Origin of the sequence: Salinisphaera sp. SWV1 (genome assembly GCF_052044155.1) — a bacterium.
Lineage (GTDB): Bacteria > Pseudomonadota > Gammaproteobacteria > Nevskiales > Salinisphaeraceae > Salinisphaera.
The window spans coordinates 57672-113996 of record NZ_JBQDYE010000003.1 but is presented as its reverse complement, the minus strand read 5'-3'; the positions used below and the strand labels follow the sequence as shown (position 1 = coordinate 113996).

At 64.2% G+C, this 56325-nt stretch carries 53 protein-coding genes (1 of these 53 cut by a window edge); 27 read left to right on the top strand and 26 right to left on the bottom strand.

Going from position 1 to position 56325, the window contains the following annotated elements; genetic code table 11:
- Positions 1-748 precede the first annotated feature (748 nt).
- Together pdeM and djlA are read left to right on the top strand one after the other, a co-directional pair.
- Positions 749-1432, top strand: a complete 684-nt coding sequence (pdeM, locus tag ACS8YF_RS02560; protein ID WP_440848650.1) for a ligase-associated DNA damage response endonuclease PdeM — start codon at positions 749-751, stop codon at positions 1430-1432.
- Positions 1433-1484: 52 nt separating this feature from the next.
- Positions 1485-2288, top strand: coding sequence for a co-chaperone DjlA (gene djlA, locus ACS8YF_RS02555; RefSeq protein ID WP_440848649.1), 804 nt, complete (start codon positions 1485-1487; stop codon positions 2286-2288).
- Here the strand turns inward: djlA and ACS8YF_RS02550 are convergent.
- A complete protein-coding gene (locus ACS8YF_RS02550) occupies positions 2281-3192 on the bottom strand; it encodes a LysR substrate-binding domain-containing protein (protein WP_440848648.1) in 912 nt (303 codons plus the stop codon). The genes djlA and ACS8YF_RS02550 overlap by 8 nt on opposite strands.
- A 154-nt stretch (positions 3193-3346) precedes the next feature.
- Here ACS8YF_RS02550 and wrbA point away from each other — a divergent pair, with 154 nt between their 5' ends.
- The gene (gene wrbA, locus ACS8YF_RS02545; protein WP_440848647.1) at positions 3347-3949 is read left to right on the top strand and encodes an NAD(P)H:quinone oxidoreductase; all 603 of its coding nucleotides are present in this window, start codon (positions 3347-3349) and stop codon (positions 3947-3949) included.
- A gap of 86 nt (positions 3950-4035) precedes the next feature.
- Positions 4036-4632 carry a nitroreductase family protein gene (locus ACS8YF_RS02540; protein WP_440848646.1) on the top strand — a complete coding sequence of 199 codons (597 nt, stop codon included), beginning with the start codon at positions 4036-4038 and terminating at the stop codon, positions 4630-4632.
- Between the two features lie 211 nt (positions 4633-4843).
- Here the strand turns inward: ACS8YF_RS02540 and ACS8YF_RS02535 are convergent, their stop codons facing one another.
- Positions 4844-5323: an Hsp20/alpha crystallin family protein gene (locus tag ACS8YF_RS02535; protein ID WP_440848645.1), complete on the bottom strand. Its 480-nt coding sequence runs from the start codon at positions 5321-5323 to the stop codon at positions 4844-4846.
- A 79-nt stretch (positions 5324-5402) separates the two neighbouring features.
- Positions 5403-6962 (bottom strand): BCCT family transporter, encoded by a 1560-nt coding sequence (locus ACS8YF_RS02530; protein WP_440848644.1) that lies wholly within the window; start codon positions 6960-6962, stop codon positions 5403-5405.
- A gap of 287 nt (positions 6963-7249) precedes the next feature.
- Between ACS8YF_RS02530 and ACS8YF_RS02525 the strand changes: the two genes are divergently transcribed.
- The 3 genes from ACS8YF_RS02525 to ACS8YF_RS02515 all read left to right on the top strand — a co-directional run bounded on the left by ACS8YF_RS02525 (position 7250) and on the right by ACS8YF_RS02515 (position 10441).
- Entirely contained in the window at positions 7250-9247 is a 1998-nt protein-coding gene (locus tag ACS8YF_RS02525; protein WP_440848643.1) for a BCCT family transporter, read from the top strand.
- Positions 9248-9349: 102 nt separating this feature from the next.
- Positions 9350-9994 (top strand): rhomboid family intramembrane serine protease, encoded by a 645-nt coding sequence (locus ACS8YF_RS02520; protein ID WP_440848642.1) that lies wholly within the window; start codon positions 9350-9352, stop codon positions 9992-9994.
- Positions 9995-10063: 69 nt separating this feature from the next.
- Positions 10064-10441, top strand: a complete 378-nt coding sequence (locus tag ACS8YF_RS02515) for a hypothetical protein (protein WP_440848641.1) — start codon at positions 10064-10066, stop codon at positions 10439-10441.
- Between the two features lie 153 nt (positions 10442-10594).
- Here the strand turns inward: ACS8YF_RS02515 and ACS8YF_RS02510 are convergent, their stop codons facing one another.
- Positions 10595-11023: an organic hydroperoxide resistance protein gene (locus tag ACS8YF_RS02510; protein ID WP_440848640.1), complete on the bottom strand. Its 429-nt coding sequence runs from the start codon at positions 11021-11023 to the stop codon at positions 10595-10597.
- Positions 11024-11184: 161 nt separating this feature from the next.
- Between ACS8YF_RS02510 and ACS8YF_RS02505 the strand changes: the two genes are divergently transcribed.
- The 6 genes from ACS8YF_RS02505 to ACS8YF_RS02480 all read left to right on the top strand — a co-directional run bounded on the left by ACS8YF_RS02505 (position 11185) and on the right by ACS8YF_RS02480 (position 18798).
- Positions 11185-11682, top strand: a complete 498-nt coding sequence (locus ACS8YF_RS02505; RefSeq protein ID WP_440848639.1) for a CC0125/CC1285 family lipoprotein — start codon at positions 11185-11187, stop codon at positions 11680-11682.
- A gap of 155 nt (positions 11683-11837) precedes the next feature.
- Positions 11838-13793: an acetate--CoA ligase gene (acs, locus tag ACS8YF_RS02500; protein WP_440848638.1), complete on the top strand. Its 1956-nt coding sequence runs from the start codon at positions 11838-11840 to the stop codon at positions 13791-13793.
- Positions 13794-13928: 135 nt separating this feature from the next.
- Entirely contained in the window at positions 13929-15113 is a 1185-nt protein-coding gene (locus ACS8YF_RS02495; RefSeq protein ID WP_440848637.1) for an acetyl-CoA C-acetyltransferase, read from the top strand.
- Between the two features lie 322 nt (positions 15114-15435).
- Positions 15436-17544 (top strand): FUSC family protein, encoded by a 2109-nt coding sequence (locus ACS8YF_RS02490; protein ID WP_440848636.1) that lies wholly within the window; start codon positions 15436-15438, stop codon positions 17542-17544.
- Positions 17534-17737, top strand: coding sequence for a DUF1656 domain-containing protein (locus ACS8YF_RS02485; protein WP_440848635.1), 204 nt, complete (start codon positions 17534-17536; stop codon positions 17735-17737). The genes ACS8YF_RS02490 and ACS8YF_RS02485 overlap by 11 nt, the downstream gene beginning before the upstream one ends.
- A gap of 41 nt (positions 17738-17778) precedes the next feature.
- Positions 17779-18798 (top strand): efflux RND transporter periplasmic adaptor subunit, encoded by a 1020-nt coding sequence (locus ACS8YF_RS02480; RefSeq protein WP_440848634.1) that lies wholly within the window; start codon positions 17779-17781, stop codon positions 18796-18798.
- 6 nt (positions 18799-18804) lie between these two features.
- On the opposite strand, the gene ACS8YF_RS02475 is transcribed toward ACS8YF_RS02480, so the two are convergent.
- The 5 genes from ACS8YF_RS02475 to ACS8YF_RS02455 all read right to left on the bottom strand — a co-directional run bounded on the left by ACS8YF_RS02475 (position 18805) and on the right by ACS8YF_RS02455 (position 22647).
- Positions 18805-20064 carry an MFS transporter gene (locus ACS8YF_RS02475; protein ID WP_440848633.1) on the bottom strand — a complete coding sequence of 420 codons (1260 nt, stop codon included), beginning with the start codon at positions 20062-20064 and terminating at the stop codon, positions 18805-18807.
- 37 nt (positions 20065-20101) lie between these two features.
- Complete coding sequence (gene greB / locus ACS8YF_RS02470; protein WP_440848632.1) at positions 20102-20575, bottom strand: transcription elongation factor GreB; 474 nt, start codon at positions 20573-20575, stop codon at positions 20102-20104.
- Between the two features lie 148 nt (positions 20576-20723).
- Entirely contained in the window at positions 20724-21611 is an 888-nt protein-coding gene (locus ACS8YF_RS02465; RefSeq protein ID WP_440848631.1) for an SDR family oxidoreductase, read from the bottom strand.
- 169 nt (positions 21612-21780) lie between these two features.
- Positions 21781-22257, bottom strand: a complete 477-nt coding sequence (locus ACS8YF_RS02460) for a TspO/MBR family protein (RefSeq protein WP_440848630.1) — start codon at positions 22255-22257, stop codon at positions 21781-21783.
- Positions 22258-22275: 18 nt separating this feature from the next.
- The gene (locus tag ACS8YF_RS02455) at positions 22276-22647 is read right to left on the bottom strand and encodes a sirohydrochlorin chelatase (protein WP_440848629.1); all 372 of its coding nucleotides are present in this window, start codon (positions 22645-22647) and stop codon (positions 22276-22278) included.
- 198 nt (positions 22648-22845) lie between these two features.
- Between ACS8YF_RS02455 and sufT the strand changes: the two genes are divergently transcribed.
- Positions 22846-23397, top strand: a complete 552-nt coding sequence (gene sufT / locus ACS8YF_RS02450) for a putative Fe-S cluster assembly protein SufT (RefSeq protein WP_109992714.1) — start codon at positions 22846-22848, stop codon at positions 23395-23397.
- A gap of 51 nt (positions 23398-23448) precedes the next feature.
- On the opposite strand, the gene ACS8YF_RS02445 is transcribed toward sufT, so the two are convergent.
- From ACS8YF_RS02445 to ACS8YF_RS02420, 6 genes are all read right to left on the bottom strand, one after another.
- Positions 23449-23595, bottom strand: coding sequence for a DUF3096 domain-containing protein (locus tag ACS8YF_RS02445; RefSeq protein WP_440848628.1), 147 nt, complete (start codon positions 23593-23595; stop codon positions 23449-23451).
- 168 nt (positions 23596-23763) lie between these two features.
- On the bottom strand, positions 23764-24996 hold the full coding sequence (locus tag ACS8YF_RS02440; protein WP_440848627.1) for an ABC transporter substrate-binding protein: 1233 nt from the start codon (positions 24994-24996) through the stop codon (positions 23764-23766).
- 55 nt (positions 24997-25051) lie between these two features.
- Positions 25052-27007, bottom strand: a complete 1956-nt coding sequence (locus tag ACS8YF_RS02435; RefSeq protein WP_440848626.1) for a beta-galactosidase — start codon at positions 27005-27007, stop codon at positions 25052-25054.
- Between the two features lie 43 nt (positions 27008-27050).
- Positions 27051-29171: an alpha-galactosidase gene (locus ACS8YF_RS02430; RefSeq protein WP_440848625.1), complete on the bottom strand. Its 2121-nt coding sequence runs from the start codon at positions 29169-29171 to the stop codon at positions 27051-27053.
- A gap of 23 nt (positions 29172-29194) precedes the next feature.
- On the bottom strand, positions 29195-30046 hold the full coding sequence (locus ACS8YF_RS02425; protein ID WP_440848624.1) for a carbohydrate ABC transporter permease: 852 nt from the start codon (positions 30044-30046) through the stop codon (positions 29195-29197).
- Positions 30046-30945 carry a carbohydrate ABC transporter permease gene (locus ACS8YF_RS02420; protein ID WP_440848623.1) on the bottom strand — a complete coding sequence of 300 codons (900 nt, stop codon included), beginning with the start codon at positions 30943-30945 and terminating at the stop codon, positions 30046-30048. The genes ACS8YF_RS02425 and ACS8YF_RS02420 overlap by 1 nt, the downstream gene beginning before the upstream one ends.
- Between ACS8YF_RS02420 and ACS8YF_RS02415 the strand changes: the two genes are divergently transcribed.
- Positions 30929-31840: an IclR family transcriptional regulator gene (locus ACS8YF_RS02415; protein ID WP_440848622.1), complete on the top strand. Its 912-nt coding sequence runs from the start codon at positions 30929-30931 to the stop codon at positions 31838-31840. The two genes, ACS8YF_RS02420 and ACS8YF_RS02415, sit on opposite strands and share 17 nt — an antisense overlap.
- 16 nt (positions 31841-31856) lie before the next feature.
- Positions 31857-32966, top strand: coding sequence for an ABC transporter ATP-binding protein (locus ACS8YF_RS02410; RefSeq protein ID WP_440848621.1), 1110 nt, complete (start codon positions 31857-31859; stop codon positions 32964-32966).
- A 14-nt stretch (positions 32967-32980) separates the two neighbouring features.
- Here the strand turns inward: ACS8YF_RS02410 and ACS8YF_RS02405 are convergent, their stop codons facing one another.
- On the bottom strand, positions 32981-33670 hold the full coding sequence (locus ACS8YF_RS02405) for an FFLEELY motif protein (RefSeq protein WP_440848620.1): 690 nt from the start codon (positions 33668-33670) through the stop codon (positions 32981-32983).
- Between the two features lie 501 nt (positions 33671-34171).
- On the opposite strand from ACS8YF_RS02405, the gene ACS8YF_RS02400 reads away from it, so the two are divergent.
- The 6 genes from ACS8YF_RS02400 (at position 34172) to ACS8YF_RS02375 (ending at position 38923) form a co-directional block, all read left to right on the top strand.
- Entirely contained in the window at positions 34172-34582 is a 411-nt protein-coding gene (locus ACS8YF_RS02400; RefSeq protein WP_440848619.1) for a DUF4112 domain-containing protein, read from the top strand.
- A 50-nt stretch (positions 34583-34632) separates the two neighbouring features.
- The gene (locus tag ACS8YF_RS02395) at positions 34633-35697 is read left to right on the top strand and encodes a succinylglutamate desuccinylase (RefSeq protein WP_440848618.1); all 1065 of its coding nucleotides are present in this window, start codon (positions 34633-34635) and stop codon (positions 35695-35697) included.
- Between the two features lie 66 nt (positions 35698-35763).
- Positions 35764-36534, top strand: coding sequence for an ABC transporter ATP-binding protein (locus ACS8YF_RS02390; RefSeq protein ID WP_440848617.1), 771 nt, complete (start codon positions 35764-35766; stop codon positions 36532-36534).
- A 23-nt stretch (positions 36535-36557) separates the two neighbouring features.
- Positions 36558-37271 (top strand): ABC transporter permease, encoded by a 714-nt coding sequence (locus ACS8YF_RS02385; RefSeq protein WP_440848616.1) that lies wholly within the window; start codon positions 36558-36560, stop codon positions 37269-37271.
- A complete protein-coding gene (locus tag ACS8YF_RS02380) occupies positions 37271-37996 on the top strand; it encodes an ABC transporter permease (RefSeq protein ID WP_440848615.1) in 726 nt (241 codons plus the stop codon). Before ACS8YF_RS02385 ends, ACS8YF_RS02380 begins: the two co-directional genes overlap by 1 nt.
- A 129-nt stretch (positions 37997-38125) precedes the next feature.
- Positions 38126-38923 carry a transporter substrate-binding domain-containing protein gene (locus ACS8YF_RS02375; RefSeq protein WP_440848614.1) on the top strand — a complete coding sequence of 266 codons (798 nt, stop codon included), beginning with the start codon at positions 38126-38128 and terminating at the stop codon, positions 38921-38923.
- Positions 38924-39192: 269 nt separating this feature from the next.
- Here the strand turns inward: ACS8YF_RS02375 and hglS are convergent, their stop codons facing one another.
- The 9 genes from hglS to ACS8YF_RS02330 form a co-directional block, all read right to left on the bottom strand.
- On the bottom strand, positions 39193-40584 hold the full coding sequence (gene hglS, locus ACS8YF_RS02370) for a 2-oxoadipate dioxygenase/decarboxylase HglS (protein ID WP_440848613.1): 1392 nt from the start codon (positions 40582-40584) through the stop codon (positions 39193-39195).
- 214 nt (positions 40585-40798) lie between these two features.
- A complete protein-coding gene (locus ACS8YF_RS02365) occupies positions 40799-41146 on the bottom strand; it encodes a hypothetical protein (protein ID WP_440848612.1) in 348 nt (115 codons plus the stop codon).
- Between the two features lie 42 nt (positions 41147-41188).
- A complete protein-coding gene (locus ACS8YF_RS02360; RefSeq protein WP_440848611.1) occupies positions 41189-42409 on the bottom strand; it encodes an AGE family epimerase/isomerase in 1221 nt (406 codons plus the stop codon).
- A gap of 295 nt (positions 42410-42704) precedes the next feature.
- Positions 42705-44372, bottom strand: a complete 1668-nt coding sequence (locus tag ACS8YF_RS02355; RefSeq protein WP_440848610.1) for an ABC transporter ATP-binding protein — start codon at positions 44370-44372, stop codon at positions 42705-42707.
- The gene (locus tag ACS8YF_RS02350) at positions 44365-45222 is read right to left on the bottom strand and encodes an ABC transporter permease (protein WP_109992696.1); all 858 of its coding nucleotides are present in this window, start codon (positions 45220-45222) and stop codon (positions 44365-44367) included. The genes ACS8YF_RS02355 and ACS8YF_RS02350 overlap by 8 nt, the downstream gene beginning before the upstream one ends.
- Positions 45219-46175 carry an ABC transporter permease gene (locus ACS8YF_RS02345; RefSeq protein WP_109992695.1) on the bottom strand — a complete coding sequence of 319 codons (957 nt, stop codon included), beginning with the start codon at positions 46173-46175 and terminating at the stop codon, positions 45219-45221. Before ACS8YF_RS02345 ends, ACS8YF_RS02350 begins: the two co-directional genes overlap by 4 nt.
- 36 nt (positions 46176-46211) lie before the next feature.
- Positions 46212-47825: an ABC transporter substrate-binding protein gene (locus tag ACS8YF_RS02340; RefSeq protein WP_440848609.1), complete on the bottom strand. Its 1614-nt coding sequence runs from the start codon at positions 47823-47825 to the stop codon at positions 46212-46214.
- Between the two features lie 52 nt (positions 47826-47877).
- Complete coding sequence (locus ACS8YF_RS02335; RefSeq protein ID WP_440848608.1) at positions 47878-49152, bottom strand: NAD(P)/FAD-dependent oxidoreductase; 1275 nt, start codon at positions 49150-49152, stop codon at positions 47878-47880.
- 6 nt (positions 49153-49158) lie between these two features.
- Positions 49159-49833, bottom strand: a complete 675-nt coding sequence (locus ACS8YF_RS02330) for a haloacid dehalogenase type II (protein WP_109992692.1) — start codon at positions 49831-49833, stop codon at positions 49159-49161.
- A 271-nt stretch (positions 49834-50104) separates the two neighbouring features.
- Between ACS8YF_RS02330 and ACS8YF_RS02325 the strand changes: the two genes are divergently transcribed.
- Together ACS8YF_RS02325 and ACS8YF_RS02320 are read left to right on the top strand one after the other, a co-directional pair.
- Positions 50105-50986 (top strand): GNAT family N-acetyltransferase, encoded by an 882-nt coding sequence (locus tag ACS8YF_RS02325; protein WP_158590616.1) that lies wholly within the window; start codon positions 50105-50107, stop codon positions 50984-50986.
- Positions 50987-50988: 2 nt separating this feature from the next.
- The gene (locus tag ACS8YF_RS02320) at positions 50989-52290 is read left to right on the top strand and encodes an amidohydrolase (RefSeq protein WP_440848607.1); all 1302 of its coding nucleotides are present in this window, start codon (positions 50989-50991) and stop codon (positions 52288-52290) included.
- A 23-nt stretch (positions 52291-52313) separates the two neighbouring features.
- On the opposite strand, the gene ACS8YF_RS02315 is transcribed toward ACS8YF_RS02320, so the two are convergent.
- Positions 52314-52805: an Lrp/AsnC family transcriptional regulator gene (locus ACS8YF_RS02315; RefSeq protein WP_109992689.1), complete on the bottom strand. Its 492-nt coding sequence runs from the start codon at positions 52803-52805 to the stop codon at positions 52314-52316.
- A gap of 310 nt (positions 52806-53115) precedes the next feature.
- Between ACS8YF_RS02315 and ACS8YF_RS02310 the strand changes: the two genes are divergently transcribed.
- The 3 genes in view from ACS8YF_RS02310 to ACS8YF_RS02300 are tightly spaced (at most 44 nt apart) and all read left to right on the top strand, a layout consistent with a single transcriptional unit that may run on beyond the window.
- Positions 53116-54603 carry an aldehyde dehydrogenase family protein gene (locus ACS8YF_RS02310; RefSeq protein ID WP_440848606.1) on the top strand — a complete coding sequence of 496 codons (1488 nt, stop codon included), beginning with the start codon at positions 53116-53118 and terminating at the stop codon, positions 54601-54603.
- Between the two features lie 44 nt (positions 54604-54647).
- Complete coding sequence (locus ACS8YF_RS02305; RefSeq protein WP_440848605.1) at positions 54648-55268, top strand: cupin domain-containing protein; 621 nt, start codon at positions 54648-54650, stop codon at positions 55266-55268.
- 29 nt (positions 55269-55297) lie between these two features.
- On the top strand, positions 55298-56325 hold the 5' portion of the coding sequence (locus ACS8YF_RS02300) for an NAD(P)/FAD-dependent oxidoreductase (RefSeq protein ID WP_440848604.1). The gene runs 304 nt beyond the window's last position; the window shows 1028 of its 1332 coding nt (coding positions 1-1028); its start codon is at positions 55298-55300; its stop codon lies beyond the right edge, outside the window.

The window sequence follows — 56325 nt, the reverse complement described above, 5'->3', positions numbered from 1 at the left end:
GCATGAGCCCCACGCTACGACTCGTCCGGTTCGACCCGCCGAAGGTCGCATCCCACAGCTTAGCTGCGGGAAGGCCCTGCTCCGCTTCTCGGGGCGACACTCCGATGCTCGCGGCGACGCGATGCGGCAAAAACTCCGACGGCTTTGGCCGTCCTCAGACAGCTTGCCGCACCGGCGCAGTGCGCCGGACACCCGTCGCCGCTGCGCGTCTCCGTCGCCTCAGACGGGAGGTAATACAGACACGAACTCCGTTACCTCGCGCGCCGTGCCTGTATTCGGGTTCCCTTGAGCGCAGCGCCGAGCAGTGGAGGCCGAAAGAGGAGCAAGACAGCCGTGTGTCTGAGTGCCGCGTAGCGGCGCGAGTTTCGCGGCTGTCCCTCTTGCGGCCGGAGCCGCGCAGGGCACCGATGCGAAAAGCATCGGCGCAAGGTAGGGTGTCGTTTCCTTTGCTTCCTTTCGTTGGGACAAGCAAACGAAAGGGAGTCGCGCTACAGCGCGAAACCTCAAGTAACGCGAAACTCGCGAGTTTTCCAAGCGCGAACGCTCGAAGGCGGAGGAAGTTTTGTTTCGCTGTTTAATTTGCGGAGCCGGTTCTGACAGCGCCCTATCCGCACTGGATAAATCGAATACGTCGGTCGCCGATTGCTCCGTGCCCAGTGTATGACGCGACCCATGATGGGCACGATGCTCGCTTGGGGCCTCTTGCCGCCGCATTTAAGCTGGCCACACATCAACGTGTAAAAGACGGATGACCGCAAGCGCCGATACACGACTCCCGCTCCAGCAAGCCGAGCTTGAACTGGCTGGCGAACGGCTGCTGCTGCGCGCCGATCACAGTCTGTTCTGGCCGGCCGGCGGGACGCTGTTCGTGGCCGACACGCATTTCGGCAAGGGCGGCGTGTTCCGGCGTCAGGGCGTGAACGTGCCGACCGGCACCACGGAGCACGATCTCGCCCGGCTCGAGCACGCGCTGGAAGTGACCGGCGCACAGCGGCTGATCGTGCTCGGTGACTTCGTACACGCCCCGCCGACTCGCGACGAGCCCTGGTTGATGCGGTTCGCCGAATGGCGCGCCCGGCACGACCATATCGGGATCGTGGTCACGCGCGGCAACCATGATCGTGTGCGCCAGTTGCCGGTGGATATGGATATCGACTGGCAACCGGGCGCGCGCCGGATCGGGCCGTTCGTGTGCCGGCACGAGCCGGGCGAGGATTTCCGTGGCCCGGTGCTCGCCGGCCATCTCCACCCGGTCGTGCGCCTGACGGCCGCCGGTGAACGCGTACGCTGCCCGGCGTTCTGGGTGCGTCCGGGTGGCATGGTGCTGCCGGCATTTTGCGGGTTTGCTGGCGGCGGCCGGATCGCGCCGGGCGTTGACGATCGTGTGTTCGTGATCGGCGAGGGCGAGGTGATTGAGGCGCGGCTGGCGTGAATCAGCATTTCGGATTCGCCGTAACCGGTGCGGCGCGGGTAGAATCGCGCGGATGTTGATCGCGATTATTGCCGGGGCGCTCATCGGCGCCTCGTTCATGGGTTTTTCTGGCGCGCTGCTGGGCGCTGTTGTGGGTTACTGGGTCGCCCAGTTGCTGGCGATGGCCCTGCGGCGGGGCAATCTGGGCCAGATCCAGTCCCAGTTCCTGGATTCCACGTTCGCCGTGATGGGCGCGTTGTGCAAGGCGGACGGCCAGGTCACGCGCGACGAGATCCGCGTGGCCGAGGAATTGTTCACGCGTCTGCGGTTGTCGGATACGCAAAAGGACGACGCCCGTCGCTCGTTCAATCGCGGCAAGCAGGGCGATTTCGATCTGGATGCGGAAGTCGCGAAGTTCGTGCAGGTCGCCCGTGGCCAGCGCGCGCTGCACCAGATGTTCCTGCAGGTGCAGATCGCGGCGATCGCGGCCGATGGCAAGGTCAGCTCGGCCGAACATGCCGCGCTCATGCGCGTGGCCCGCGGGCTGGGCCTTTCCGAGATGGAGATTCGCCAGCTCGAGGCGATGCTGGGTGCGCGCGGTGCGGCTAGCGGCGACACTGGCGGCGACGGCATGGGGTCCCGGGCCGGCGTGTCGCCCGAGGATCAACTCAAGCAGGCCTACGACGTACTCGGCGTTTCGTCGGAGGCCAGCGACGCGGAGGTCAAGAAGGCCTATCGTCGCCAGATGAGCCAGAATCATCCGGATAAGCTGGCCTCCAAGGGTATGCCGGAGAGCATGCGCGCGATGGCGGAGGAAAAGACCCGCGAGATCGGGGCGGCCTACGAACGCATCCGCGAGGCGCGCGGCATCAATTAGTCTCCGCGCCGGGCGGCGAGCCGAAGCCGCGCCCAAGCCGGTCGATGAACCATTGCAGCGCGCGCCCGTGTTCGCCGCGACGCCACAGCAGGTAGGTGTCGCGCGCGGCCGGCCGGGTGGCGGTCGGCAGCGCAACAAGCCGCGCGCCGGCGATCGCGTCGACGACCCAGTGGCGCGGGCAGTAGCCGACGCCCAGGCCGCGTTCCAGGGCTTCGATCTTGGTACGCATGCTCGATACGGTCAGCCGCGGCTGGCCGTCGATGAGGTTGCCGCTGCGCGGGGCGAACTGACGCGCGGTATCGGCGACCACCAGCGCACGATGCGCCCGGATCGCGTCTTCGGACAGTGGCCTTGGCGCGTCCACGAGCGGATGATCGGGCGCACAGCAGAAGACGAACTCGATGCGCCCGAACTGCGTGCGCTGGATGCTGGCGTTGGCCGGCGGGTCGGTGACCCCGATCGCCAGATCGACGCGCTCGTCGACCAGGGCCTCCCAGCTGCCGGCCAGGACTTCCTCGTTCATGCGCACGTTGATGGCGGGGTGCGCGGCGGCAAATTCCGCGATCACCGGCCACAGATCGGCCGGCCGCTGGGTGGCGTCCACCGCGATCTTGAGTTCCGGCTCCCAGTGGTCCGCCTGGCGCCGGGCCGCGGCGGCGAGTTCTCGTGTGGCCACAAGAATTCGCCGGCCTTCGTCGAGCAGCAGGCGGCCCGCGGGGGTGAGCACGGCGCGATGACCGGTACGATCGAACACGCGGATGCCGAGCTCGGCCTCGAGTTGGTTGACGGTGTAGGAGATCGCGGAAGGCACGCGGTACAACGAGGCCGCCGCCGCCGCAAAGCTGCCGTGCCGGTCGATGGCGTCCAACACCTCCAATGCTTCCAGGCGGACGGACTCGGTCATGGATGGTAGGCATTCGGAAAATCTGAACAACTATGCCAGAAAGCCTTGCTATGCGCGGCGGCGCCACAGGTCTAGTCTCGACATTGCTGCAGTCGGGTCGTCCGATTGAATCCGTTTGAACAATATTCAGGCCGAAACGGGCCGAGGAGTTCGTATGAAAAAGATTCTGGTGCTCTACTATTCCATGTACGGCCATATCGAAACGCTGGCGCAGGCGGTGGTCGAGGGCGCGAAGTCCGTCGAGGGCGTGGAGGTCGCGCTCAAGCACGTGCCGGAAACCATGAGCCGCGAAGCGCTCGATGCCATCGGTGCCAAGGGCGCGCTGGCGGGCGAGGAGGCTGCGCCTGATGAGCTGGCCGATTACGACGCCATCGTGTTCGGCACACCGACCCGCTTCGGCAACATGGCCGGCCAGATGCGCACCTTCCTCGATCAGACCGGCGGTCTCTGGGCCAACGGCAAGCTGGTCAACAAGATCGGCAGCGTATTCACTTCGAGCGCCACCGGCGCCGGCAACGAGACGACGATCACGTCGTTCTGGAACACGCTGGCGCATCACGGCATGCTGATCGCGCCCCTTGATTACGCGGGCGCCCAGGAACTGTTCGATATTTCCGAGCTGCGCGGCGGCTCGCCCTACGGCGCATCGACCTATGCCGGCGGCGACGGCTCGCGTCAGCCCTCCGGCAATGAATTGTCCATCGCCCGCTACCAGGGCGAAAAGGTCGCCCGGCTGGCCACGCAATTCTCGGGCTGACCGACACGCTCGGCCCTATGCGAAGATGATCACGTCAGCGGCTGGCCGACGGGCCGGCCGCGCCGAGCCGCAACCGGAGAGTGGGCATGAAAAAGACCGCTGACGTCGATCATCCGATCAGGAATCTGCTGGCCGTGCGCTGGAGCCCTTATGTGTTCAGCGAACAACCCGTGCCGGCGGCGCACCTGCGTTCGTTGTTCGAGGCCGCGCGCTGGGCGCCCTCAAGTTACAACGAACAGCCGTGGCGGTTCATCGTCGGCCGGCGCGAGCAGGGCGATGCGCACGACCGCATCCTGCAGTGTCTGGCGGAGCCGAATCGGAAATGGGCGTACCGGGCGCCGGTGCTCGTGCTCGGCACGGTCGTTCGGGAATTCGTGGGTAACGGCAATCCGAACAAGGCTGCCGAGCACGATCTCGGTCTGGCGGTCGGTAGTCTGCTGGTCGAGGCCACGGCGCGTGGCCTGCACGTCCACCAGATGATCGGACTGGACCCGGAAGCCGCGCGCAGTGCGTTCTCGATTCCGATGAACGCCGAGGCCCTGACTGCGATAGCGATCGGCTACGCCGACAAGACGGGCGGGGACGACGCCGCGCTGGCCGAACGCGATGCCACGCCGCGCGAGCGGCGCCCGATCTCGGCATTCGTCTTTGGCGATCGGTTCGGCGAAAGCGCCGGGCTTTAAGAGTTTGTCCCGGTAGCCCGCCTTGTTCTGCTGAAACAGGCGCCAATAACCGGCCGCCGTTTTACCTGGCCCCTTGGATCGGCGGTGCGCCTTGTTGGCCCCAGGCGATTGGGGCTGCAACCCGGTGTCGCCTGACACGGCGGCCGGCGACACGAAAAGAGGCCGACGGTTTCCCGGCGGCCTCCTTGTGATGCACTTTGTTGGACGAGAATCAGTCGTCGTTCTGATCAACGATGTTGATCGCGTGCGGCTTGGCCGCGGCGCCGCCGGCCACGCGGATTTCGAGCAGTCCGTTGCGCACGGTAGCGTTGATGTCGGACTCGTCCACCCCGTTGGGCAGGATCATCGCGCGCCGGAACTCGCCGTAGACGCGCTCGCGGGTGTAGTAGAGCACCTCGTCGTCGTTGAGTTCGCTATCACGCTGGCCCGAGATGGTCAGCACGTTGCTGGCGACGGTCACCGAGACATCCTCGCTCTTCACGCCGGCTACTTCGCAGCGCACGATCAGGTCGTTGCCGATGGCGAAGATGTCGGCCGGCGGCACGTAGGCGCCCGCATGGGTGCGACCGCTGCCGCTGACCTTGCCGCGCGTCATCCATTGTTCCTGTGCGCGGTTCATCTCGCTCATGACGTCGAGGAAGCCACGGAACGGGTTGTGACGGGATTTGGGGGGGTGGGGATTGTCAGCCATGGAAACCTCCGGAATGGGTTCGGGCGCCGGGCCCAGTCATCATCGGGCCCGGCCGCTTGAAGGTGCAACCGCGGCGCGATCAGGCGCGCTTCGGGTTGATGGCACGCGTCGGTATCGTCTCTTCGTTGAGTGCCTTGTACAACGCGAAACACATGATCACGAGAACCAGACAGAACGGCAGCCCCGAGGTTACCGCCGCCATCTGCAAGGCCGACAGAGGATTGCCGCCGCCAACCGTTCCGGCGATCAGCAGCACGGCTGCGACCGCGCCTTCCATGATTGCCCAGAACAGGCGCTGCTGCCAGATCGGGTTCGGGTCACCGCCGTTGGTCAGGATATCGACCACGAGCGAGCCCGAATCCGACGAGGTCGCGAAGAACAGCGTGACCACGACGATGGCCAGCGCCGAGGCGATGATCGCGATCCAGGCCGGAATCGGCAATTGGTTCATCAGCACGAAAATGGCGTTGGCGGAGTTGGCATGCATGAGAGCCGAGTCGCCGCCGTGCATGACGTAGTACAGCGCGCTGCGTCCGAAGATGACGAACCAGACCAGCGATGCACCGGTGGGGATCAACAGCGTGCCCAGAATGAACTGACGAATGGTGTAGCCGTAGGAAATACGGGCGATGAACATGCCCACGAACGGCGACCAGGAAATCCACCAGCCCCAGTAGAACAGCGTCCAGGCATCCTGGAAGTTCTGGCCCTTCTTGTCGGTGAAGATATTAAGGCTGGTCTGTACCAGGTGCTGGAGATAGAAGCCGGTGTCGGTGGCGAGATAGCTCAGCAGGTACACCGTCGGCCCCACCGCGAATACGAACACCGCCAGCCCAATCGCCAGCCACATGTTGATGACCGACAGCCGCCGGATACCGGCGTCCACGCCGAGCATGACGCTGGTGATGGCCACGATTTCGACCGCCAGGATGACCAGCAACTCGGTGGTCAGGCCGTCGGCGAAGCCGAATAGCTGGCCGAGGCCGGCCGAGATCTGGCTTGCGCCGAGGCCAATCGAGGTTGCCAGCCCGAACAGGGTGCCGAAAACGGCGAGGATGTCGATCAAATGGCCGATGGGGCCGTAGATGCGATCACCGATGAACGGATAGAACGCCGAAGCCGGCTTGAGCGGCAGGTCGCGGCGGTAGGCGAAATAGCCGAGCGACAGGCCGAGCACGATATAGATCGCCCATGGGTGCAGGCCCCAGTGGAAGAAGGTGTAGTTCATCGCCGATTCGGCGGCCGCGGGTGTTTTGCCGTCGACCACGGGCGGATTCTTGTAGTGCAGCAGCGGCTCGGACACGCCGTAGTAGACCAGCCCGATACCCATGCCGGCGGTGAACATCATCGAGATCCACGACCAGGTATCGAAGTCGGGTGTGGAGTCGTCGGCGCCCAGGCGAAGGTTGCCAAAGCGGCTGACCGCGATGAACACCACGAACACCAGGAACAGCGTGGTGCTGAGAATATAGAACCAGCCGAAGTAGGTGACGATGAAGTTCTGGATCGCGTTGGCGACGCCGGAAAACCCCTGGGGGAAAACGCTGGCCAGCGTCACCAGCACGAGCAGCAATCCGCCGGATATGAGGAATACCGGCGGATTGGTGTGGGTTTTCAGGTAGGTTTTGATCTGGGACATGAACGGTATGCTCCCTGTTGGGTTCGTCTGCCGACGGCCAGCGCGCGGGTCATGGTGCGGCGCGCGGACGGCCGGGGACGTCGAAAAGCACGCGGGGGATTGTGGCTTGTGAACCGGGCGCGACGCGGGCTCGCGCTGCCATGACCGGGCCGGGTCGTGGCGCCCCCTTCGATGACCTGACGGCGATTTCAGCCCGCATTCAGACTACGCCATGCCGATGCCCCCGGCCAGTCACCGCGTGGACAGGCATGTTAAAACGATGCGCGCAACATAATTGCGCGTGCTGCATGACAGATACTATACAGACTAAGGCAGGAATCAACCCGCCGGTTTTTTTTCCGTCCGTGGTGGTGGTCGGCCTGCTGGTGATCTTCGCCGCGGCTGTGCCCGAAACGGCCAACCGGTTCTTCGGTGCGGTCCAGAGCTGGCTGATCGGGAAGTTCGGCTGGCTGTACCTGGCCTCGGTCGGCGTCTATCTGGTGTTCTGCATCGTGCTGGCGCTGTCACGCTACGGTTCCTTCAAGCTCGGGCCGGACCACAGCGAGCCGGATTTCTCATATCTGTCGTGGTTCGCCATGCTGTTCTCGGCCGGCATGGGTATCGGGCTGATGTTCTATGGGGTGGCCGAGCCGGTGTTGCACTACGCCAATCCGCCGACCGGACCGGCCCATACGCCGGCCGCGGCCAAGGAGGCGATGCGCATCACCTTCTTCCACTGGGGGGTGCATGCCTGGGCGATCTATGCCGTGGTGGGCCTGGCGCTGGCTTATTTCGGTTTCCGGCGCGACTTGCCGCTGCGCATCAGTTCGGCGCTGTATCCGTTCATCGGCAAGCGCATCGCCGGTCCGATCGGCAACACGGTCGATGTGCTCGCCGTGTTCGGTACGTTGTTCGGCGTGGCGACCTCGCTGGGGCTCGGCGCGCAGCAGGTGGCCTCGGGCCTGAATTTCCTGTTCAGCGTGCCCGATTCGATGTTCACGCAGATCGTGCTGATCTGCATCATCACGGCCATGGCCACGACATCTGTCGTGTTCGGGCTGGATGCCGGCATCCGCCGCGTGTCCGAACTCAACCTGTGGCTGGCGGCGGCGTTGTTGCTGTTCGTGATCGTGCTGGGGCCGACGCTGTATATCTTCCAGTCGTTCACCCAGAACGTCGGTAACTATGTGTCCTCGCTGGTCGACATGACGTTCAATTCGTACGTGTATACCGGTGGCAAGGACACCCGGAGCTTCATGAGCGGCTGGACGCTGTTCTACTGGTCGTGGTGGATCTCCTGGTCGCCGTTCGTGGGCATGTTCGTGGCGCGTGTGTCGCGTGGGCGGACCATCCGCGAATTCGTCGGCGGCGTGCTGCTGGTGCCGGTGGGCGCCACCTTCCTGTGGATGAGCGCCTTCGGGGATGGCGCCCTGCACATGGTCATGGCCCAGGGCGCGACCGACCTCATGAGTGCGGCCAATGCCAATGTCTCCACCGCGCTGTTTGTCTTTCTTCAGCACTTCCCGCTGACCATGGTGACGTCGGTGCTGGGCACGATCCTGGTGGTAACGTTCTTTGTGACGTCCTCGGACTCGGGCTCGATGGTGATCGACATTCTCACCGCCCGGGACGGCGAGGAGGCGCCGGTCTGGCAGCGCATCTTCTGGGCGGTCTCGGAGGGTCTGGTGGCCATCGTACTGCTGCTGGCCGGCGGTATCGGCGCGTTGCAGGCCGCCTCGCTGGCCTCGGCGCTGCCGTTCACCCTCATCATTCTCATCATGGCGCTGGGGCTGTACAAGTCGCTGAAAGTCGAGGCGGTCAAGCAGGATTCGATGCGCCACATGATGAATACACCCTCCAACGTGGCCTCGGGCGCGGGTGGCAACTGGCAGCGCCGGCTCGAGACGCTGGTGTCTTCGCCGCAGCGCGGTCAGATCGAGACCTTCCTCAAGGACACGGTCAAGCCGGCGATGGACGAGGTGGCCGAGAAGTTCCAAGAGTCGGGCATGAGTGCCGATGTCTCGATCGAGGACGATCGCTGTTACATCGACGTGGACCACGGGGCGGAGATCGACTTCGTCTACGGCGTGCGCGCCCGCCGCTTCGCCGCGCCGTCGTTCGCCATGGGCGCGCTGCGTGCGCGCCGGGACGATACCCGCGATCGCAGCCATTATCGCGCGGAGGTCTATCTGCGCGAGGGGGGACAGCAATACAGCGTGGTCGGGTACACCCGGGCGCAGCTGATCGGCGACATCCTCGATCAGTACGAAAAGCATCTGCATTTCCTGCATTTGATGCGCGATTAGTCGCATCCGGAACCCGGCGCTCGCGGGCGCCGGTCCTTTCGTCGTCGGTGACGACTCCCCGATCGGTTATCCTTGACCCCGTTTTCGCCAGCCCGGATGTTCATGCGCCCCAATCCGCTCGCCCTGACTGCCGTGCCGCCGATGATCAAATGGCTCCTGATCGCCAACGGCATCGGTTTTCTGCTGCGCATCTACGATCCGCAGTTGATGATCCTGCATTTTGCCTTGTGGCCGCTGGGAAACTTCCCGGTGGCCGCGACCGGCATCAGCGTCGGTTTCAAGCCCTGGCAGCTGGTCAGCTACGCCTTTCTGCACGCGAACTTCTTCCATCTGTTCTTCAACATGTTCGGCCTGTGGATGTTCGGCCGCGTGCTGGAGCAGATATGGGGACAGGCGCGATTCCTGCTGTTCTACACCGTATGCGTGATCGGGGCCGGGCTGACGCAGCTGGTGGTGGTGTCATTCATCCAGTCCGGACCGGTCGCGCCGACACTGGGTGCCTCGGGCGGCGTGTTCGGCATTCTGCTGGCCTTCGGCATGATGTTTCCCAACGTGCGCGTCATGCTGCTGATTCCGCCCATCCCGATGCCGGCGAAATATTTCGTGTTGGGGTACGGCGCACTGGAACTGTTTTTCGGCGTCACGGGCACCGAGGCCGGCGTGGCGCATTTCGCGCATCTCGGTGGCATGGCGTTCGGCTTCATTCTGCTGATGATCTGGCGGCGCCAGGGGCGCCTCGGCGGGTGAGGGCATGACGTACCGCTTGCCCGCCGTGACCGTGCCGCCGCACCGCGCGGTTGTGCGCGTTGTCGCGCCATGAACAGCGTCCTGCTTCACCGCATATTCGGGCTGGTGTTCTGCACCGTGGGTGCGATGACGGCCATCAGCGGGTTCATGTTCTGGTTCGACCCGCCGGACGTGCCACTCAACAATGTCTTCCTTGCGGCGATGGTCGGGGTGGGCGCGATTGCCTTCATCGGCGGCCTGGGGATTTTTCGACGCCTGGCGGCGGCGCGCTGGGCCATGATCGTGCTGGCGGCGCTGGTGCTTTGTGTGGACGTGATCGGCATCGGTCACGCCATCTGGATCGCCAATATCGGCGCACTCGTTATCATGCTCACGGCGGTCATGCCGCTGGTGCTGGCCATCTCGGCGCTCTACGAACTCGGCCGTCCGGCGCGCGATACGCACTGAAGGCCGGGCCGCCGACCATAATGGCGAACACAGGGCCCCGGAACGCCGGCGTATCGCCCGGCGCCGACGCTTTTTCGCCCCATGCGGCTTTGCGGTCGTCCACCGTCGCCCGGCGGTTCATCGGTGCGCCCTGCCGGGCGCGCATTTACGCTGCTAGACGCTGACGTTGAGCGTGACCTCGATGTTGCCGCGGGTGGCGTTGGAATAGGGGCAGACCCGATGTGCCTTGGCCACCAGGTCGTCGGCCGTGTGTTGTTCCAGTCCGGGCAGCGAGACATCGAGGGTTACCGCGATACCGAAGGCGTCGCCCGACGGGCCGATACCCACGTGTCCGGTGACCCTGTGGTCCTCGGGCAGCTTGATCTTCTGTTGGCCGGCGACGACCTTCATCGCGCCGATGAAGCACGCTGAATAACCTGCTGCGAACAGTTGCTCCGGATTGGTGCCGTCGCCGCCGGCGCCGCCGAGCTCCTTCGGCGTCGACAGTTTCACGTCCAGCACCGGGTCCGAACTCGCCGCGCGGCCGTCCCGGCCGCCGGTTGCGGTGGCTTCGGCCTCATAAAGAATCTTGTCGACTGCCATGGGGGGGCCTTGGGGCTAAAATGAAGCCGTGAGATTGTCACGACGTTATGTTGCGCGCAACTAGAAGTGACCCATGAACATCCGGCGCGCCCTGTGGTCTTAAGCTAGAATCAACCGCGCGCCGCACCGAAATCCGCAGCCGGCACCACGATATGAGCATCATGAAGACGCGTTTCCTCTGGCTGACCGCTCTGGTCGCTCTGCTTGCCGGCTGTGCTTCCGGGCCGGTCTATCGGCCCGCGCCCGCGCCCGGCGATTTCGGTTACCGTGATACCAAGCTCACGGCCCAGCATTATCGCGTCAGCTTTGCCGGTGATGACGGCACGGCCCGTGAAACAGTCGAGAACTTTGCCCTGTTCCGGGCCGCCGACCTGGCATTATCGCACGGCGATGACCATTTCCGCGTGGTATCGCAACAGACATCGCCGATTACCGAGAACAATGATTTTGGCCCCACCGCCGCGGTGGGCTATGGCTGGGGCTATCCGTTCTGGGGCACCGGCATCGGTTACAGCACCGGCAGTGTGAGCCGCACACGCTATGAATGCGTGCTGCAGATCCAGATCGGCCCGAATGTGCCCGATCAGGGGCCCGACGTCTACGACGCGCGACAGGTCAAGCAGAACCTCGCGCCCGAAGTGGCGGCCCGGCGGCGATAAGCGATCGCTGTATCGTCGTCCGGACGGGCCGTGCCGGACCGGCCGGTTGCCGCCGCACCCGTCGCCGTGCCTTGCGGCCATAAGGCTATCGTCTGATGCATGCCCCGCGGGGGATTCCGTATGCTGGCCTAAACATACCGACATGAATGGATCCGATGACTGACAGCAAGATCGAATCGGTTCTGCGCGAAGATCGCGTGTTCGAACCGCCCCGTGCGTTCGTCGATCAGGCGACGCTCAAGCCAGCTGATGTCGAGGCGCTGTATCGCGCAGCCGAGGAGGACCACGAGGGCTTCTGGGCCGATCAGGCGCGCCGGCAGATCGACTGGCACAAGCCGTTCAGCCAGACCCTGGATGCCAGCAATGCGCCGTTTTTCAAGTGGTTCGCCGACGGCGAGCTCAATGTGTCCTACAACTGTCTCGACCGGCATCTGGAAAGCCGCGGCGACAAGACCGCGATCATTTTCGAATCCGACGACGGCGAGGTCGAGCACATCAGCTATCGCGAGCTGCATGCGCGGGTCTGCCGTTTCGCCAACGCGCTCAAGGCCAATGGTCTGGGCAAGGGCGACCGGGCGGTCATTTATCTGCCCAACGTGCCGCAGGCGGCGATCGCCATGCTGGCCTGCGCCCGGATCGGCGCGATCCACTCGGTGGTCTTCGGCGGGTTCTCCGCGCCGTCGCTGCGCGACCGCATCGACGACGCCGAGGCCAAGATGCTCATCACCGCCGATGGCAACTATCGTGGCGGCAAGCTGATCCCGCTCAAGGACGTGGCCGACAAGGCACTGTCCCAGGGCGGCGCTTCGATCGAAAAGGTTATCGTGCTCAAACGCTCGGGCACCGAGGTAACCATGACCTCGGGCCGCGACCTGTGGTGGCACGACGCCATTGACGGCCAGTCCGAGACGTGCGAGCCGGAATGGGTGAACGCGGAGCACCCGTTGTTCATTCTCTATACCTCGGGCTCCACCGGTAAACCCAAGGGCATCCAGCACTCCACCGGCGGGTATCTGCTGGGCGCGATCTGTACCTGCCGCTGGGTGTTCGACCTGGGCGACGACGATGTGTTCTGGTGCACCGCCGATGTCGGCTGGATCACCGGACACACCTACATCACCTATGGCCCGACGGCCTGCGGCGCAACCCAGGTCATGTTCGAAGGCGTGCCGACTTACCCGGAAGCCGATCGGTTCTGGAAAATGGTCGACACCCATCAGGTCACCATCTTCTACACCGCGCCGACCGCGATCCGCGCGCTGATGAAGCACGGGGATGAATTCCCGCAGCGTCATGCGCTGGACAGCCTCAAGGTGCTGGGCACGGTCGGCGAGCCGATCAACCCGGAAGCCTGGATGTGGTACCGCAAGATGATCGGCCATGATCGCTGCCCGATCGTCGACACCTGGTGGCAGACCGAGACCGGTGGTCACATGATTACGCCGATCCCGTCCTACACGCCCACCAAGCCGGGCTCGGTGACGCACGCGCTGCCGGGTATCGCGGCCGATATCCTGGATGAAGCCGGCAAGCCGGTGAACGATGCCGGGGCCGGCGGGGTGCTGGTGGTCAAGAAACCCTGGCCGTACATGTTGCGCACCATCTGGGGCGACCCGGAGCGCTACAAGGAGACTTACTTCGGCATGTACGATGCCCATACCTACGTCGCCGGCGATTCCGCACAGCGCGACGAGCAGGGCTATTTCCGTATTCTGGGACGCATGGACGACGTCGTGAATATTTCCGGGCACCGTCTCGGTACGATGGAAGTCGAGTCTGCCCTCGTCGCCCATGGGCAAGTGGCCGAAGCCGCCGTGGTTTCGCGCCCGCATGACGTCAAGGGCGAGGCCATCGTCGCGTTCGTGATCCTCAAGAGCGGCGAGGGAAGCGAGCAGTTGGCATCGGATTTGCGTAACTGGGTGGCAGAGCAATTGGGTGCCATCGCCAAACCGGAAGAGATCCGGTTTGCCGACGGGCTGCCCAAGACGCGTTCCGGCAAGATCATGCGCCGCCTGTTGCGCTCGGTCGCGCGCGGGGACGAGGTTACGCAGGACGTTTCGACGCTCGAGAATCCGCAGATTCTCGAGCAGCTACAAGCCCGGGGGGCCTGACCTCCGGGGTCGGGTTAGGGGGCGGCCGGGCCGGCCGAGGCGCGTAGCGCCCGCCGGTGCCGGCCTTTTTTTTGCTAGCCTGATGCTGCAGTGCACCATCATGATGCCGGCCTCCGGCGTTCAAGGAATCCAAACATGGCTAACGATGTGGTCATCGCCGCCGCGCAGCGTACGGCGATCGGCCGGTTGTCCGGTACATTGGCAGAGTTGCCGGCAAGCCGGCTCGGGGCCGCACTTATCCGCGATACGCTGTCCCGCCACGCGATCGATCCCGATGTAATCGATGAGGTCGTGCTCGGTCAAGTGTTGACCGCCGGTTGCGGTCAGAATCCGGCGCGCCAGGCGGCGCGCCACGCCGGCCTGCCCGACCGTGTTCCGGCGGCGACACTCAACCGCGTTTGCGGCAGCGGGCTGTCGGCCGTCATCGAAGCAGCCCGAATGATCGCGCTCGGTGACGCCCGTGTGGTGATCGCCGGCGGGCAGGAGTCGATGAGTCAGGCACCGCATCTGCTGCCGGGCTCGCGTCGCGGGCGCCGGCTGGGCGAGTGGCCGATGCAGGACAGCATGATCCATGACGGACTGTGGGATGCGTTCTACGACTACCACATGGGCCGCACGGCGGAGAATGTGGCCAACAAGTATCGGATCGCGCGCGCCGAGCAGGACGAGTTCGCCGCGGCCTCGCAACAACGCGCGGAACAGGCGGCCAAGCACGGCCGGTTCGAGGACGAGATCCTGCCGGTCGCGGTGGCGCAGAAGGGGGGCGATCCGATCGCCTTCGCTCGCGACGAGGGCCCGCGGCCGGGCGTGACCGCCGAAAGCCTGGCCGGCCTCAAGCCGGCGTTCCAGCGCGACGGTACAGTCACGGCCGGCAATGCGTCGGGCTTGAACGACGGCGCTGCGCTGGTGGTGGTCACCACGGCGGCACGTTGTCGCCAGCTCGGTCTGACGCCCTTGGCGCGGATCGCCGGCTATGCCACGGCGGGCGTGGACCCCGCCTTGATGGGGATCGGCCCGGTGGCGGCCAGCCAGGCCTGTCTGCAACGCGCGGGTTGGTCGGTGCGCGATCTCGATCTGATCGAAGCCAACGAAGCGTTCGCGGCCCAGGCCATCGCCGTGAACCGGCAGATGCAATGGCCGCTCGATCGGGTCAACGTCAATGGCGGCGCAATTGCGCTCGGGCACCCGGTTGGTGCATCCGGATGCCGCATTCTGGTGACCCTGGTGCACGAAATGGGCAAACGCGAAGCGCGGCGTGGCCTCGCGACTCTTTGTGTGGGGGGCGGACAGGGTGTTGCGCTGGCTATCGAGCGCCCGTGAACGCAAGCGCGGTGTTGGCGTAGACAAAGCCAATCATGGGTCTGGCGAAATCCCGGCCGCCATGCCGGCCGGCGCACCGATGTTGGCACCGAGCTTGCAACAGTTGTACTGCGCGGGTGATCTTGCGTCGTGTTGTTCTCCTCCAATGCGTGCGCGCTTGTCTTTCCCACGATCGCCCGCGTAATCGCGGCTTCCGGCCGGCGCACATGCGCCGGCCGGTATTTTTTTGGCGAGCGTATATTCCCGGGCCGATGGGCCGGGATGCCGGCGACGTGCAAGTCCGGGGTGGCCTGAATGCATTGTGCAACGGATAATGGCGGGCATGTCGCGCCTGGCCTGGTTGTTCGCGCCCAGCGGAGAAAACATATCCTTCGCTATACGCTGCTGCGTCTCGGTGGCGCTGTCGCTGTGGCTGGCGTTCTATCTCGAACTGGATAACGCCTACTGGGCGTTCATCAATGTCGCGATCCTCATTCAGCCCTTGCCGGGCTTTCTGGTCGTGCGCGGCTTTGCGCGTCTGGCCGGTACCTTCGTGGCCGCCTGTGTCGCGATCCTGCTGATCGCGCTGTTCGCCCAGAGTTACACGCTGTTCTCGGTCGCGCTGGTCGCCTGGGTGTCGGCGATGGTGTTCTGTGCCAGCCTGTTCCGCAATAACCTGTCCTACGGCTTCGTGCTGGCGGGCTATGTGGCGGTGATCATCGGCGTACGTGCGATGTCGGATCCGACCACGGTGTTTTCGGTGGCGGTGGCGCGTTCGTCCGAAACCGCGTTGGCGGCGGTGGTGGCGGCGTTCGTGAGCGTGGTGCTGGCCCCGAGCGTAACCGCGCGGAAGTATTTCGAGGCCCGTGTGGATGCGCTCAAGGCGATCGGGCGACAGTTCCGCGAGCTCGATCGTCCCCCGGACGAAGTCGATGGCGACAGCAACCCGAATACGCCGCACCCGCAGTTGCATGCGTTGGTGGAAAAGACGCTCAAGCTCGAGCAAACGCGCCAGTACGCGCGTTTCGACGCGCCCGGCTTCGGTGAATACAACCGGCTGGCACGACGTCTGGATTATGAGTTGCTGTCGATTGTCAGCGCCATGGCCTCGCTGCAGGTATATCTCGCCAAGCTCGGATCCGCGGTTGACCGGCGTCCCCTCGCGGCGCTCGATCGAGCTGCGGCATTACTGGAGGCCGATCCAGGCGACACGCGCGCCATCAAGCGTGCCTTCGGCAAGGCGTACAACGATGTACTCGCCGATGCCCGCCTCAACGGCGACGGGGGACACCGGGAGCGCTCGTTGGTCGACTGGGTGGTACTCAGTCGCGCGCTCGATATGGCCAACCGCATGCGTGCCGCGGTGATCAAGCACGGCATGCTGATTGCCGAACGCGGTGCCGGCGCGCGCAACGCATCCCGTCGCAGCGAGTTCTCGACCGCCAACCCGATCGGGGAATCGGTCAAGGTCACGATCCGGGCGATCGCGGCCATGGGCTCGGGCGCGGCGATCTGGGCGACGCACGACGAGCCGGCACTGGCCGGGACCATGGTGCTGCTGTCGGTGCTGACGACGCTGTTCGCGCTGATGGACGATCCGGCCGGCGGCGCGCGTGGTTTCGGCATCGGCGGGCTTGTTGCCGGGGGGGCCGCTTTTTTCGTGAATTTCGTGTTCCTGCCGCCAGCGAACAGCTTCGCCATGCTGATGCTGGTGTTGATGCCCTGTGTATTCGTCGCAGGGCTGGCAATGGTCAATCCGCCCACCGCGCTGATCGGCCGGGTGGCCCTGGTGCAGTTTGCACTATTCGTGCATCCCGCCAACGACGGCAGCCGCCAGACATTCGTCGGTTTCCTGGAGACGTTTCTGGGCGCCGAGCTGGCGGTCATTCTGGCGCTCGTGGCGTTCGCGCTGGTGCTGCCGGTCGATCCGAGGCAGCTGTTGCGTGCGCGACTGGCGGGCATATTCGGTGAACTGGCGGCCGGGTTCGCCGAGTCCCGTGAACGCTTCGAGACCCGGGTCTATGATCGGCTGGTCAAACTGCCAACGGCGGCGGATCAGGGCGAATTTCATGTCTCTGCCCGCCAGGCGGCCTTCGCCGCGGTCAACATGGGTGTCGAGGCCCGCTCGCTGCGGGTACTGGCCGATCGCGCCGGTTTCAGTGGCCATACCCGGGCCGCCATCCATGATGCACTCGTGGGGCTCGAATCGTTGTTCAAGCGGGGTTACCCGCGCGTCGAACGAGTGTTCGAAATGCAGGGCGAGGCCAATCGACTGGCCCGGCGGCTGCTCGATGAGGCGCTGACCTTCTCGCCGCGCAAGCGTATGCGCTACGGCGTTCGGGCCTCGGTCTCGGCCGAGCTGATGGCTGCCGCACTGGCCGATTACGGGCAGGCGCGCGAGAATACCGAGGGGCGGCGTATTCGCCTCGGGGAGGCCGATCGTGTTACCTGAAACGATAACCATCGGCGGCATCTACCTGCCCGTCTTCCTGGGGTTTCTGGCCGTAACCGGTGTGGTGTATTTCATCCTGCGCTGGTTCGCCCAGCGCCTGCATCTCTATCGCCTGTTCTGGCATCCCGCGCTGGCCGGTGCGGCCGTGTTCGTGATCCTGTTGTCCTGCCTCCTGCTCTGGTTCGGCCCCTGAGCGTGGTCGTGCGTATGATTTCGTGAAGTCCTGGTGAGTTGATGGCCAATCCCAAGAATATTCTGAAAACAACGGCGCGGGTGGCTGCCACGCTCGTGGTCGTGGCAATCGCAGGTGTGCTGGGCTGGTTCGCCTGGCAGCACTACGTCTATGCGCCCTGGACCCGTGATGCGCGGGTACAGGCTGACGTCATCAATATCGCACCCGAGGTGTCCGGCACGGTGACCGATGTCGCGGTGGCCGACAACAGCTATGTCCGCAAGGGACAATTGCTGTTCAAGATTCAGCCGATACGGTTCAAGCACGCAGTGGCCGAAGCCCGGGCCTCGCTGGCCCAGGCGCGGGCCCAGGAACATTATGCGCAGCGCAAGGCCCGTCGGCTCGAAAAACTGCCGCCGGGCGGCGTGTCGACGCAGAATCTGCAGCAGGCGCAGTCGAATGCCGAATCCGCCCGCGCTTCGGTTGCCCAGGCCAAGGCCAAACTCGCGCAGGCGAAACAGAATCTGCAATGGGCTGCGGTGCGTTCACCGGTCAACGGCTATGTCACGCATCTGCTGCTCGACCAGGGCGACTACGCCTCCCAGGGGTCATCGGCGATGACCCTGGTCGACGCCGAAACCTTCCGTGTCACCGCTTATTTCGAAGAAACCAAGCTGGCGAAGATTGCGGTCGGCGACCCGGCCGATATCACGCTCATGGCCGGCGATACCCATCTCAAGGGGCATGTCGCAAGTATTGGCCGCGGCATTGCGGTCGGCAACAATGCGCCGGGCGAGCGCAATCTGCCCAACGTGAGCCCCACATTTCAATGGGTACGCCTGGCCCAGCGTGTGCCCGTGGCTATCGCCTTCGACCGGCCGCCGCAGAAGCTGCCATTGTCCGTGGGCCTGACCGCGACCGTGCATGTTCACCCCAAGGCCGGCGACACCGGCGGCTATGCGGCCTCCGCGCACAAGGGCAACCTGCGCTGGTCGCCGGCCCGGCGCGGGCAGTTCGGCGACGAAGATCACGCCGGGCGATCATCGTCGTCCGCCGGGGCGAACGGCGCCGGCAACCACTGACGCCGCTCAGCCGGTGTCGACAGGTGCGCGGCCGACGTCCTCGAGCCGATCGACGCGGCGCAGTGCCGGGAACATCCACAGCCAGCCGCCGACCACCGCGAGCGTGCCCAGGCCGCCGAGTACCACGGCCGGTACGGTGCCCAGCAGACCGGCGGTGACCCCGGATTCGAATTCGCCGAGCTCATTCGAGGCCCCGATGAACAGCATGTTCACGGCGTTGACCCGGCCGCGCATGGCATCGGGTGTGGCCAGTTGGATGAGTGACGAGCGCACGAACATGCTGATCATGTCGGCCGCGCCCATGATGACCAGCGCCGCGAACGACAGGGCGAAGTGGGTGGACAAGCCGAACACGATCGTCCCCAGACCGAATACGGCCACAGCGACGAACATGGTCGGTCCTGCGCGGCGGTTCAGCGATACCCGGCTCAGATACAGGCCCATGGCGAACGCCCCCACGGCCACCGCGCTGCGCAGGGCGCCGAGGCCGGCCGGGCCGGTATGCAGAATCGAGTGGGCGTAGACCGGTAGCAGGGCGGTGGCGCCGCCCAGCAGCACGGCAAACAGATCCAGCGAGATGGCGCCGAGAATGATTGGCCGGGAACGCACGTAAACGATGCCCGCGGTAAACCGGGCGAAGGCGCTCTGGGTCGTGGTGTCGGCCTTGGCCGGCAGCGGGCGGCGGATCCGCGCCACCGAAGCGGCGGCAACCCCGAACAGGGTCGCGCATGCCGCATAGGCGACGCTGGGCCCGGCCAGATAGATGGCGCCGCCGATGGCCGGCCCGCCGATGACGGCGATCTGGAAAACGGACGAATTGATCGCGATCGCCTTGGGCAAGCGTGCTTCCCCCACGATTTGCGGCAACAGCGAGGTCAGGCTCGGCCCCGAAAATGACCGGGCGACACCGAACAGCGCCAGCGTTGCGAAAAAGCCGATGGGCGACCGGGTGCCGGACAGCGTGAGTACGAGGAAGATCAGCGAGACCAGCGTCATGATCGCGGCACTGGCGATCAGCAGCAGGCGCCGCGGCAGGCGGTCGGCGGCATCGCCGGCCGGCAGTACGAGCGCGGCCATCGGCAGAAACTGGGCGAGCCCCACCCAGCCCAGCGTCAGCGCACTGTGGGTCATGGCGTAAAGCTGCCAGCCCACCACCACAGACTGGATCTGCACCGCGGTGGCCGCCGTCAGCCGGCTGGTCAGCAGTTTGAGAAAGGCCGGATCGCGCAGAACGCTATCGGCCGCCGGAGTCAACGCGCCACGCATGAGCGCGGGATTGTTGCATAGTCCAGTGGGCTGCGCCTCAGCTGTAGCGGATGGCTTCGATTTCCAGTTCGCGACGCGAGTCCGGCAGTTGCACTTCGACCACGTCGCCGGTGCGCTTGCCGAGCAGGGCCCGTGCGACCGGCGAATGCAGGCTGATTGCGCCGGTGGCGGCATTCGTTTCGTCCGCGCCGACGATGCGATAACAATGCCGCGAGTCGTCGGCATCGACCACATCGACCCAGGCCCCGAAGAAGACCTGGTCCGGGCTGTCGGCTCGCGGCGAAACCGCGGTCAGTTCGTCGACCCGTTTGCCCAGATAGCGCACGCGCCGGTCGATCTCGCGCAGTTCCTTCTTGCGGTAGATGTACTCGGCGTTTTCCGAGCGATCGCCCTCGGCCGCGGCATCCGCCAGCTTGCGCACCACGAACGGGCGTTTCACGCGCCAGAGGTGATCGAGCTCGTCGGCCAGGGCCTGCCAGCCTTCACGGGTGATGTAGTCGCGCTTGGCCATGTCGGGTCCGTCGGTAAAACAGGCGCAGCATAAACCAGGACGCAATACGGGTCAGCGCTGCACCGAGGCCATATCGTCGAGCGCCCACGGGCTGCGAAGCGGATGTAAACGGCCGCTGCGGGCGCTGGCCCGTGTGGGATGGCGTGCTTCAGGCAGCCCCGCCCATCGAGCCGGGCGGCGGCGGCAGATCGTCCGGCACGAAGAAGTCCGGCCAGAGTTCCTGGCTCGGGTCGACCGCATAGACCGAGAAATCGGTCACGCCCGCTTCGGCCAGGATCCGGTCGTCCATACAGAATTGGCCGGTGAATTCACGTGCCGGCCGGGTGAGGATGACGTGCGCCGCGTCGGCCACGATATCCGGTATGCGGCAGTGCTGGCGCAGTTCCTCGCCGCCGATGAGGTCGATGGCGGCGGTGGCGATGCCGGTACGCGGCCACAGGGCGTTGAAGGCAATGCCGTCGTCGCGGAATTCCTCGGCCATGCCCAGCACGCACAGACTCATGTTGTATTTGGCCATCGAATAGGCGACGTGCGGGGCGAACCACTTGGGCTGAAAATCCAGCGGCGGCGAGAGGTTGAGCACATGCGGGTTTTCCGCCTGCCGCAGATAGGGAATACAGGCCTGGCTGACCAGAAACGTGCCGCGGCCGTTGATCTGGTGCATGAGGTCGTAGCGCTTGGCCGGCGTGTCCGTTGTCTGGGTCAGTGAAATGGCGCTGGCGTTGTTCACGCAGATATCGATGCCGCCGAAATGCTCGGCGGTTGCGCGCACAGCCGCCTCGATCGCATTCTCGTCGCGAATATCGCAGACGATGGGCAGGGCATGGCCACCCGCGGATTCGATCTCGGCGGCGGCGGTATGTACGGTGCCGGGCAGCTTGGGATGTGGCTTGTCGGTCTTGGCGGCGATCGCGACGTTGGCGCCGTCGGCCGCGGCGCGCCTGGCGATGGCCAGCCCGATGCCGCGCGAGGCGCCCGTGATGAACAGCGTCTTGCCCGCCAGACTGGGCGCGGCGGGGGGGTTCAATTCGGCCATGGTCTCCTCCGAATGGTCGATGGGATTGGTGTCAATTTCCGCGCTCGTGCCGGATGCATTGCATATTCGGCCAGCCACGGCGGCATCCGCTTGGCGCCATGCGCCCGGTGCGCATCAGCCAGCGATAGCGCCGGCCCCAGAGGCTTTGTTCGCCCCGAAAACCCATGGCTCAGTTCAGCCAGACCAGGCCGGCGTTGAGATACAGCGCATAGCTGGCCCAGGCGAGATACACGGCGAACAACAGCCCGGAGAGGCGGTCGGCGCGCCAGAACGCCGCCGTGGTCGCCGCGATCGCCAGCCACAGCACAACGATCACGAGCAGCGCCCAGCCCAGCGCGTGTGCGCCGAAGGCGACGGGCATCCACAGCGCGTTGAGTGCAAGCTGGAGCACGAACAGACCCAGTTCACGGCCGAGTCCGCGGGCGCGCCACACGCGCCAGGCGGCCACGGCCATGGCGATGTACAGCAGTGTCCAGACGATAGGGAAGGCCGCATTCGGCGGCGTGCCCGGCGGCTGATCGAGGGCGATGTACCAGTCGCCGGGCGGCGCCAGCGCGCCGGACAGCGAGGTCAGCGCGACCAGGATGCCGCACACGGCTGCGGCCCGCGTGGGGTTGAAGCGCCGTTCGGCGGGCGATGCGGTCATGGCAAGCTCCTCTGGCGGTCAGCCCGCGGTGTCGATCGTATCCAGCAACAGTCCGGGCATGGCGTCCGAGGTGCCCAGATAGGGCGCGATCTCGATCGTGACGTCCGGATGCGCGGCACGGGTCTGCGCGACGTCGGCCGGAATGTCCTCGGCCACATGGCGCCCGGCCGCCAGGAAATACGGCAGGACCGTGACATGCGTGGCACCGTCCTGGATCAGCTTTTCCAGTCCGTCGGGAATGCTCGGCGGCGCCAGCTCCAGGAAGGCACACTCGATCGCCGCGAAGCGATCACCGGCAGTGGTCCGGACCCGGTCGGTCAGGCTGCGGACCTCATCGTTGGATTCGGCCCGGCGGCTGCCGTGGGCCACCACGAGCAAAGCGTTTGTCATACAGTGATTCCCGGTAATGCGAGTTGTCGAACACTCATTCAGCATCGACCCGTTTCACGACGGCTTGATGCTACCAGACGCGGCCCGGTCTGGCGGTGGGATCGGGCCGCGCCGAACGGGCGGGCAAGCCATCGTTTGGTCGAGTTGATAGAATACCGGCCCGATCGACAAACGCCGCCGATTTCGGCGAGGTTCGACATGTCAATGCCCCAGAACGAACCCGTGACTTTCACGCGCGACTGCGAGGCCGTGCTCATCCCGGCCGGCGACACCGTCGAGATTCCGGTGGGAACGCACGGCAACGTCACCCAGGCGCTGGGTGGCTCGTTCACCGTCTATATCGCCGGCAATCTCATCCGCATCGCGGGCGAGAACGCCGACGCCATCGGCAAGGAAATGCCGGAGCCGCTCAAGTTGCCGGACAACGCCACCGCCGAGGACGTCGAGGCGATGGTCTGGGAACAGATGCAGACCGTGTTCGATCCGGAGATTCCGATCAATCTGGTCGATCTCGGCCTGGTCTATCGCTGTGAATTCGACCACAGCGACCCGGATAATCGCGTGGTCGATATCGACATGACGCTCACCGCACCGGGTTGCGGGATGGGCGACATCCTGGTCGACGACGTGCGCGCCAAGGTGAAGATGGTACCGACCGTGGTCCGGGTGAACGTGGAAATGGTCTTCGATCCGCCCTGGAGCATGGAAATGATGAGCGACGCCGCCAAGCTCCAGGTCGGCATGCTCTAGCCGGCCCGGGCTGCATCCAAACGGGGCTGGGGCGAATGTTCTGTCCGCGGTCTAGAAGTGGACGATCCCTAGCACGCCGATCACGATCAGATACGCAGCCACAATGTAGCTGAGCAGGCGCGGTGCGAGCAGGATCCCCACGCCGGCGACCAGGGAAATGATGGGCGCGAGATGGCCACTGCTGATGGTTATCGTCATAAGATTTGGATGTTGCTAATCGTGGCGAAGGTCGACGTTGGACTCGTGTTCGACCCGCCGTGTGGAACATGGAACTGATGAGCGATGCCGCCAGGCTAAAGGTGGGCATGCTCCAGGAAGACGGCGCCGATCCCGATGATCGGCGCCCATAAATTGGCGATCGACGCCTTACTGATAGACGCGCTTACGCTCCTGCTCAAGCTTTTTGAGGATCGAGTCCAGCTGATCCGGATAGGCCAGGAAGCGCTGGAACTGGCTCATGCCGAACTTGGCCATTTCGGGCTTGTTGTCCCGGTCGTAGAACTGGGCCGTGTGTTGAACCGTCTTCATGATATTGAACTGCTGCTTCAAAATCGCATTCTCTGGCGGCTTCGCGGCCTTCACCACCGGTAGCTGTCCCAGGGCTTCATTGAGCCGGGTCTGGTTGTCTGGTTTGACTAGGAAGGCGAGGAACGTCTTAGCAGCCTTCTTGTGCTCGGCGCGCTCCGGAATCGCCAGCATGTCGATCGGCGCGTCCTCACCCATCGCGACCTTCGGATTTATTTCCGGGAACCGTACGAAGCCAATCTCGGAGCGCTGATTCTGCGGAATGTTCTGCTGGAAGAATGAACCGATCAGGAACATGCCGGCTTTGCCGTTCAACAGAAAACGCATGGCGCCCTGCCAGCGATACGACGTCGGATCGTCGGTATAGTAGCCCTTCTTGATCAGCGTAGCCCAGTGTTCGAAGACATTCTTCACGCGCGGATCCGTATAGGGAATTTCGCCGTGACAGAGTCTCTCGTGGAAAGCGTAGCCGTTGATCCGCATATCCAGATAATCGAACCAGGCGGCGGCCGGCCAGAGTTCCTTGTCACCTAGCGCGAAGGGCTTGACGCCATTCTTTTTAAGCGTTGCGGAGGCCTTTAGCAGTTCGTCCCAGGTCTTGGGCGGTTGAATGCCGTATTTCTGGAAAATATCCTTGCGGTAGTAGATGCCCCACATGTAATAGGTGTACGGCATGCCCCACTGCTTGCCGTTATACGTCAGCTGTTCGGTGACCGCCGGCGAAACCTTGTTCTTGAAATCGATCTGGTTCCAAAGATCGGACATGTCCGCAAACAAGTGGTTCTTGACGAACAGCTGCATGCGCGTGCCTGGATACCAGTAAACGAGATCCGGCGGATTCGCCACCAGCCAGTTGCGGATCGCTGTTTTCTCGGCCTCGTGATCGTACACATTGACCTTGGCCTGGATATTCGGATGGCTCTTGTTGAAATCCGCCACGATCTCGGCAAAGGCCTTTTGTGAGGCCGGATTGCTTAGCCCCGAATTGATGACGAGCGGCGTGGCGGCCTGGGCGGCCGGCAGGGCTGCAGCGCACAGGCCGAGCACCGCAATACATTGACGTAGTTTTTTCATGAGTCTCCTCCTAGTATTCTGTTTCTATTGGTTTGGAGCTGAAAATGGTTGAGCGCTAAAAACCGGTAGTATCGGGGGCCCGCCAGATGGCGAGATCAGCCGGCGCGATCTGGCGCTGACCGACAACGAATTCCGCGTCGGGCGGTGCGGGTGCTGTCAGGGTCCGTGGCCCGAAATTGAAGGCGAAAACATGATTGGCCCGACGACGGATACGAAGGCCATCGGGCAGATGCTGCGGGGCCAGCCCGGCCTCGCGCGCCATATGCGCTAACAATAGCTCGCAGAGTGTTTGATCCGGCCAGCCCGCGAGATAACGCCGTTGACCATACGCGTAGACCACGCCACGCCCGTCGGCCAAGTGTGCCTCGGGCGCAAGATTGCTTTCGACCTGCTCGAGCCAGCGTTCGATATTCCCGTGATAATCCGATCCGGAAACGGCTTCCGACCAACCGGGCCGAAACGATTCGGCGCGCACGACGCGTAGCGGCAGTATGTCCTGAAGCACCCCCGGGGCGAGTGTGTCCGGTGTGTGAAAAGTCCCGGTTCGCGAGCCGCTGCGTGGGCCGATCAGCGTCGGCCCGGCATAGCTTTCGATGGCCTTGCGCGCGGTCTCGCTGACGAAGGGCAGGCTGGGAATTACCACGAGCGCGTAGTTCGACAGATCGGTATCGGTGGCGACGATATCCACGTCGAGCCCAAGCCGGCGCAGGCCGGAGTAGAAGGTGAAGGCGAGTTGCCAGTAATCGAAGTTGGCGCCCTGTGGCTGCGTGTCGAGCATCCAGCAGGCTTGGTAATCGAAGATCAGCGCGACTGGCGCCCGATCATGAGTCAGCTCGCCGATTGTCCCGATTTCGGCTGCTACACGTGCGGCTTCGTCACGCGCCACATCGGCCGTGCCGTCGGGCCGATAGAGGCCGGTATGCCATTGCTCCTGTGCGAAGGGGGCTTGGCGCCAGCGGAAATAAGAGACTGTTTCGGCGCCGTGGGCAAAAGCCTCCCAGCTCCACAGTCGCACCATGCCGGCTAATGGCGCGGGATTGTGGGTGGCCCAGTTCACCGGCCCCGGCTGCTGTTCCATGACCCAGAACCGGCCGTGGCCGACGCTGCGATAGAGGTCGTGATGAAACGCGGCCATATCCGGGTGGCCGGTCCGCATGTAGCGGCGTTTCGTGGCCTCGTCCCAGGGTCCGACGTCGAGAAAGCCGAGCGGATAGCTATCCCAGGAAAAGGCGTCCAGGTCGCGGCCGAGGGCATGATGATCGTAGCCGGTATAGAAGCCCATGCCGTTGTGCAGCACGGTGCGCCCCGGTGAATGAGCGCGCAGGATATCGACCTGCTCCCGATTGAAAGCCACGACCTGGTCGGAGGAGAAGCGCCGAAAATCTACGCACTGCGCGGGATTGGGCTCAGTGACGGCAGCAATCGGCGGATCGATATCGTCAAACGAGTCGTAGACTTGGCTCCAGAAAATCGTGCCCCAGGCCGCATTGAGCGTATCGATCGTGCCGTAGCGGTCGGCGAGCCACTCGCGAAACGCCTGGGCTGCAGCTTGCGAATAGCTAACCACGGTATCGTGGCAGCCATATTCGTTATCCGTCTGCCAGGCGATGACCGCCGGATGCGCGCCGTAGCGCTGGGCTACGGCAGCGCTGATGCGCCGGCTCTCGGCGCGATAGGCCGGGCTGGAAAAGCAGTAGTGTCGACGCGAGCCAAATCCGCGGGTATGCCCGTCGGCGCCGACCGCCAGGATGTCTGGATGACGGCGGATCAACCAGCGCGGTGGGGTGGCGGTCGGCGTGCACATGATGAGGTCCAGGCCGGCGTCGGCCAAAGTCTCGACCGCGCGATCCAGCCAGCCCCAGTCAAATTGGCCGGGTGCCGGTTCGATTAGAGACCAGGCGAATTCGGCGATGCGCACGCGGCTTATGCCGACGGCCCGCATCTCACGGGCATCTACTGCCCACTGAGTTTCCGGCCAGTGTTCCGGGTAGTAGCAAACGCCTAGCGTCATCCGGCGTTCGGCGGCGTCGGTTGTCGTTTTCTGGTTCATAGGGTTAGTGCACGGCGTCTGCGGCGATCAGCAGCGCCTGCTGCGGCGCTACGATCGGTATCTGGATTCCGCAGCGCTCCAGCCATTCGCCGGTGAATGTATGCCCGTTCTCGTTGAGTGCGTCGGGCATGGTTCGCATGCCGAAATCCTTGCGCCTCGGGTGGTCGAGCAAGCGCACGCGATAATGTCGATCAGGCGCCAGGCCGGTCAGGCGGAGCGGGGGCGGTACCGGATCACGGGCCGAGGCGAGCCGGGCGTAAGCATAAAGCGCGCGGTTACCGTCCGGCGTGATGATGCCGTGTGCGATCACGCCGGACTCGTCGACGTCCAGCCGGACCGGGTGGCCGCCGTGCAGATGAGCGCGCCAATCCTTATAGACTCTGATCCACGCCGCGATATCGTCCGCCTCCTGTTCGTTCAGGGCGGTGACGTCGAGTTCCAGACCGAAATGGCCGAATAGCGCGGTCGCGCCCTGAAAATCGAATTCGATGACGCGGCCCGTGGTGTGCGACGCGTTGGGCCCGATGTGTGCGCCCATGATCTCGGGCGGAAAGAACAGGCGAAAGCCGTCGTGAATGCTCTGACGCTCGATGCCGTCGTTGCAGTCGGATGTCCAGACACGATCGGTGCGCTGCAGGATGCCGAAATCGGCGCGGGCCCCACCCGAGGCGCAGGATTCGATCTCGAGCGTCGGATGCGCGGTGCGAATTCGATCGATCAGTTCATAGACCGCGCGGGTCTGGGCATGCACTGCCGGCCGGCCCGCGTGGCCCGGCTGAGTCAGATCGCGGTTCATATCCCATTTCAGATACGCGATCGGCAGGTTCGAAAGCAATGCGTCGAGATGCTCGAACAGATACGCGCGAACCTCGGGCCGCGCCAGATCGAGCACGTACTGATGCCGGCCGATCGGCTGGCGGTAACCCGGCGTAGCGAGGATCCAGTCGGGATGGGCGCGGAACAGATCTGAATTGGGATTGACCATTTCCGGTTCGACCCATAATCCGAACTGCATGCCCAGTGCGTTGACGTGCTGGGCCAGCGGCGCGAGGCCGTCTGGGTATTTGCCGGCGTCAACGGTCCAGTCGCCCAGCGCGCGGCGATCGTCGTCGCGGCCGCGGAACCAGCCGTCGTCGAGTACGAAGCGCTCGCAGCCGAGCGCGGCGGCGCGATCCGCGAACGCCATGAGGCGCGCCGGCTGATGATCGAAATAGAAGGCTTCCCACGTGTTGGCGTGCACCGGACGGGGCGTTTGCGTCGCGCTTGGCAGGATCCTCCTGCGCACAAACCGATGCCAGGCGTTGGCCATGCCCGAGAGTCCCGTTCCGGACCACGCTGCGTACGCCACCGGCGTTTTATAGCGCGCGCCGGGTTCGAGCACAATTTCGCCGGGAAGCAGCAACTCGCCCAACTGAACCTGACGTCGACCGTCGCGCAGGCGCTCTGCCAGCCAGCGGTGATTGCCGCTCCAGCCGAGATGAAAGCCGAACACCTCGCCGGCCTGTTCGCCGAAATGGGCTGTGCCAGCAATCAGCCCCGGAAAACTGTGGTGCGACGTGCGCCCAGTACGGTTGTCGCCAGTCAATGCCTGGTCTGGCCAGGACTGTCGACGGGTCTGGAATTCGCGGCTCCATCGCCCTTCGAACGTCAGCAGTTCGTCCACGCGCGCCGGCAGCGGGCAGGCCAGAGCGGCGAGCCAGTCGACGGTATAGGGCGCGTCGCCGTTATTGACAAGCTCGACGGCGCTGGTGAGCACACCGCACTCGTCGTCGAGCGTCAGTTCGATGGTAAGCCCAAGCGCAGCAACATCGTCGCGGGCGATGATCACCAGGGTATTGCACTGTTTTTCGATCGCGTCGGTCTCGAAGCGGGTCAGCCACTCGTATCCGCCGCGTGAACCGGCGATGCCAGGATGGCCCATGAAACCGGCGCCGGCTTCCGGTAACAACGACAGAGCGACGTCGTCGTCTAGTCCGCCTTGCGGCAGGGCCCGTGAGCGATCGGCCGCCAGCATGGCTTGGCTGATGTCGCTTTGCAGTCGTTTGCCCCAGTAGGCAACGCGCGGCAGTCCGACGATGCCGTCGTCGATGATCAGCGTGGTGGTGGCCGAGTCGAGTCGAGTCATGATGGCGTGCTTTGTTTGAGCGCCTAGCCCTTGCTCGCGCCGAGCGTTAACCCGGCCACGAAATGACGCTGCATGGCGAAGAACAGCACGGCCGGCGGCATTGCGGCGATCAGAGCGGCCGCCGAAACCAACTGCCAGGACGCGGTGAAATGGCCCTGCAATGACTGTAGAGCGGTGGTGACGGGCCGTACGCTGTCGCTCTGAACCAGCACCAGCGCCCAGAAATAGTCGTTCCATACGTAGGTGAAGATCAGTACCGAGAGTGCGGCGAGCGCAGGGCGCACCAGCGGCAGTACGATATGGATGAAGATCTTGAATTCACTGACGCCCTCGGTACGCGCGACCTCCAGTAGATCGTCCGGCAATTCGGCGATGAAATTGCGCATAAAGAACACGCAGAACCCGCTCTGGAACGCGATATAGAAAAGGATCAGCGCCCAGTAGGTGTTGTAAAGGCCGATCGCGAGCGAGAAGTTACGTACTGGCACCATCAAAATCTGATACGGCACGAAGTTGCCGCCAACAAACAGCGCGAAAAGGAACACGCTGCCGCGAAAACGATACTTGGCGAGCGCAAAGCCGGCCACCGTGGCCAGTGCGATCGCGCCAATTACCGACGGGATGGTGATGATCAGGCTGTTGATCAGATAGCGCAGCATCGGTGTCTGCTGGAAGACTTCGGCGAAGTTGTGTACCAGCGTGATCTGGGTGGGTACGCCCCAGTAGTTACCGGCGTTGATGTCGGCCAGCGAACGCATCGATGTGAGAAACACCGCGATCAATGGCAGTAGCCAGAGCAGCAGCACCACGGGTACCGCGATGCGATAGCCGATCTGGACTGCACGCGATTGTTTTTGTATCGGTTTTGGGAACATCAGCGAATCCGGTCCTTTAAGATGCGCCACAGGAAGAAGCCAATGAACACGCTCATGATCAGGAACAGAATCACGGCTATCGCGGCACCGTAGCCTTCGCGATAGTTGGTGATAGATTCCTGATACATGAACCAGGCCAGCACGCTGGAACTGTTGAATGGCCCGCCCTGCGTCATGATCGAGATCAGGTCAAAGCTGCGCAGCGCGCCGATAACCGTGATGACTACCGCGATGAAGGTCGCGGCGCGCAACTGCGGAAGGATCACGTGCCAGAGCAGGCGCAGACCTTTGGCGCCTTCCAGCCGGGCCGCCTCGATCTGTTCCGGATTCACGCTGTTAAGACCGGTCAGATAGATGATCATGCAATAGGCAATCTGCGGCCAAAGCCCGGCCGCGATGATGCCGAAATTCACCAGCGTCGGACTCGACAACACCGCAACCGGCGGCACGCCGAATAGGCCAAGAAAAGCGTTTATCAGGCCGCCGTCAGGTTGATAGAACCATGAAAAAACCAGGCCGATCACGACCTGGGATAAGACAAAGGGGAAAAAGAACAGCGATTTGGCGAGCCGGATTCCGAGGATATTCTGATTGAGAAACAGTGCGATCAGCAGGCCGAGCGGAGGCGCCAGCATGAACAACACCAGCCACAGGATGTTGTTTTCCAGCGAGGTCCAGAATTGGTCCGAGGTAAAGAGCTCACGATAGTTGCCGAAACCGATGAAATGACCCGCCCCGAAGCCATTCCACTGATAAAAGCTCACGATGAAGCTCTGGATGATTGGGTATATCACCCAGATGGCGAAGAACACAAAAGCGGGCGCCACGAACAGATACGGTGCTAGTGCGCCGCGTCTGACAAGCGGTTGGCGGGGCGCCACCGTGGCCTTTGATGACACGTTGTCTCCTCCTGAAGCGGCCGTTGTACCCGACCGGCTCTCTACGACTATAGTTCCATTATTCGAAACTTTGTTTCAAATTAAGCTAGCGGCACAGCGTGAAGCTGTCAAGGTCCTTTCGAATGCTCCGGATGCCAACACGATGTCCTTATTTCATAAGGCGATTTCTCTGCTCGATCTCATTGCCGAGAGTACGGCGGTGCCGCCGCGTTTCACCGATCTTCTGAATCGGTCGGGGCACCCTCGGGCGACACTGCATCGCCTTTTGCGCGCACTGGCGGCCGAAAGACTGATCACATTCGACAAGTCTACTCAGACGTACCGCCCGGGTCTGAGGCTGCTTGAACTCGCGCATGAGTCTTGGCTTTCATCGGATCTGCGTTCGGTCGCGAGCGCGGATGTGGATTGGCTGGCCGAGCAGACTGGCGAGACAGTTCATCTGGCAGCTTTCGACGGCGACACCATGGTTTACATCGACAAGCGGGACAGCTCCAGCGCGCTGCGCTTGTATTCCGCAGTCGGCAAGCGCGGGCCGCTGTATTGCACCGGCATCGGCAAAGCGATTTTGGCGAGCCTCAAACCGGAACGGCTCGACGAGCTGCTCGACACCCAGGAGCTGATTGGCCATACGGCCCATACGATCACTGATCGCAAGGCGCTGCAGACCGAACTCGACGCGATTCGCGAGCAAGGTTGCGCGTACGACATGGAAGAGCACGAGCCGGGCGTGCGCTGCGTCGCGGCGGCAATCGTCGACCGAAGCGGCGATGTTGTGGGCGGGGTGAGTATCACCGCGCCCTCGATGCGCATGGCCCCCAGGCTCATGGAATCCATCGCGCCGCTCGTGATCGCGGCGGCTGGCCGCATCGCGAATCGCTACAGCCTTTTGCATTAACAGGGAGACTTAAAAAATGGCCGATATAGCGATGCGCGGCATAGTCAAGCGATTCGGCGACGTGGAAACCATCCACGGCGTGGATATGGACATTCGGCACGGAGAGTTCGTGGTCTTTGTTGGTCCGTCGGGCTGCGGCAAGACCACGCTGCTGCGACTCATCGCCGGGCTAGAAGACATCACCGACGGCGATTTGTATATCGGCAACGAACGCGTCAATACGGTTGATTCGGCCGATCGTAGTATTGCCATGGTATTCCAATCGTACGCGCTCTATCCGCATATGACGGTCGAACAGAATATGGGTTTCGGGTTGCGCATGGCGCGGGTGAACAAGAAAGAGGTTCGCGCGCAGGTCGAAAAAGCCGCAGGCATCCTTCAGCTGGAGAAACTGCTTGATCGCAAGCCGAAGCAGTTGTCGGGTGGGCAGCGCCAGCGCGTGGCTATCGGGCGGGCCATCGTTCGGGAACCGCAGGTTTTTCTGTTCGACGAGCCGCTGTCGAACCTGGATGCCGAACTGCGCGTAGAGATGCGCGTGCAGTTGCAGGAACTGCATCGCCAGCTTGAAACCACGATGATCTACGTCACCCACGATCAGGTCGAGGCGATGACGATGGCCGATAAGATCGTGGTGCTGCGTGATGGCAACGTCCAGCAGGTCGGTTCCCCGCTCGAGATCTATGAGCGGCCGAGCAATGCGTTTGTTGCCGGTTTCATCGGCTCGCCGCGCATGAATTTTATCGACACCACCGTCAAAAAAGCTGTTGAAGGGAACATAGAACTTGTCCTTGCGAACGCAGAGCACGATACCGCTGCACCAGCGAGCTTTAATATTCCGCTGCCCTCTAGCGAGAAACTGGCCGTAGACACAGGAATCAAGCTCGGCATCCGCCCCGAGCATCTGCACGAAGGTACGCATGGAGATGCGATCCTGAACATTCCGGTCAAAGTCACCGAGCGTTTGGGCAACGTGACCTATCTCTACTGCGAATATGGCGGCTCCGAGCGGTTCGTGGTTCAGGCCGATGCCTACACGAAGGCTCAGCCCGGCGACACGGTTCAGGTAACGTTCTCAGCCGACGATTGCCATCTGTTCGACGATCAGGGCAGGGCGCTTACGGGCTGAGTTTGGCAGGGATATCAATCGACCAGCTCGTAACCCATGAGCCGTTCGAGCCGCGCGCGCTGGGCGGCGATCACTTCGCGCGTGCCGGCCTTGAGATCGGTGGTGGCGCGCATGGCGGCGTAACCCTCGGCCAGCAGATCGTAGGTTCGGCCGAGACCGAAGGTGCGGGCCGGCGCGCGGGCCAGTTTGAAGGCCCACCACGCGGCGCGGTTGTCGGCATAGTCGGCAACCAGATCCACCAGTTCCTCCAGCCACAGAATCTGCTGCAGCCGGTCGTCGCGCCGGCCGACCCGGCGCAGCGCGCGCACATAGCTGTGCGGGTTGAGGCTGGCGTTGTCGGCCAGCAGCGCGTCGGTCATCGCGGTGTCGAGGCTTTCCGCCGCGGCCTGGAGTTCGATGGTGATCACCAGCGGGCGGTCGCGGTCGACGATCCGGTCGACCGCGCGTGCGACTTTTTCCGGCCGCCCGATCAGCTCCGACCAATCGGCATCGCGATAAAAACGACGCGTGAGAAACTCGAGCAGGGCATCACCGTCATAGGCGGCGACGCGCTCGGCATGAAAGGCCGCGACCCGGTCCGATTGCCAGTGCCGCAATTCGGCCAGGCGCTGGTGGAACAATGGATCGCGCCGTTTCGCGATCGCGCCGCGGGCGTCGCGCAGGGCGGCCAGCGCTTCGCCGAGCGGACGGGGGGCGGCGCTCATGGTCGCCTCGTCACGCGCCGCATGAGCGGGCCCGCCAGACCGGCCGGAGACGGCCCGTGGCCACCGGCGGTCACGCATGCCAGCGAGGGTGGCGCGGCGGCCTCGGGCGGCGTCTCGCGCGCTACATACAGAGCGGTCCGGACGCCCTGGCGATCGGTCTCGATGGGCTCGGAAAAGCCGGGCCAATCATGCCTGAATACATTCATCTCTCATCTGTCGTTGTCCGAACAGCCGCGCTGCCGCAGCCGGTCCAGGGGCTGTGAATGTGGCCCGCGCCGCGCCGCGCCGGGCGGGGTGGCAGGCTCCTGGCCGGGGCGCCGGGTATCGAGTCTACGCCAGTGCGCGACAACGCCGGCTTGCACTGTCCGGGTTTCGGCCCCGCTATCACAGCGGCCGGCATTGACGATTGTGCACGGTGCACGAGCGCGACGCGGGGGCCCTGGCGATCGTTCCCGTATACTGCGGATGACTTGCGAATTTTCTGTCTATTCATACCGGCCCATGCCCGATCACGCCAATGCCGATCTGCAGGCCAGGCGTCGCGCCAGCCTGGTGCGTATCCGCAAGCTGGCGTACTGGCTCGACGACGCCTGGCGTGTGCCGATGATCGGCAAGCGCGTCGGTATCGACGGTCTCATCGGCCTCCTGCCGGTCGTCGGCGATTTTTCCGGGCTGCTCCTGTCCAGCCTGACCATCGGCGAGGCCGTGCGTCTGGGCGCGCCGAAGCGTTTGTTGATCCGCATGGGTAGCCACGTGGGCGTCGATTTCGCGGTCGGTCTGATTCCGGTCGCCGGCGATCTGTTCGACATGACATACAAGGCGAATCGCCGTAATCAGGCGCTTATCGAACGCTGGTTGGTGCATGTCACCGCGGAATCGAACGGCGCCCGGGGCGTCAGCGCCGATCATTGACGGATCAGGAGCCCGGCCCGGCTTTGCCGTGCCATGTTCAAGGGAGGGGTATGACTTCGGATCACCCGACAAACGGTTCGCCGCGACGTCTGCGCGATATGCTCTGTGCCGCCATGGCCGACCGGCCCGTCCCGTTCCATACCATCGAGCTGCCCGGCGGCGACCGCGTCATCGATCGCGGCCCGGGGATCGTCGAGCTGGTGCCGATGACGCCGGTCGCCGATGCCGCGGCCACGGTCATCTCTGCCGGCATACACGGCAACGAAACCGCACCGCTGGAGTTGCTGCTGGATCTGGCCGGTGACCTGGATCATGGCTGTCTAACGGTCGGCGCGCCGGTACTGCTCGTGGTCGGCCATCCGGCCGCGATCGCGGCCGGTACCCGTTATCTCGATACCAATCTCAATCGGCTGTTCGAGCGCCCCGCCGCCGCGGGCGAGAGCCGTGAACATCGGCGCGCCCGCGAGTTGATGGATGCGCTCGATGCGTTCTGGACCACCCACGCCACCGGAGCCTCGGCCGGCGGCCAACGCGGGACGCCATTGCATCTGGATATGCACACCGCGATCCGGGCCAGTCGTTATCCGCGGTTCGCGGTCGAGCCGTTCGCCGCCGTCGAGACCCCGGCGCCGGTCTGGCGCGCGCTCGCCGCCGCCGGGCTGCAGGCGGTGCTGTCCCAGCATGTGGCGAGCCCCACCTTCTCGCATTACAGCCGCGCCCGGCACAGGGTCGTCGCCTTCACGCTCGAACTCGGCCGGGTGGCCCCCTTTGGCGCCAACGACATCACGGCACTGACGCCGATGGCCGATTGGCTGGGCGCGCGCGTGGCGGGCGAGGTCGCGGCGGAAGCGTCGCCACAGAGGCTGGTGTTCTTCCATGTAATCGACGAGCTGCGTCGCGTCAGCGAAGATTTTTCGCTGGGGTTCGGCGACGATATAGCCAATTTCACGCCGTTTGACGTCGGGTCCGTGATTGCCCGGGACCGCGAGGCCGGCGTGACGATCGTTGCCGATGCGCCGGTGTATATCGTGTTCCCCAACGCGAATGTGGAACGCGGTGCCCGCGCTGCGTTGCTGGCCCGACCGGTGCCGGCCCCTGCTACGACGGATGCGTGATGTCGTTGTGATCACGTGCCTGCTAGGCTATTTCGTTTGCCGTTTTGCGAGGGCGACTGAACGCGCATGGCCGATAACGCGATACCGCTGGTCGTTCGAGACCTGCACAAGAGCTTCAACGACAATCCGGTACTCGAAGGTCTTTCACTGGAGGCGCACGAGGGCGACGTGATCTCGTTGATCGGCGCCTCGGGCTCGGGCAAGAGCACGTTCCTGCGCTGCATGAATCTGCTCGAGATCCCCAATGCCGGCGATATCGTCGTGCACGGCGAGCCGGTGGCGTTTCAGACCAGGCGCGGTGAGCGCGAGCCGGCCGACTGGAAGCAGGTCGAGCGTATTCGCGCCAAGCTGTCGATGGTGTTCCAGGGCTTCAACCTATGGGCGCACATGACGTTGATCGGCAACGTCATCGAGGCGCCCGTGCATGTGCTGGGCAAGTCGAAAAAGGACGCGCGCGAGCAGGGCATGGCGTTGCTCGAACGGGTGGGCCTGGCCGAGCGAGCCGAGTATTTTCCGGCCCAGCTGTCCGGCGGCCAGCAACAGCGCGGCGCGATCGCCCGCGCGCTGGCGATGGACCCGGAGGTCATGTTGTTCGACGAACCAACCTCGGCGCTCGATCCCGAGCTGGTCGGCGATGTGCTCAAGGTGATGCGGGGACTGGCCGACGAGGGCCGGACCATGGTGGTGGTCACCCACGAGATGGATTTCGCCCGCGACGTGTCGTCGCAGGTGATCTATCTGCACCAGGGGCGCGTGGAAGAGGCCGGCAAGCCGGGTGATGTTCTGGAAAATCCGAACTCGCCGCGACTGCGACAGTTCCTCGGTCCGCGCTTCTAATACCCCAGGACAGGACACTGGCGATGATCGATTTTCAGGGTTACGGCTGGCGCCTGCTCGGCGGCGCGGCGCTCACCGCTGAGCTGGCGCTGCTTTCGCTGGTACTGGCGCTGGTGATCGGGCTGGTGGTGGCCAGCGTGAAACTCTCTCGCTCGCGTGTCCTGCGCGGTCTGGCGTTGCTTTACACCACGGTCATTCGCGGCGTGCCCGATCTGGTGATGATGATGCTGCTGTTCTATGGCGGCCAGATCGGCGTGAATGTGGCGATGGACCAGATCAACGCCTGGCTCGGTACCGACATCTTCGTCAACGTGAACGCCTTCGTGGCCGGCGTGATCACATTGGGCGTGATCTACGGCGCGTACATGTCGGAAACATTCCGCGGTGCTTTCCTCGCGGTCGACGCCGGTCAGATGGAGGCCGCGCGGGCGTACGGCATGAGCGGCTGGCTGGCGTTCCGGCGCGTGCGCTTTCCGTTGATGATGCGCCACGCCCTGCCGGGCATCAACAACAACTGGATGGTGTTGCTCAAGGCCACTGCACTGGTTTCGATCATCGGCCTGTCGGATATGGTGCGCATCGCCGACCAGGCGACCAAGGCCACGCACGAGCCGTTTCTGTTCATGGTACCGGTGGGGATGGGCTACCTGGCCATCACCAGTGTCTCCGAGCTGTTCGTCGGCTGGCTGCGCCGGCGTTACGACGCCGGCTTCAATACGTCCAGGAAGGGGGTGTGATGGAACAGTGGCTCGCGCATGTCGCCCCGTTTTTGTCGCACAACGACATCTTCACCCCGGCGACGTTCGCACAGTACTGGCAAGGCCTGGTCAGCACGGTGCAACTGGTCTTTATTTCGCTGCTCGTCGGCATCGTGCTGGCGGTGCCGTTGTCGATCGGCCGGGCCTCGAACCGGATCTGGATATCCGGGCCGATCTGGGTCTACACCTATGTGTTTCGTGGCACGCCGCTGCTGATCCAGCTCTACATCGCGTATTACGGTTTTGCCTTCATACCCGGTGTGCAGCAGAGCTGGTTCGCGTTCTTCATCGACAACCCGTTGTACCCGGCGTTGTTATCGTTTGCGCTCAATACCGGCGCGTACACCACGGAAATCTTTTACGGCGCGATCCGGGCCACGCCACGCGGCGAGATCGAAGCCGCTCGCGCTTACGGCATGTCGACGTTCACCTGCTACCGGCGGATCGTGCTGCCGTCGGCGTTCCGGCGCGCGCTACCGGCCTATGGCAACGAGGTAATCTTCATGCTGCATGCCAGCTCGATCGCCTCGGCGGTGACCATCACCGATCTGACCGGCGCGGCCTACTATGTCTATGCCCGTTTCTACTCGCCGTTCCCGGCCTTCATATTCGTGGCCTGTGTCTACATGGTTTTGAGCTTCGCCATCCAGGGCGGATTCCGGCTGGCCGAGAAGCGCCTGCTGCGGCATCTCAAGCCGGCCTGAGGGAGGAAAGCCATCGACATAGCACGTTTTGTGCATGTTCACGGTGCGACATCCGTGGTTCAATCCACGCGTCGTGTCGGCGGCGCTCGTCGCTTCCGGCCGCACCCATTCACGAGGACCGAATCGATCATGAAAAAACTGCTTACCGTATCCGTGCTGGCCGCGAGCGTGGCACTGGGCGCCGGTATCGCCACGACCGCGAGTGCCGCGGGCGACAACGTGCGCATCGCCACCAATGTGCCCTACAAGCCGATGGAATACACCAAGCCGGACGGTACGCTCACCGGCTTCGACATCGACCTGGGCAATGCCCTGTGCAAGCAGGCCGGTCTGCACTGCAGCTGGGTGCAGCAGGACTGGAACGGCATCATTCCGGGCCTGATGGCGCGCAAGTACGACGCCATCATGTCGTCGATGACCATCAACGACGCACGCAAGAAGCACGTGCTGTTCTCGACGCCCTACATCGTGGTGCCGTCCGCGTTCTTTGTGCCGACCGGTAGCTCGCTGCACAAGATCGACGCCGCGACGCTCAAGGGCAAGAAGATCGGCGTGCAGCGTGGCACGGTCCAGGACAACTACGTCACCGACAAATACGGCAATATCGCCATCATCAAGCGTTATCAGAACGCCGACGACGTCGCCGTCGACATGTCCGCCGGCCGCCTCGATGCCGCGTTCTTCGACCAGATCACCGGGCAGAGCACGCTGATCGATCCGCATCCGGATAAATATCGCCAGGCCGGGGCTGACCTGACCGGCCCGAAGAAATACTTCGGCGACGGTTTCGGTATCGCGTTCCGCAAGAACGAGCAGGGCCTGGCCAAGAAGTTCGACAAGGCGCTCAAGGCCGTCAGGGACAACGGCACCTACGCCAGGATCTACAAGAAGTACTTCCACAAGGCGCCGCCCGCCAAGGACGAATAACGCGAGCGCGTCCAGCTGGCTCAGACAGCGCGCCGGGATAACCCGGCGCGCTTTTTTGTGTCGGATCGGGAAGACGAGTTCGCAAATGAACGCAAGAAACGCAAATTAAACAAGATTGCGCAATGCCGGGCGTGGCGCGCTCTGCGTCAGTCGGCCGGCGGCCCAAAAGCACCGGAATCTGCCCGCGTACGACACGCCGCTCCATTTGCGTTATTCGCGTCCATTTGCGGACTGCTTTTGTCGGGTTCGCGGCGGGCGACCAAGCCCGCTCAGGCCGGCCTGTTTTGCGGTGCAAGGCCCATCAGCATATCCAGCGCCGCGCGCTTCGAGTCTGCCTCGATCCGGGCATACAGCGCGAACGGGTCGATGATGGGTTGGCCCAGGGCCGCCTCGAGTTCCTGCTGGCTGGCGGCGGCCGTGCCTTCGCCGGCCTCGTCGCTGCCGAGGTTGGACTGGAAGATGCCCGCCGCGCTCACCGGCAGGAAATCCTCGTAGACGATCGGGTGGGCCACGACATGCCCCGAGGCCAGGAGGGCTTCGATGGCGCTGTCATCGTCGGCGGGTGCACTGGCATCAATCAGCGATTCGCCGGCAGCTTGGTAACGGAAGTAAGCCAGCTCGCGCCGACGCAACGTATCGAGATCGTCCGGAAACTCCTCGAATATGCCGTGCAGCGCGGCCTGGTAGTCGTCATTGGCGTCGCGCTTGTAGGTTTGGGCGGCGGTCAGCAGCCGATCGTACAACGCACGCCCGTCGGGCGTGAGCGCCACGCCACGTTGCTCGATTTCGCCGAAGCGCGCGGTATGTCGGCCTTCGGTGTCGCCCGCGAAGCGGATCGACTCCTCCAGCGCCTTGCAACTGGTCTGGCGCAGCAGGATGGGCACGTCGCGCCGGGGCGGGCCTTCGATGACGGCCTTCGGCGTGATGCCGTATTCCGGCATGGCCGCCTGCGCGGCGTCGATATCCAGCGTACGCGGTGTCAGATGATTGATATGCGGGCCGCGGAAACAGACCACGTCGGCGATGAGCTTGTGTTCCGATGCCAGCGCCTCGTAGGTCGCGTAATCGACCGTGGCGTCTTCGTGCCAACGAAAGGTCTCAATCGCCTCGGCGACGAATGTGTCGGCTTCGGCCTCGGTGAGCCCGCCTTCGGCTTCGAAGCGCTGGATCAGTTCGCGTACGCGCGGCGTGAAGATATCGCGCACGGCGAGAATATCGGCGGCGCGTTGGCGTAGATTGTCATCCTCGATCAGATCGAGCCGCAGCAACGACGTGAACAGCCGGAACGGATTGATCGCCAGGGTCTCGGTCTCGATCGGCCGGAACGCCGTCGAATGCACCGGCACCCCGGCCGCCGCCAGGTCGTAGTAGCCGACCGGCGCCATACCCATCACCGCGAACAGGCGGCTCAGCATGCCAAGTTCTTCGGCCGTGCCGACACGAATCGCGCCGTGGCGCTCGACCGACAGCCGATCCAGATCGTTGGCCGCGGCCATCTGCCGGGCCAGGGCAGGATTATCCGCCAGCGTGCGCTCGTTGATATCGGCCACGAGCTTCAGTAGCGTGCCGTACTGCGGTACCTCGTTCTGGTACATGGTCGACATCGCCGAAGCGAAACGGTCTCGGATCGAGGCCGCGGATACGAACGAATGAGCGGGCATGGAGCACTCCGGGTAAGCCATTGCGCGCCTGGCGCAAAGAGCCAGATCGTGCGCCTAGTCTGACATTGCCGCGGGGTGAGGCACAGCGCGACCGGCGGTGTTGCTCGTCCTGGCCGGGACACTCACGTACCGGCGGCTCGCGCCTTGCCAGGCGCGATTCGAGGCGACAATGAGACGTCTGGGCGGCACTTCAAATTCTGCGCCCAGTTTTGGATCAGTCGCGCCGCCCGCCGAGAAAATCGGTCAGACAACGCCCGAGTGACGTCGTGGCGGCGAGCCGGGCGACATAGGCGCCGAGCGCGCCGCGCTCGCCGGCCTGGGTGGCGGCGGCGCGCGTGACCGCCGCCAATGTTGCGATCGAGGCGATGAGCAGCACGGCCACCTGAATCCAGATCGAATCGGTCGGCAGTGTCATCCACAGCGCAAAGAGCGTGGCCAGCCAGCAGGTCAGAAACAGCGGCCGGGGAACGACATCGGCGGCAATGAGCAGATAGCCGGCCCAGCGCGGCAGCCGCTGGCTGCCGCGCGGGGTTCGGGGATCGTTCGGATCGCGGTCGGACATAAGCCGGTTTCAGCGTTATAAGGGTGAGGTCGTGTGTCCGGTTCAGAGCGTATCGACCGCCACGGCCAGGGTCGGCGCGAGCGGCAAACGCGGCAGCAGCGTGGCCTGATACGCATGATACAGATCGGCCTTGAGATGACCATCGTCGCGATCGAGGCCGAGTTCGCCGTCCAGTTCCTGCAGCCAACTGCCGCGATCGTCGTCGATATACACATCGCGGATGAAATCCCAGAGCCGTCGGTACCAGATCTCGAAACGGGCCTCACCGGTGCGCGCGCCCAGCGCGGCAGCAGCAGCGGCGGCCTCGGCGTGGGTCCAGTGACGCCGCCGGCGTGAACAGGCGGCCCCGTCCCAGTCGACGGTATAGACCATGCCCGGATTGCCGTCGGCCTCCCAGCCCTCGGCCATGGCCTTGTCGAAGAGGTGCGCGGCGTCGTGGGCCAGCCAGTCGGGCGCCTCGGCGCCGAGGCCGGCTTCCAGATGCAGCAACAGGCGCGCCCATTCACAGCCGTGGCCCGGGGTGGCGCCGAACGGCTTGAAATCATCGTCCGGCTTGTCGGCGTTGAAATCCGCCAGGATGCGCCAGTTCGCATCGAAATGCTCGATCACGCTCCAGCCGTTGGCGGCGGCCACGTTGTGGATCAGGCGTGTGACGATGGCCAGGGCCCGCTCGCGCCAGCTGTTGTCATCCAGCACATCGGCCAGTTCCAGGCACATCTCGGTCGCGTGCATGTTGGCATTGGCGCCGCGATAGTCCGCGAGCCCGGTCCAGTCGCGCGCATAAGCTTCCACGTAAGCTTGTTCGTCGGCCGACCAGAAGCGCGATTCCAGCACGGCGAGCACATCGTCGAGCAGGGCGCGGGCGCCCTCGATGCCCGCGCGCGTCGCGCTGGCCGCACCGAGGGCCACGAAGACATGGATATAGCACTGCTTGGAATCGTCGAAGCCGGGCGTCGGTTCGGCGGCGAACCAGCCGCCGTGGGCGTCGTCGCGCAGCAGTTCAGCGAGGGCGACCACGCCGTGATGCGCGAGCGTGGACGCACCGGGCACCCCCTGGAGCGTGGCCAGGGCATAGCAATGCGTCATGCGGGCCGTGATCAATGTGTCGGCCGTATCGGAGGCCAGTTCGCGATTGACGTCGAGCGGCCCGAAGCCGCCGCCGGCCCGGCAGGACGCGCGATAGAACTCCAGCAGGTCCAGGCCTTCGGCCGCCAGCCAGTGGCGGTGGGTGGCGCGCTGACTCCAGCGTGTGATCTCGGCCATGAGCGTACTCCTGCGTTGGTATCGTTTGCTGCGCAGTATGGCCGGCCGGTCCGCCGTTGACGACCATGCCGACGATTCGCAGGAATCGTCTGGCGGCTGATGAACGACGGATCCGGGCTCGCCAGAAACACGAACATCGGGCCGAGCCGGCCTGGCTGGGCCGCGCGACCTATCAGCTTGTACGGGCTCGAGCCCTCCAGCCACTCGGGCTCATGGGGGCCGTGGGGAGCAAACCCATCGCGCCATTGTTCAGCCGGTAGGTCGTCTTCGATCTGATGGCATCGTCACCCGGGCGTCAGCAATGCTCGGCGAGCTTGCCATGGGTATCCAGCCAGTCGGTGCGAAGCTGGGGAATCGAATTGATCAGCACCCGGGTATACGGCTGCCGGGGATCGTCGATGACTTGCTGGCAGGGCCCTTGTTCGACCGGATGACCTTGATGGAGCACGAGAATATCGTCACAGACCCGGCGTACCGTCGAGATGTCGTGGCTGATGAACAGGTACGACAGGCCGAGTTTGCGGCGCAGTTCGATCAGCAGATCGAGAATCGCTTCACCGACGACGGTGTCCAGCGCTGAAGTGACTTCGTCGCAGATCACCAGCGACGGTTCGGCGGCTAGCGCCCGCGCCAGATTCACACGCTGTTTCTGACCCCCGGAAAGGGCGCCGGGACGGCTGTCGAGCACGCGCGCCGGTAGTTTGACCAGGTCCAGCAATTCGCGCACGCGGGTCTCGCGTTGTGCCCGCGAGTAATGGAAGTGGCGCTTGAGTGGTCGGGTGAGGATGCGGCGCACGCTATGTGCGGCATTGAGCGCGTTGTCCGCACTCTGGAAAACGATCTGTACGCCTTGAAATTGCGATTCGCTGCGCTCGGCGAGGTTCGGCGGCAGCTCGCGCGTATTGAAGGTCACGCCGCCCTGATAGGCCGGCACCAGGCCGGCGATCGACTGTGCGAGGGTGGATTTTCCCGAGCCTGATTCGCCGATTACACCCAGCGCCTGCCCCTGGTCGATACGAAAATTGATATCCAGGAGCACGGGGTGCTTCGGAGTGCCGCTGGCATCCGCGTGGCCGTAGCCGACGTGCAGATGATCAACCCGCAGCAGTTCCTGCTGCGATGCGCGGTGCAATGGATTAGTGGCATCCGGTGGCTGCGCTGCGCTCAGCAGGTGTCGGGTGTAGTCGTCGGCTGGGTGTTCGAGAATGGAATGGATGTCGTTGAGTTCTCGCTGCCGCCCATCGTTGAGCACCAGAACATGGTCGGCCACCTGAGCCACCACCGCCAGATCGTGCGAGACATAGACCGCGGTCGCGCCGCGCTCGCGTACCACCCGCTTGAAGGTCTGCAGTACTTCGATCTGAGTGGTCACATCCAGCGCGGTCGTGGGCTCATCGAGAATGATCAGCGCCGGGTCGCTGATCAAAGCCATCGCGGCCATGACCCGTTGCAGCTGGCCGCCGGACACCTCGTGCGGATAGCGCTCGCCGATATGCTCGGGATCGGGCAGCGCCAATTCCTGGAACAGCGCGCGTGCCTTGACACGCGCCTTCCGGCGAGACATCAGTCCGTGAATGACCACGCCTTCGATGACCTGCGACATCAACGTCTTGGAAGGGTTGAATGATGCCGCGGCGCTCTGGGCGATATAGGCGATACGGTCGCCGCGCAGACGCCGCAGCGTGCGTGGCGACTGTTCCAGGATCGATACGCCGCCGAGTTCGATGCGGCCGGCGACGATCCGGCAGCCGCATCGGGCATGACCCATCAGCGCCAGGGCGATCGTGCTCTTGCCCGAGCCGGTTTCGCCAATCAGAGCGAGTACTTCGCCGGGCGCTAGCGCAAAACCGATATCATCCACGATCGTGATCTCGTCGGCGGCCGGCTCGGGCCGGGCGACCACGCGCAGGCCGGAAACGGTCAGCGGCTGGCCCAGGGCGGGCGTCTGTGCGGCATCATCCATTGCGGCGACTCGAAATGCTGTCGATGAGCAGGTTGGCGCCAACCGTGAGCATCCCGATCGCCACCGCAGGGGCGATCACCGCCAGCGCCCCCTGATTGAGGCCGCTGATGTTCTCGCGCACCATCGAACCGAGATCGGCCATCGGCGGTTGTACGCCGAGTCCGAGGAAGCTCATCGCACTGAGCAGCAAGACGATGAATACGAATCGCATGCCCATGTCGGTCAGCACGGGCCCGAAGATATTGGGTAACAGCTCGACTATGGCGATATAGGCGCGGCGTTCACCTCGACAACGGGCAACGGCCACGTATTCCATCTGCGCGTGATTCAGGGCCAGACTGCGAGCGATGCGATAAGCGCCCGGCGCGTAGCTGGCCACGGCCGCCACGATGAGCAGTGGGATCGATGAGCCGAAGACTGCGACGACCAGCAGCGCCATCATCTTGCTGGGAATCGAAATCAGCGCGTCCATCAACTGACTGACGCCCAGATCGACAAACCGCGGGGACAGGGCCACGATCATTCCGAAGGCGGCGCCGATCGCACTGGACAGCACGGCTGCGGCCAGCGCCATGCCGACGGTGTAGCGTGTCGCGATCAGAATGCGGCTCAATACGTCGCGCCCGAGATGATCCGTCCCCAGGGGAAACTGGCTGCTGGGCCCGGCGAACACTTGGCCGGAGACCATGTCGCCCATGCCGTGCGGGGCCAGCCAGGTGCCGAAGATCGCGATGAATATCCAGCTGCCGAATAGCACCAGGCCGATCCACAGCGTGGCCGGGGCCTGGGCCAGGCGTGCCCGGCGGCTGGGCGGAGCCGGCGCGCTCGGCTGGATTTCCGATGCGCTCATTTCGACCTCAACTTGGGGTTGGACAGGATCGCGGCCAACTCGGCCAGCAGGATCAGCAACAGGTAAAAGGCGCAGAACAGCATCGCGCAGGCCTGAACCAACGGCAGATCCTGGTTCGATACCGCATCGACCATCAGACTGGCCACGCCGGGATAGTTGAAGATCGTCTCCACGATCACGATGCCGCCAATCAGATACGACAGGCTGAGCGCGACCGCGTTGGCGATGGGCCCCACGGCATTGGGCAGGGCATGCACCAGCACACAACGTACCGGCCCAACGCCCTTGAGCCGCGCCATTTCCATGTACGGGCTGTCCAGTTCGTTGATCAGTGCGATGCGCGTCATGCGTGCCATTTGGGCGACCAGCACTGCACACAGTGTGGCCACCGGCATCGCATAGACTTCGAAGAAATCGGCCACGCTGTGAATGGTCGAGGTATACGACAACGCCGGAAGCCAGCCGAGTTCGACCGCGAACAACAGAATCAACAGGATCGCGACCAGAAAATCGGGCACCGCCACCATGGCCAGTGTCACCACATTGAGTGCGGTGTCGGCGAATCGGCCGCGATACATCGCCGACAGAATGCCGCTGGCTAGTGCGATCGGCACCGATACGGCCGTGGTGACCGCTGCTAACAGTAACGATGCCGGCAAGCGCTGGGCGATGAGTGTGGCCACCGGCATATCGTTGGCCGCCGACGTACCCAGATGGCCGGTCAGAAGCCCGCCCAGCCAGTGTAGATAGCGCAGCGGCGCCGGCTGATCGAGACCGAGCTTGGTGCGCAGAGCGGCGACCTGATCCGGGGTTGCGAACTGGCCGAGGATCAGCTTCGCCGTATCGCCGGGTAACAGCGACGTGATCGCGAAGATGATCAACGAGACCAGCAGCAGGGTCACCAGGGCCGAAACCAGCTGGCGAACGATCAGTCGCAATACCGGACTATGCATGGCATACCCGATGCCAGTGCTCGGGCGCGATCGATCTCATCCTTTCCACCAGACGTATTCGGCAAAGCGATGGCCCAGCATCGCGCCGAGGGGGATCTTGTGATCCATGCCGCCGAGTTGGCTGCTATAGCCGGTCAGGTCGGTGATGAACAGCGGAATGCCGATGCCGCTGGACTGGTGGATCATGCGCTGCATGTCGGCATACATCTGCTGGCGCTTGGTCTTGTCCGTCTCCTGGCGGGCCGCGGTCACGAGCTGATCGAACTTCGGATCGTGCCAGTGCGATTCATTCCACGGCGCGCTCGAGGTAAAGAATTGGCTGAACAGGATATTGGCCGTCGGACGCGGATTGATGTTGCCGAACGTAATCGGCTGCTTGGCCCAGTAATTCGACCAATAGCCTTCGGCGGGCGCGCGTTTGATCTGCATTTTGAGCCCGGCTCGGTCCGCCGCCTGTTGCAGAAATGTCGCCATCTCGACCGAGCCGTTGGCTGCCTGCGAAGCGACGACCTGCAACTTGGCGCCCGTCACACCGGCCTTCTTGAACAACGATCGCGCGCGATCCGGATCGTATGTGCGCTGCGGTAGGCCGTCGAAATAGTACGGGTTGGTCGGGGGCAGGGGTTGATCGTTGGCGATATCGGCATAGCCGCTGTAAATGATCTGCTTCATGCGGTCGCGATCGAGCAGGTACTTCATGCCCTCGACGAACGCCGGGCGCTTGCCGGGCTCCATGTCCAGACGCATGATCAGATCGCTGTAATTGCCCGAGTTGACGGCCGAAAGCCGGGTGTTCGACGCGTTCTTGATGCGCTCGGCGGCATGGGGATCGACATCGTTGATCATCTGGACGCCGTTCGACATCAGGGCATTGATGCGCGATGACTTGTCGCCGATGCCGACGGTCTCGATCGTATCCAGATAGGGTTTCCCGGGTTTCCAATAATCGGCATAGCGGTGCGCCACCGAACGTACGCCCGGCTTGAACTCGGCGCATGTAAAAGGGCCGGTGCCGATGCCCTGGGAAAAATCCGTGGTGCCGTGGGGCACGATCAGCATGTGGGAGATCGCGGTGATCGCCGGAAAATCCACGTTCGGGGTGGTCAACGTGACCGTGACCTCGTGATCGCCGTAGGCGGCCACCTTGTCGATCTGGTCGGCCAGCGGCTTGATCTTCGAGCCGGTGGCGGGATCCTTGTGCCGCATGATCGAAAACACGACATCGTCCGGTGCCAGCGCCTTGCCGTTATGGAACGTCACGCCGCGCCGCAGCTTGAAGACCCAGGTCTTGCCCCGGTCCGGCGTGTGGAACGATTCGGCCAGCGCCGGCTGGGGCTGCAGATGCGAGTCGTATTCGGTCAGACCGCTGTAGAACATGAAGTCGCGACAATAGTCGATCGCGGTGGCGCCCTTGGCCGGGTCCAGCGTGTCCTTGGTGGAGCTGGATGAAAGCGCCACCCGGATATGCCCGCCGTATTTGGGCTGGTTGGACGCCGCGCGCGCCTTGGGCCCGAGTACCAGACTCGCGCCGCCGGCGGCGAAAAAGCCGGCCGCGGCCAGGGTCTTGAGCGCTTCACGGCGGCTGGTGGCGCGGGTCAGCCGGTCGTAGAGCTGTTGTTCCGAAACCGGATTCTGGTCGTCGTCATTCATACTCTTGCCCTCTTGGAAATCTGCGCCTGAGGTCTCGTTCGATCATGGCGCGTTATTGGAATCGATCCTTGAGCCGGTACCAGGCCCCCACCGCCGGCAAAAACCATGGTGTTCCGAAATGGCCGGGGATCGCCGGCCAAGCGAGCTCGCGAAACGGATTGCGATCCGCGCGCCCGGCAACACGGTCGGCGAGTACGCCGCCCATATAAACCGCCATCTGTACGCCATGGCCGCTATAGCCCATGGCGTAATGGATGCCGTCGTGCCGGCCGGCGCGCGGTAGACGGTCACGCGTCATGTCCACCAGTCCGCCCCAGCAGTAATCGATACCGACCGCCTCAAGCTCGGGGAACGTCGTCCGTATGCCATGCTTGAGAATAGCGCCGGCTTTCTCGTCGGCGCGACCGCCGGACATCGAAAAACGGGCCCGGCCGCCAAACAGCAGTCGATCGTCGGGCGTGGCCCGGAAGTAATGGCCGATCAGACGGCTGGTCACGTAGTTGCGACGTTTCTTGAGTAGCCGGTCGAGCGTTTCCCGCCCCAGCACCTCGGTGACCACGATGAAACTGCCGACCGGTACAATACGGCGCCGATACCAGCCGAGCGGGCCGTGGCGCGATGCCCCGGTGGCCATGATGACCTGATCCGCGCTGGCGTTGCCGCGCGGCGTGGCGAGCCGATGCCGGGTCCCGTTTTTGTCGATTCCGGTCAGCGGCGTGTGTTCGTGGATCGTCGCGCCACGGCGGGCCGCAGCCTCGGCCAGACCGATACCGAAGCGGCCGACATGGAGTTGGGCGGCGTCTGGCATGAGCAGTCCGCCATGAAAGGTGTCGCTGCCGATCTCGTCGCGGATTCCGCTGGCGTCGAACAGGGTAGTGTGCGCTCCGAACGCATCGTTCATGAGCGTATGCGCCGCGGCCAGGCTCCGGAAATGCGCTGGCTTGGCGGCAAGCTTGAGCTTGCCGCAGCGCCGGAAGTCGCAGTCGATGGCCTCATCCGAGACCAGATGTTCCACATCGGTTACGGCCGCGGTGTAGGCGTCATGCAGACAGCGTGCCGCGGTCGTACCGAAGCGCTCGACCAGGCCGGCGTAATCGGTGGCCAAACCCGTATTGCATTGCCCGCCGTTGCGCCCGGAGGCTTCGCCGGCCACGCGGCCGGCTTCCAGCATCAGGACACTGGCGCCGTCGCGCGCGGCCCGGATCGCTGCAGACAGCCCGGTCAGCCCGGCGCCGATCACGGCGACATCGTAATGTCCTTCGACGTCGCCGGCGGCGGCACTCCGGAACGCCGGGGCAGTGTCCAGCCAGTAGGGCGTGAAGTTCATCGCGGATTAGAGCCCGACCAGCCCGGGCAGGCCGCGAATATCGGCAATCTCGGTCGCGCCATAGCCGGGCGTGTAGGGCTCGTGGCCGCGGTTGACGAATGCCTTGTCGCGAATGCCGATCAGCGCGGCGCTGAACTGATCGTAGCGAAAGCTCGACGACACATGCAGCAGATCCTCCGGCGCGCAGCCGAGCGTGTCGATCATCGCTTCGAACGCCGCCAGGCGGGGCTTGTAGACGCCGAAACGCTCGGCGGTGAATACATGCGCGAACGGCACGCCGAGTTTCTCGACATTGGACATGATCTGGGATTCGGCCGCGTTGGAATAGATCACCAGCGGAATCTTGCCGGCGATACGCGATAACCCCTCGGTGACATCCGGATGCGGACCCCAGCTCGGCACGGCGTCGTAGAATTTCATGCCTTCGGCATCGTCGTAGGCCAGGCCCCAGCGGTGGCATGTGCGCTCGAGCGCGCGCCGGACCACCTGATCATAGGGCCGGTACGGGCCAAGCACCTCGTCGAAGCGATACGCACCGAAATCGGTACAGAAGCGCGCCATGCGCTCGGGCTCGGGGATGCGATCGGCGAACAGTTCTTTCGCCAGTCCGGTCATCTGGAAATTGGTCAGCGTCCCGTAGCAATCGAAGGTGATGTATTGGGGGCGCATGATGTCGCTCATAAATCCGATCCTTTAGCCGGTCTGATATCGATAACGGCAAGCCTGAGTCGCCGATGCGCTTTGTAGGCGTCGTTGTCAATCTTAGGCAGGGTGTGGCGATATGTGGCGCTCATATCGTGCGGTCGCGCAGCATTTTCTGCCGCAGGAACAGGCCGTGCAGCGCGATCTTTCGAATTGCATTTTTCCGGTTGTTTCGCGTGGCGATTGCCCCGGCGCAGTGCGACTATCGGGCCAGTTCGCACGCTCTTGGATCATGGTCAGGGAGAAAAGGATGAGCGCTTCAGACACGGCCTCGCATTCCCGTCACGTCGACAATCGTTATGTCTGGCGCGATCTTGGCGTCGCCGATCTGGATGATGCCTGCCGGCTGTCCGCCGCGCTCGGGTGGCCGCATCGACGCGAGGACTGGGCCCAGCTGCTCGACGTCGGCCAGGGTATCGCGCTGGTGCACGACGGTCGGCTGATTGGCACCGGCCTATGTATCGCACAGGGTGCGCTGGCGACTATCGCGCTGATTGTGATCGACGAGGCCTATCGCGGCCTTGGTCTGGGCAGGCAGATGATGAGCCGGGTGATGGCCCTGGCCGGCGATCTGCCCACCATGCTCGTGGCCACGAACGCGGGCGCGCCGATGTACGAAAAGTTCGGTTTCGTGAGCCGTAATCCGGTGGCCCAGTATCAAGGTGTAGCAGCTGCCGCCAGTACGTCGCGTGACCCCAGCGTTGCGGATATGACCATGGCTGATCGTGACGCGATCGAACGGCTTGCCGATGCTGGTAGCGGCCGCGGTCCGGTGCTCGCAACGACCCTGGTCTCGGCTGAGGCGGTCAAGGTTTATCGCGATGACCAGGGTGGGGTAGCCGGTTTTGCCGCGCGCCGCCCATTCGGCAAGGGCGAAGTGATCGGGCCGGTGGTCGCGCATACCCGGGCCCAGGCGGCTGCATTGGTCGATGCGTTGCTGGCGCAGGCGAACGGTCGATTCGTGCGTATGGATATTCTGGCTGACGGGTTGGCGCCCGAATGGCTGGCCGAACGCGGCCTCGACTGCGTGGCGCGGATTATTCAGATGAGCCGCGGTGAGTTGCCGATCCCGGACCCCGGAGCCCCCGATACGCCGCGCCAGTTCGCGCTGACCACCCAGGCGTTTGGTTAGTCGTGAGTCCAACCCTTGCGGCCCGCATCGAGGCGCTCACGCCGCAGCTGACGGCGTGGCGTCGGGATTTTCATCGGCATCCCGAGCCGGGCTGGTGCGAATTTCGCACCGCGGCGACCGTGGCGGCGATTCTTGATGGCCTGGGTTGGACGGTGGCCGCGGGCGCCGAGGTCGTGGATGCGCCAGCCCGGATGGGCCTGCCGGATGACGCCACGCTCTCGGCGGCGTTCGAGCGCGCGCGCCAATCCGGTGTCAGCCCGAAATGGCTGGATCGTTTGGCTGGCGGGCTGACCGGCGTGGTGGCAACGCTCGATAGCGGGCGGCCGGGGCCGACGCTGGCGATTCGGGTCGATCTCGACGCGTTGCCGATCGCAGAGTCGCAAGCCGCCTCTCATTGCCCGGCCGCCGAAGGTTTTGCCTCCTGCCATGCCGGCTGGATGCATGCCTGCGGCCACGATGGCCATACCGCGATCGGCCTGGGTGTGGCCACGCTGCTGGCCGAGCGGCGCGATCAGCTGGTCGGCCGGGTCAAGCTGATCTTCCAGCCGGCCGAAGAGGGGGTGCGCGGTGCCGCCGCGCTGGCCGAGGCCGGCGTCGTCGACGATGTGGATCGGTTCGTGGCCGTGCATCTGGGCCTGGGCTGCTCCGGCGGCACGGTGCTGTGTGGCTGCGACGGTTTCCTGGCGACGAGCAAACTCGACATCCGTTTTGACGGTCGTTCGGCACATGCTGGCGGCCAGCCGGAGATCGGGCGTAACGCGTTGCTCGCCGCCGCGTTCGCGGTCACCGGCCTGCACTCGATCGCGCCACACAGTGCGGGTGCATCGCGACTCAATGTGGGGCGTTTAAGGGCCGGTACGGCGCGTAATGCGATCGCCGACCGGGCCGAGCTGGAGATCGAGACCCGCGGTGCGACCACCGCCATTGACGACTACATGCGCGAACGCGCCGCGCAGATCATCCACGGTGCGGCGCTCGCCCAGGGGGTGACGGCCGATGTGGTGTGTGTGGGCCGAGCTGTCGAGTGCGCCTCTAGCCCGGATTGGGTGGCTCGGATTGCATCGACAATCGCCGGTTTGCCGGGTATCGAGCAGGTGGTGGCGCACGACCGGAGCCCGCGGGGCTCGGAGGACGCCACCACGCTCATGGCGCGCGTGCAGGCCCGCGGGGGATGGGCCACCTATATGATCGTCGGTTCCGATCTGCCGGCCGGCCATCATCAGCCGGCTTTCGACATCAACGAATCGTGCCTGCCAGTGGCCGTGCGGGCCCTGGCCGAAGTCGCGCTGGCGCCGGGTCCGTGAGCTCGTCTGGTGCCGACGCAGGGTCACGAGGCCAGCAGGGCCTTGATCGGCACCTGGTCTTTAATGATGGGCGACTTGATGACGATGTAGCTGTCGAAGCGGTCGATACCGACGGCGGCGCAGTCGAGCAGGGTCTCCATGGTCTGCTGGAAATGCCCGATGTTGCGGGCGACGAAGCGCAGCAGATAATCGTAGCCGCCGCTGACCATGTGGCATTCGAGCAGGCCGTCGATGGTCTCCAGATGCCGTTCGAAAGCGCGATGATGTTCGCATCGGTGTTCGGCCAGGGTGACCTCGGCGAACACGGTCACGCTGTCGGCGATCTTGGTCAGGTCGATCCGGGCCTGATACGAGGTGATGTATTTCGCCGCCTGCAAACGTTTGACGCGCTGCAGACAGGGGCTGGGCGACAAATGCACGGCCTGCGACAGATCCACGTTCGACATGCGCCCGTTGGCCTGCAACGTGGCCAGGATATCGATATCGATGCGGTCGAGTTTGACGGCGGCGTCCATTGCGGTCCTCCCGTGGGGTATCGGTGCGACACACCGACCAGCGTCGGGTCGTCAGGCGACGATCTGCGCTTCCTTGTCGTTCAATTTAATGAATCATGCCTTGAAACAGCGTGTCAATTCCCCGCGCGGGGCAACTGACACCTTGCTCCATGCAATCGCCGTACCATATGATTTTTAAGCGTTGCCAGAGCTTCGATTGAATTGGATGCGGTGGTCATCGTCTATTCACAATTAGTAATATATTGAATAAACCCGTGAGCTCGTTTGACCGCTCTCTTTTGTTTTCGTCTCACCTCTGGGTGCTGAAGCCATGACCGATACCGTCCGCGATTTCGATCCCGATGCCGTTGTACTGCCCGCCGGGCACTATGTTGGCGGCGTCGCGCGATGCCTCGACCACCGCTCGATCGAGGTGACCCGGCCGAGCGACGGCCGGACGTATGGCGCGGTGCCGGAAGCCGGCGAGGCCGGCGTTGATGCGGCCGTGGCCGACGCCGTGCGTGCCGCGCGCGAATCCGGTTGGGCGCGCCGCGCGCCGCGCGAGCGGGCCAGGGTCATGCGCCGTTGGGCGGATTTGATCGATACCGACCGGCGGCTGACCGAGATCGAGTGTGTCGGCTCCACGCGCCCGGTCGGTCAGGCGCAGGTCCAGGACATTCCCTTCACGGCGGAAGCGATCCGGTTCTTTGCCGAATACGCGGACAAGGCCGGCGGCGAGTTGATGGCCACCCGGGCCGATAGCCTGGGCTTCGTGGCTGCCGAGCCGTTCGGCGTGATCGGCGCGATCACGCCCTGGAATTTCCCGCTGTCGATGGCCTCCTGGAAATGCGGGCCGGCGCTCGCCGCCGGCAACGCCATGGTCATGAAACCCTCCGAGCTGACGCCATTTTCTACCGTGCGTATGGCCGAGCTGGCGGTGGAAGCCGGCATTCCGGCGGGAATATTCAATGTCGTGCAGGGTTCGGGGGCGACCACCGGGGCGGCGCTGGTCCGGCATCCGGATATCGGCAAGGTCAGTTTCACTGGATCGAGCGCTACCGGGCGGCGCATCATGGCCGAGGCCGGCGCCGCCGGTGTGAAGCCGGTCACGCTGGAACTCGGCGGCAAGAGCCCGCAACTGGTGTTCGCCGAGGTGCCGGATTTCGAGCACGTCGCCCAGTGCGTGGTCCGGGGGTTCACCGCCAACGGCGGGCAGGCCTGTATCTCGGGCACCCGTTTGATCGTGCATGAGCACCTGGCGCAACCGCTGGTCGAGCGCATCGTCGAGCTCGTCTCGGCGCTGGAACCGGGCCCGACCTGGTCGGCGGCGACCCGTTATTGTCCGATCATCGGCGCGACCCAGGCCGACAAGATCGAAACGCTTGTCGCCCAGGCCAGAGCCGACGGCGCCGAGGTGGTGACCGGTGGTGAATTCTTTGCCGGCGGTCCGGGCGGGTGTTTCTATCGGCCGACCGTGCTCACCCGGGTGAGCGACGATATGGCGGTGGTCGAGCAAGAAGTTTTCGGCCCGGTGCTCACGGTGCAGACGTTTCGCGACGAGGCCGAGGGGATCGCGCTGGCCGATCATCCGCACTATGGTCTGGCCGCCGGCGTACATACCCGCGACGTGGGTCAGGCCATGCGCGCCATGCGCGGCATTCAGGCCGGTACGGTCTGGATCAACCGCTACGGGCGCAGCCGCGATCTCGCGATTCCCACCGGCGGCTTCAAGGGCTCGGGCATCGGCAAGGATCTCGGCCGGCAGGCGTTCGAGGCCTGTCAGCGGTACAAGAGTGTGTTGATGGATTTCGAGGCATGACAGATGTCTGCGACCCAAGCGGGACCCCGAGGATGAAAACCACCATGAGCGATACCGACCAGCCCGGCCACGTCAGCGAGAAGGCACCGGCCGAGGTCAGCGTTGGCCGGCGGCTGCGGCGCATGCGCAAGAATCAGGGGCTGACCGTGGCCGCACTCGGCGAGCAGGCCGCGGTTTCGGCGGGCATGATCAGCCAGATCGAGCGTGGCCTGTCGAACCCCTCGATCGGCACGCTGGAACGGCTGCGGGTGGTGCTGGGTATTCCGCTGACCGCCTTTTTCGAAGATCGCGACGACGGCGCGCCCGCCACGCCGGTCGCGGACCTCGTGCGCCGGGCCGATCAACGGCCGTTCTTCCAGGTCGGCGGCAACGGCATGAGCAAGGAATTGCTCTCGCCGAGCGGCGATCACGACCTACAGTTCATGATCATCTGCGTGCCGCCGCACACCCGCTCGCACGACGTCATGATCGGCCCGGGCGAAAAAGCAGGCCTGGTACTCGAAGGCCGGCTGACGCTGACCGTCGATGAGCGCGCGACGGTGTTGGAAGCCGGTGACAGTTTTCAGTTCGACAGCCGCAAGGCACACAGCGTGGCCAACGAGTCCGACGAATCGGTGCGCCTGCTCTGGATCATGCATACCAAGCCGCAGCGGGCCCAGTTTTGAACGGCGTCCACGCCCAGGAGAGTTAAGTCATGCCCATCCAGGTAGACCCCGTGCCCGACAGTCCCGAGCTGCCCGAGGCGGTCGATTTTGCCGTCATCGGCGGCGGCATCATCGGTGTGTGCAGCGCCTATGAACTGGCACGCAAGGGGCATACGGTCGCCTTGTTCGAAAAAGGCGTGGTCGCCGGCGAGCAATCCGGGCGCAACTGGGGCTGGTGCCGACAGCAGAACCGCCATATGTTCGAACTGCCCATGGCGATGCACGCCCTGTGCCGCTGGGGGGAATTGGCCAAGGAAATCGGCGAGGACACCGGATTCCGTCGTGAGGGCATCGTCTACACAACGACCAAGGAACAAGACATCGAGAAATGGCGCGCCTGGGAAAAGGAAGCGCGCCAGCTCGGCTTTGTCAGCCATATTCTTGATGCCGACGAAGCCAAGGCGCGTTCGCCGGGGACCACGACCGACTGGGTCGGCGGCCTGTATTCGCCCGACGACGGCCGCGCCGAGCCGTCCATGGCGGCGCCGGCCATTGCACGCGGATTGCTCAAGCTCGGGGGCAGTGTGCACCAGAACTGTGCGGTGCGTGGTCTGGACATCGAGGGCGGCCGCGTCCGGGGGGTCTACACCGAGCGTGGCCGGGTCCGGGCGAAGACTGTCATCGGCGCCGGCGGCGCCTGGAGCGCACGGCTGTGCCGGCGCCACGGCATCGGTCTGCCGGTGGCCAACGTGGTGGGCACGGCATTTCGGACTTCCGCCGCGGCCGAGGTCACACCGGGCTGCCTGACTACGCCGACCGTGGCGATGCGACGACGTCTGGATGGCGGCTATACGCTGGCCGTGCCCGGCCGGGGGCGGATCGATCTTGCCCCGCTGGGCCTGCGTTATGCGAGCAAGTTCTATGCGGCCTATCAGCGCAAACTGAAGAAAAAACTCACCTATCGCCTCGGGAAGCCGTTTTTCAGCGGCCCGGAAGCGCTCGGCTCATGGTCGCTTGAGGGGGTATCGCCGTTCGAGAAAGAACGCATTCTGGACCCGAAACCCGATGCCGGCCTGGC

Bases quoted from the DNA above. Each gene is read 5' to 3' on its own strand.
- pdeM (WP_440848650.1), top strand. From the start codon at position 749: ATGACCGCAAGCGCCGATACACGACTCCCGCTCCAGCAAGCCGAGCTT.
- djlA (WP_440848649.1), top strand. From the start codon at position 1,485: ATGTTGATCGCGATTATTGCCGGGGCGCTCATCGGCGCCTCGTTCATG.
- ACS8YF_RS02550 (WP_440848648.1), bottom strand. From the start codon at position 3,192: ATGACCGAGTCCGTCCGCCTGGAAGCATTGGAGGTGTTGGACGCCATC.
- wrbA (WP_440848647.1), top strand. From the start codon at position 3,347: ATGAAAAAGATTCTGGTGCTCTACTATTCCATGTACGGCCATATCGAA.
- ACS8YF_RS02540 (WP_440848646.1), top strand. From the start codon at position 4,036: ATGAAAAAGACCGCTGACGTCGATCATCCGATCAGGAATCTGCTGGCC.
- ACS8YF_RS02535 (WP_440848645.1), bottom strand. From the start codon at position 5,323: ATGGCTGACAATCCCCACCCCCCCAAATCCCGTCACAACCCGTTCCGT.
- ACS8YF_RS02530 (WP_440848644.1), bottom strand. From the start codon at position 6,962: ATGTCCCAGATCAAAACCTACCTGAAAACCCACACCAATCCGCCGGTA.
- ACS8YF_RS02525 (WP_440848643.1), top strand. From the start codon at position 7,250: ATGACAGATACTATACAGACTAAGGCAGGAATCAACCCGCCGGTTTTT.
- ACS8YF_RS02520 (WP_440848642.1), top strand. From the start codon at position 9,350: ATGCGCCCCAATCCGCTCGCCCTGACTGCCGTGCCGCCGATGATCAAA.
- ACS8YF_RS02515 (WP_440848641.1), top strand. From the start codon at position 10,064: ATGAACAGCGTCCTGCTTCACCGCATATTCGGGCTGGTGTTCTGCACC.
- ACS8YF_RS02510 (WP_440848640.1), bottom strand. From the start codon at position 11,023: ATGGCAGTCGACAAGATTCTTTATGAGGCCGAAGCCACCGCAACCGGC.
- ACS8YF_RS02505 (WP_440848639.1), top strand. From the start codon at position 11,185: ATGAAGACGCGTTTCCTCTGGCTGACCGCTCTGGTCGCTCTGCTTGCC.
- acs (WP_440848638.1), top strand. From the start codon at position 11,838: ATGACTGACAGCAAGATCGAATCGGTTCTGCGCGAAGATCGCGTGTTC.
- ACS8YF_RS02495 (WP_440848637.1), top strand. From the start codon at position 13,929: ATGGCTAACGATGTGGTCATCGCCGCCGCGCAGCGTACGGCGATCGGC.
- ACS8YF_RS02490 (WP_440848636.1), top strand. From the start codon at position 15,436: ATGTCGCGCCTGGCCTGGTTGTTCGCGCCCAGCGGAGAAAACATATCC.
- ACS8YF_RS02480 (WP_440848634.1), top strand. From the start codon at position 17,779: ATGGCCAATCCCAAGAATATTCTGAAAACAACGGCGCGGGTGGCTGCC.
- ACS8YF_RS02475 (WP_440848633.1), bottom strand. From the start codon at position 20,064: ATGCGTGGCGCGTTGACTCCGGCGGCCGATAGCGTTCTGCGCGATCCG.
- greB (WP_440848632.1), bottom strand. From the start codon at position 20,575: ATGGCCAAGCGCGACTACATCACCCGTGAAGGCTGGCAGGCCCTGGCC.
- ACS8YF_RS02465 (WP_440848631.1), bottom strand. From the start codon at position 21,611: ATGGCCGAATTGAACCCCCCCGCCGCGCCCAGTCTGGCGGGCAAGACG.
- ACS8YF_RS02460 (WP_440848630.1), bottom strand. From the start codon at position 22,257: ATGACCGCATCGCCCGCCGAACGGCGCTTCAACCCCACGCGGGCCGCA.
- ACS8YF_RS02455 (WP_440848629.1), bottom strand. From the start codon at position 22,647: ATGACAAACGCTTTGCTCGTGGTGGCCCACGGCAGCCGCCGGGCCGAA.
- sufT (WP_109992714.1), top strand. From the start codon at position 22,846: ATGTCAATGCCCCAGAACGAACCCGTGACTTTCACGCGCGACTGCGAG.
- ACS8YF_RS02445 (WP_440848628.1), bottom strand. From the start codon at position 23,595: ATGACGATAACCATCAGCAGTGGCCATCTCGCGCCCATCATTTCCCTG.
- ACS8YF_RS02440 (WP_440848627.1), bottom strand. From the start codon at position 24,996: ATGAAAAAACTACGTCAATGTATTGCGGTGCTCGGCCTGTGCGCTGCA.
- ACS8YF_RS02435 (WP_440848626.1), bottom strand. From the start codon at position 27,007: ATGACGCTAGGCGTTTGCTACTACCCGGAACACTGGCCGGAAACTCAG.
- ACS8YF_RS02430 (WP_440848625.1), bottom strand. From the start codon at position 29,171: ATGACTCGACTCGACTCGGCCACCACCACGCTGATCATCGACGACGGC.
- ACS8YF_RS02425 (WP_440848624.1), bottom strand. From the start codon at position 30,046: ATGTTCCCAAAACCGATACAAAAACAATCGCGTGCAGTCCAGATCGGC.
- ACS8YF_RS02410 (WP_440848621.1), top strand. From the start codon at position 31,857: ATGGCCGATATAGCGATGCGCGGCATAGTCAAGCGATTCGGCGACGTG.
- ACS8YF_RS02405 (WP_440848620.1), bottom strand. From the start codon at position 33,670: ATGAGCGCCGCCCCCCGTCCGCTCGGCGAAGCGCTGGCCGCCCTGCGC.
- ACS8YF_RS02400 (WP_440848619.1), top strand. From the start codon at position 34,172: ATGCCCGATCACGCCAATGCCGATCTGCAGGCCAGGCGTCGCGCCAGC.
- ACS8YF_RS02395 (WP_440848618.1), top strand. From the start codon at position 34,633: ATGACTTCGGATCACCCGACAAACGGTTCGCCGCGACGTCTGCGCGAT.
- ACS8YF_RS02390 (WP_440848617.1), top strand. From the start codon at position 35,764: ATGGCCGATAACGCGATACCGCTGGTCGTTCGAGACCTGCACAAGAGC.
- ACS8YF_RS02385 (WP_440848616.1), top strand. From the start codon at position 36,558: ATGATCGATTTTCAGGGTTACGGCTGGCGCCTGCTCGGCGGCGCGGCG.
- ACS8YF_RS02380 (WP_440848615.1), top strand. From the start codon at position 37,271: ATGGAACAGTGGCTCGCGCATGTCGCCCCGTTTTTGTCGCACAACGAC.
- ACS8YF_RS02375 (WP_440848614.1), top strand. From the start codon at position 38,126: ATGAAAAAACTGCTTACCGTATCCGTGCTGGCCGCGAGCGTGGCACTG.
- hglS (WP_440848613.1), bottom strand. From the start codon at position 40,584: ATGCCCGCTCATTCGTTCGTATCCGCGGCCTCGATCCGAGACCGTTTC.
- ACS8YF_RS02365 (WP_440848612.1), bottom strand. From the start codon at position 41,146: ATGTCCGACCGCGATCCGAACGATCCCCGAACCCCGCGCGGCAGCCAG.
- ACS8YF_RS02360 (WP_440848611.1), bottom strand. From the start codon at position 42,409: ATGGCCGAGATCACACGCTGGAGTCAGCGCGCCACCCACCGCCACTGG.
- ACS8YF_RS02355 (WP_440848610.1), bottom strand. From the start codon at position 44,372: ATGGATGATGCCGCACAGACGCCCGCCCTGGGCCAGCCGCTGACCGTT.
- ACS8YF_RS02350 (WP_109992696.1), bottom strand. From the start codon at position 45,222: ATGAGCGCATCGGAAATCCAGCCGAGCGCGCCGGCTCCGCCCAGCCGC.
- ACS8YF_RS02345 (WP_109992695.1), bottom strand. From the start codon at position 46,175: ATGCATAGTCCGGTATTGCGACTGATCGTTCGCCAGCTGGTTTCGGCC.
- ACS8YF_RS02340 (WP_440848609.1), bottom strand. From the start codon at position 47,825: ATGAATGACGACGACCAGAATCCGGTTTCGGAACAACAGCTCTACGAC.
- ACS8YF_RS02335 (WP_440848608.1), bottom strand. From the start codon at position 49,152: ATGAACTTCACGCCCTACTGGCTGGACACTGCCCCGGCGTTCCGGAGT.
- ACS8YF_RS02330 (WP_109992692.1), bottom strand. From the start codon at position 49,833: ATGAGCGACATCATGCGCCCCCAATACATCACCTTCGATTGCTACGGG.
- ACS8YF_RS02325 (WP_158590616.1), top strand. From the start codon at position 50,105: ATGAGCGCTTCAGACACGGCCTCGCATTCCCGTCACGTCGACAATCGT.
- ACS8YF_RS02315 (WP_109992689.1), bottom strand. From the start codon at position 52,805: ATGGACGCCGCCGTCAAACTCGACCGCATCGATATCGATATCCTGGCC.
- ACS8YF_RS02310 (WP_440848606.1), top strand. From the start codon at position 53,116: ATGACCGATACCGTCCGCGATTTCGATCCCGATGCCGTTGTACTGCCC.
- ACS8YF_RS02305 (WP_440848605.1), top strand. From the start codon at position 54,648: ATGAGCGATACCGACCAGCCCGGCCACGTCAGCGAGAAGGCACCGGCC.